The 57,204-nt window shown below is 68.9% G+C and carries 47 protein-coding genes and 10 pseudogenes (2 of these 57 only partly in view); 28 read left to right on the top strand and 29 right to left on the bottom strand.

The features are described 5' to 3' along the window. From OG395_RS07010 to OG395_RS06990, 5 genes are all read right to left on the bottom strand, one after another. Positions 1-696: the start of a molybdopterin cofactor-binding domain-containing protein gene (locus OG395_RS07010; RefSeq protein ID WP_327242109.1), read on the bottom strand. It extends 2,670 nt beyond the left edge of the window; only the first 696 of its 3,366 coding nucleotides appear in the window; its start codon is at positions 694-696; its stop codon lies beyond the left edge, outside the window. A gap of 140 nt (positions 697-836) precedes the next feature. Further along, complete coding sequence (locus OG395_RS07005) at positions 837-1,883, bottom strand: fumarylacetoacetate hydrolase family protein (RefSeq protein WP_327242108.1); 1,047 nt, start codon at positions 1,881-1,883, stop codon at positions 837-839. 225 nt (positions 1,884-2,108) lie between these two features. After that, complete coding sequence (locus OG395_RS07000) at positions 2,109-3,452, bottom strand: MFS transporter (protein WP_327242107.1); 1,344 nt, start codon at positions 3,450-3,452, stop codon at positions 2,109-2,111. A gap of 15 nt (positions 3,453-3,467) precedes the next feature. Continuing rightward, entirely contained in the window at positions 3,468-4,931 is a 1,464-nt protein-coding gene (locus OG395_RS06995; RefSeq protein WP_327242106.1) for an amidase, read from the bottom strand. Positions 4,932-5,015: 84 nt separating this feature from the next. Then, positions 5,016-6,158: a ring-opening amidohydrolase gene (locus OG395_RS06990; protein ID WP_327242105.1), complete on the bottom strand. Its 1,143-nt coding sequence runs from the start codon at positions 6,156-6,158 to the stop codon at positions 5,016-5,018. Between the two features lie 627 nt (positions 6,159-6,785). On the opposite strand from OG395_RS06990, the gene OG395_RS06985 reads away from it, so the two are divergent. Further along, positions 6,786-8,012, top strand: a complete 1,227-nt coding sequence (locus OG395_RS06985) for a CaiB/BaiF CoA transferase family protein (RefSeq protein ID WP_327242104.1) — start codon at positions 6,786-6,788, stop codon at positions 8,010-8,012. Next, entirely contained in the window at positions 8,009-8,755 is a 747-nt protein-coding gene (locus tag OG395_RS06980; RefSeq protein ID WP_327242103.1) for an enoyl-CoA hydratase/isomerase family protein, read from the top strand. Before OG395_RS06985 ends, OG395_RS06980 begins: the two co-directional genes overlap by 4 nt. Before the next feature lie 319 nt (positions 8,756-9,074). On the opposite strand, the gene OG395_RS06975 is transcribed toward OG395_RS06980, so the two are convergent. From OG395_RS06975 to tnpA, 3 genes are all read right to left on the bottom strand, one after another. Then, positions 9,075-9,731 (bottom strand): hypothetical protein, encoded by a 657-nt coding sequence (locus tag OG395_RS06975; RefSeq protein WP_327242102.1) that lies wholly within the window; start codon positions 9,729-9,731, stop codon positions 9,075-9,077. Then, entirely contained in the window at positions 9,728-9,958 is a 231-nt protein-coding gene (locus OG395_RS06970) for a hypothetical protein (RefSeq protein ID WP_327242101.1), read from the bottom strand. The genes OG395_RS06975 and OG395_RS06970 overlap by 4 nt, the downstream gene beginning before the upstream one ends. A 114-nt stretch (positions 9,959-10,072) precedes the next feature. Further along, positions 10,073-10,501: an IS200/IS605 family transposase gene (gene tnpA, locus OG395_RS06965; protein ID WP_327242100.1), complete on the bottom strand. Its 429-nt coding sequence runs from the start codon at positions 10,499-10,501 to the stop codon at positions 10,073-10,075. 49 nt (positions 10,502-10,550) lie between these two features. On the opposite strand from tnpA, the gene OG395_RS06960 reads away from it, so the two are divergent. The 4 genes and pseudogenes from OG395_RS06960 to OG395_RS06945 all read left to right on the top strand — a co-directional run bounded on the left by OG395_RS06960 (position 10,551) and on the right by OG395_RS06945 (position 14,949). Then, positions 10,551-11,750 (top strand): RNA-guided endonuclease InsQ/TnpB family protein, encoded by a 1,200-nt coding sequence (locus tag OG395_RS06960; RefSeq protein WP_327242099.1) that lies wholly within the window; start codon positions 10,551-10,553, stop codon positions 11,748-11,750. A gap of 710 nt (positions 11,751-12,460) precedes the next feature. Beyond that, positions 12,461-13,092, top strand: a pseudogene (locus tag OG395_RS06955) (reverse transcriptase domain-containing protein); the annotation flags it as partial. 33 nt (positions 13,093-13,125) lie between these two features. Next, on the top strand, positions 13,126-13,605 hold the full coding sequence (locus OG395_RS06950; protein ID WP_442818740.1) for a group II intron maturase-specific domain-containing protein: 480 nt from the start codon (positions 13,126-13,128) through the stop codon (positions 13,603-13,605). Between the two features lie 138 nt (positions 13,606-13,743). After that, positions 13,744-14,949: an ISAs1 family transposase gene (locus OG395_RS06945; protein WP_442818522.1), complete on the top strand. Its 1,206-nt coding sequence runs from the start codon at positions 13,744-13,746 to the stop codon at positions 14,947-14,949. Between the two features lie 164 nt (positions 14,950-15,113). Here OG395_RS06945 and OG395_RS06940 read toward each other — a convergent pair whose 3' ends face one another. Next, a complete protein-coding gene (locus OG395_RS06940; protein ID WP_327242095.1) occupies positions 15,114-15,896 on the bottom strand; it encodes a hypothetical protein in 783 nt (260 codons plus the stop codon). A 603-nt stretch (positions 15,897-16,499) separates the two neighbouring features. Further along, on the bottom strand, positions 16,500-17,306 hold the full coding sequence (locus OG395_RS06935) for an IclR family transcriptional regulator (protein WP_327242094.1): 807 nt from the start codon (positions 17,304-17,306) through the stop codon (positions 16,500-16,502). A gap of 233 nt (positions 17,307-17,539) precedes the next feature. Between OG395_RS06935 and OG395_RS06930 the strand changes: the two genes are divergently transcribed. From OG395_RS06930 to OG395_RS06880, 11 genes are all read left to right on the top strand, one after another. After that, a complete protein-coding gene (locus OG395_RS06930) occupies positions 17,540-18,793 on the top strand; it encodes an NADH-ubiquinone oxidoreductase-F iron-sulfur binding region domain-containing protein (protein ID WP_327242093.1) in 1,254 nt (417 codons plus the stop codon). 17 nt (positions 18,794-18,810) lie between these two features. Continuing rightward, positions 18,811-18,984, top strand: coding sequence for a ferredoxin (locus OG395_RS06925; protein WP_327242092.1), 174 nt, complete (start codon positions 18,811-18,813; stop codon positions 18,982-18,984). 70 nt (positions 18,985-19,054) lie between these two features. Next, the gene (locus tag OG395_RS06920) at positions 19,055-20,077 is read left to right on the top strand and encodes a dihydrodipicolinate synthase family protein (RefSeq protein WP_327242091.1); all 1,023 of its coding nucleotides are present in this window, start codon (positions 19,055-19,057) and stop codon (positions 20,075-20,077) included. Next, complete coding sequence (locus OG395_RS06915) at positions 20,074-21,066, top strand: hypothetical protein (protein WP_327242090.1); 993 nt, start codon at positions 20,074-20,076, stop codon at positions 21,064-21,066. Before OG395_RS06920 ends, OG395_RS06915 begins: the two co-directional genes overlap by 4 nt. Continuing rightward, positions 21,066-22,538, top strand: coding sequence for an NAD-dependent succinate-semialdehyde dehydrogenase (locus OG395_RS06910; RefSeq protein ID WP_327242089.1), 1,473 nt, complete (start codon positions 21,066-21,068; stop codon positions 22,536-22,538). The genes OG395_RS06915 and OG395_RS06910 overlap by 1 nt, the downstream gene beginning before the upstream one ends. Positions 22,539-22,548: 10 nt before the next feature. Beyond that, positions 22,549-23,466: a VOC family protein gene (locus OG395_RS06905; protein ID WP_327242088.1), complete on the top strand. Its 918-nt coding sequence runs from the start codon at positions 22,549-22,551 to the stop codon at positions 23,464-23,466. A 39-nt stretch (positions 23,467-23,505) separates the two neighbouring features. After that, positions 23,506-24,291, top strand: coding sequence for an SDR family oxidoreductase (locus OG395_RS06900; protein WP_327242087.1), 786 nt, complete (start codon positions 23,506-23,508; stop codon positions 24,289-24,291). Positions 24,292-24,335: 44 nt separating this feature from the next. Beyond that, positions 24,336-25,619: an aromatic ring-hydroxylating oxygenase subunit alpha gene (locus OG395_RS06895; protein ID WP_327242086.1), complete on the top strand. Its 1,284-nt coding sequence runs from the start codon at positions 24,336-24,338 to the stop codon at positions 25,617-25,619. After that, complete coding sequence (locus OG395_RS06890) at positions 25,616-26,155, top strand: aromatic-ring-hydroxylating dioxygenase subunit beta (protein WP_327242085.1); 540 nt, start codon at positions 25,616-25,618, stop codon at positions 26,153-26,155. The genes OG395_RS06895 and OG395_RS06890 overlap by 4 nt, the downstream gene beginning before the upstream one ends. After that, positions 26,155-26,394 (top strand): hypothetical protein, encoded by a 240-nt coding sequence (locus OG395_RS06885; protein ID WP_327242084.1) that lies wholly within the window; start codon positions 26,155-26,157, stop codon positions 26,392-26,394. Before OG395_RS06890 ends, OG395_RS06885 begins: the two co-directional genes overlap by 1 nt. Positions 26,395-26,666: 272 nt before the next feature. Then, positions 26,667-27,935, top strand: a complete 1,269-nt coding sequence (locus OG395_RS06880) for an IS256 family transposase (protein WP_327249263.1) — start codon at positions 26,667-26,669, stop codon at positions 27,933-27,935. A gap of 413 nt (positions 27,936-28,348) precedes the next feature. Here OG395_RS06880 and OG395_RS06875 read toward each other — a convergent pair. After that, positions 28,349-29,108 (bottom strand): annotated as a pseudogene (locus tag OG395_RS06875) (IS6 family transposase). A 73-nt stretch (positions 29,109-29,181) separates the two neighbouring features. Between OG395_RS06875 and OG395_RS06870 the strand changes: the two are divergent. After that, positions 29,182-29,568 carry an Imm32 family immunity protein gene (locus OG395_RS06870; protein ID WP_327242083.1) on the top strand — a complete coding sequence of 129 codons (387 nt, stop codon included), beginning with the start codon at positions 29,182-29,184 and terminating at the stop codon, positions 29,566-29,568. A 24-nt stretch (positions 29,569-29,592) separates the two neighbouring features. Here OG395_RS06870 and OG395_RS06865 read toward each other — a convergent pair. After that, positions 29,593-29,721 (bottom strand): annotated as a pseudogene (locus tag OG395_RS06865) (IS982 family transposase); the annotation flags it as partial. 46 nt (positions 29,722-29,767) lie between these two features. Then, a complete protein-coding gene (locus tag OG395_RS06860) occupies positions 29,768-30,202 on the bottom strand; it encodes a hypothetical protein (RefSeq protein WP_327242082.1) in 435 nt (144 codons plus the stop codon). A 615-nt stretch (positions 30,203-30,817) separates the two neighbouring features. Between OG395_RS06860 and OG395_RS06855 the strand changes: the two are divergent. The 4 genes and pseudogenes from OG395_RS06855 to OG395_RS06840 all read left to right on the top strand — a co-directional run. Then, positions 30,818-31,048 (top strand): annotated as a pseudogene (locus OG395_RS06855) (IS6 family transposase); the annotation flags it as partial. 226 nt (positions 31,049-31,274) lie between these two features. Continuing rightward, a complete protein-coding gene (locus OG395_RS06850) occupies positions 31,275-32,471 on the top strand; it encodes an IS110 family transposase (RefSeq protein ID WP_327242081.1) in 1,197 nt (398 codons plus the stop codon). 16 nt (positions 32,472-32,487) lie between these two features. Next, positions 32,488-32,703: pseudogene (locus OG395_RS58135) on the top strand (DDE-type integrase/transposase/recombinase); the annotation flags it as partial. A gap of 439 nt (positions 32,704-33,142) precedes the next feature. Beyond that, entirely contained in the window at positions 33,143-33,604 is a 462-nt protein-coding gene (locus OG395_RS06840) for a GNAT family N-acetyltransferase (protein ID WP_327242080.1), read from the top strand. A gap of 19 nt (positions 33,605-33,623) precedes the next feature. Here the strand turns inward: OG395_RS06840 and OG395_RS06835 are convergent. Then, a pseudogene (locus OG395_RS06835) lies at positions 33,624-33,770 on the bottom strand (IS630 family transposase); the annotation flags it as partial. Between the two features lie 292 nt (positions 33,771-34,062). Beyond that, positions 34,063-35,742, bottom strand: a complete 1,680-nt coding sequence (locus OG395_RS06830) for a carboxylesterase/lipase family protein (protein ID WP_327242079.1) — start codon at positions 35,740-35,742, stop codon at positions 34,063-34,065. A 209-nt stretch (positions 35,743-35,951) separates the two neighbouring features. Here OG395_RS06830 and OG395_RS06825 point away from each other — a divergent pair, with 209 nt between their 5' ends. After that, complete coding sequence (locus tag OG395_RS06825; RefSeq protein ID WP_442818521.1) at positions 35,952-36,917, top strand: helix-turn-helix domain-containing protein; 966 nt, start codon at positions 35,952-35,954, stop codon at positions 36,915-36,917. Between the two features lie 83 nt (positions 36,918-37,000). On the opposite strand, the gene OG395_RS06820 is transcribed toward OG395_RS06825, so the two are convergent. The 4 genes and pseudogenes from OG395_RS06820 to OG395_RS06805 form a co-directional block, all read right to left on the bottom strand. Beyond that, a complete protein-coding gene (locus OG395_RS06820) occupies positions 37,001-38,086 on the bottom strand; it encodes an integrase core domain-containing protein (protein WP_327242077.1) in 1,086 nt (361 codons plus the stop codon). 227 nt (positions 38,087-38,313) lie between these two features. Then, positions 38,314-38,661, bottom strand: a pseudogene (locus tag OG395_RS06815) (transposase); the annotation flags it as partial. 122 nt (positions 38,662-38,783) lie between these two features. Next, complete coding sequence (locus OG395_RS06810) at positions 38,784-39,674, bottom strand: NAD(P)H-binding protein (protein ID WP_327242076.1); 891 nt, start codon at positions 39,672-39,674, stop codon at positions 38,784-38,786. A gap of 156 nt (positions 39,675-39,830) precedes the next feature. Further along, positions 39,831-40,124: a muconolactone Delta-isomerase family protein gene (locus OG395_RS06805; RefSeq protein ID WP_327242075.1), complete on the bottom strand. Its 294-nt coding sequence runs from the start codon at positions 40,122-40,124 to the stop codon at positions 39,831-39,833. A gap of 275 nt (positions 40,125-40,399) precedes the next feature. Here OG395_RS06805 and OG395_RS06800 point away from each other — a divergent pair. After that, a pseudogene (locus tag OG395_RS06800) lies at positions 40,400-40,585 on the top strand (IS982 family transposase); the annotation flags it as partial. 149 nt (positions 40,586-40,734) lie between these two features. Here OG395_RS06800 and OG395_RS06795 read toward each other — a convergent pair. The 6 genes and pseudogenes from OG395_RS06795 to OG395_RS06770 all read right to left on the bottom strand — a co-directional run. Further along, positions 40,735-42,132, bottom strand: a complete 1,398-nt coding sequence (locus OG395_RS06795; RefSeq protein WP_327242073.1) for an IS1380 family transposase — start codon at positions 42,130-42,132, stop codon at positions 40,735-40,737. A 286-nt stretch (positions 42,133-42,418) separates the two neighbouring features. Further along, positions 42,419-43,285 (bottom strand): ABC transporter substrate-binding protein, encoded by an 867-nt coding sequence (locus OG395_RS06790; protein ID WP_327242072.1) that lies wholly within the window; start codon positions 43,283-43,285, stop codon positions 42,419-42,421. Continuing rightward, on the bottom strand, positions 43,218-44,273 hold the full coding sequence (locus OG395_RS06785) for an NDMA-dependent alcohol dehydrogenase (RefSeq protein WP_327242071.1): 1,056 nt from the start codon (positions 44,271-44,273) through the stop codon (positions 43,218-43,220). The genes OG395_RS06790 and OG395_RS06785 overlap by 68 nt, the downstream gene beginning before the upstream one ends. Positions 44,274-44,288: 15 nt before the next feature. Then, the gene (locus tag OG395_RS06780) at positions 44,289-45,785 is read right to left on the bottom strand and encodes an aldehyde dehydrogenase family protein (RefSeq protein ID WP_327242070.1); all 1,497 of its coding nucleotides are present in this window, start codon (positions 45,783-45,785) and stop codon (positions 44,289-44,291) included. Between the two features lie 73 nt (positions 45,786-45,858). Continuing rightward, positions 45,859-47,640, bottom strand: coding sequence for a sigma-54-dependent Fis family transcriptional regulator (locus tag OG395_RS06775; protein ID WP_327242069.1), 1,782 nt, complete (start codon positions 47,638-47,640; stop codon positions 45,859-45,861). Positions 47,641-47,777: 137 nt separating this feature from the next. Beyond that, positions 47,778-47,858 (bottom strand): annotated as a pseudogene (locus tag OG395_RS06770) (hypothetical protein); the annotation flags it as partial. A 67-nt stretch (positions 47,859-47,925) separates the two neighbouring features. Between OG395_RS06770 and OG395_RS06765 the strand changes: the two are divergent. After that, positions 47,926-48,653, top strand: a pseudogene (locus OG395_RS06765) (chitinase); the annotation flags it as partial. A gap of 420 nt (positions 48,654-49,073) precedes the next feature. Beyond that, complete coding sequence (locus OG395_RS06760; RefSeq protein WP_327242068.1) at positions 49,074-50,309, top strand: tetratricopeptide repeat protein; 1,236 nt, start codon at positions 49,074-49,076, stop codon at positions 50,307-50,309. Positions 50,310-50,452: 143 nt separating this feature from the next. Here OG395_RS06760 and OG395_RS06755 read toward each other — a convergent pair whose 3' ends face one another. Next, positions 50,453-51,913, bottom strand: coding sequence for an MFS transporter (locus OG395_RS06755; RefSeq protein ID WP_327242067.1), 1,461 nt, complete (start codon positions 51,911-51,913; stop codon positions 50,453-50,455). Here OG395_RS06755 and OG395_RS06750 point away from each other — a divergent pair. Beyond that, a complete protein-coding gene (locus tag OG395_RS06750) occupies positions 51,831-52,595 on the top strand; it encodes a zinc ribbon domain-containing protein (RefSeq protein ID WP_327242066.1) in 765 nt (254 codons plus the stop codon). The two genes, OG395_RS06755 and OG395_RS06750, sit on opposite strands and share 83 nt — an antisense overlap. Positions 52,596-52,671: 76 nt before the next feature. After that, the gene (locus tag OG395_RS06745; RefSeq protein ID WP_327242065.1) at positions 52,672-55,176 is read left to right on the top strand and encodes an ATP-binding SpoIIE family protein phosphatase; all 2,505 of its coding nucleotides are present in this window, start codon (positions 52,672-52,674) and stop codon (positions 55,174-55,176) included. Positions 55,177-55,360: 184 nt separating this feature from the next. Here the strand turns inward: OG395_RS06745 and OG395_RS06740 are convergent, their stop codons facing one another. The 3 genes in view from OG395_RS06740 to OG395_RS06730 are tightly spaced (at most 26 nt apart) and all read right to left on the bottom strand, a layout consistent with a single transcriptional unit that may run on beyond the window. Beyond that, positions 55,361-56,158: an ABC transporter ATP-binding protein gene (locus OG395_RS06740; protein ID WP_327242064.1), complete on the bottom strand. Its 798-nt coding sequence runs from the start codon at positions 56,156-56,158 to the stop codon at positions 55,361-55,363. Beyond that, positions 56,155-56,574 (bottom strand): cobalamin B12-binding domain-containing protein, encoded by a 420-nt coding sequence (locus tag OG395_RS06735; RefSeq protein ID WP_327242063.1) that lies wholly within the window; start codon positions 56,572-56,574, stop codon positions 56,155-56,157. The genes OG395_RS06740 and OG395_RS06735 overlap by 4 nt, the downstream gene beginning before the upstream one ends. Before the next feature lie 26 nt (positions 56,575-56,600). Then, on the bottom strand, positions 56,601-57,204 hold the final stretch of the coding sequence (locus OG395_RS06730) for an acyl-CoA mutase large subunit family protein (protein ID WP_327242062.1). It continues 986 nt past the right edge of the window; the window shows 604 of its 1,590 coding nt (coding positions 987-1,590); its start codon lies off the right edge, out of view; its stop codon occupies positions 56,601-56,603.

The raw sequence follows: 57,204 nt of genomic DNA, 5'->3' as shown, positions 1-57,204 counted from the left end.
GTGCATCCGGACCTGGTCAGGGTTCAGTGCGAAGAGCTGGGCCAGGTCCCGGCGCAGCGCCCGTGGATTCTGCGAGGGTGCCCAGACATGCAGGATGTCCTCGTGCGCGGACCAGCGCGCCATGACCGTGTGGGGCTCCATCGTCGCGTGGGCCTGACGGCTCGACAGGTAGCGGGCGGTGACGCTGTGCGCGGTCGCTCGTTCGGCCTCCTCCCGAGAGCCGAACTGCTGATGGACCCGCTTGGCGATGTTGTCCGGGCTTCCCTCGTGGATCGCGGCAGCGCCCGGCCGCAGCGCCTTGGCCACGGTGTCCAGGACAGGAAGCCGCCGGTAGCGCACCGTGATCGCGGCGAGTGCCCGGTCGGCCGCCTCGGGGCTCTCCGCGGCCACCACTGCGACGGGCTCGCCGACATGGCGGACCACACCGCGGGCGAGCGGAAGCCGGTCGGAGTCGACGGCCCGGTAGTCGATGTACCGGCGGGCCGGAAGGTCGGCCGCCGTGAGCACCGCGCGCACGCCGGGGATCGCTTTGGCCTTGCGCGTGTCGATGCCGAGGATCCGGGCGTGCGGGTACGGGCTGCGCAGCACCGCGGCGACGAGCTCCCCGGGCAGGTCGATGTCGGCGGTGTACCGGGCGGTGCCGCTGGTGATCGCCACCCAGTCGACCGGTTTGTGCTGCTCACCGATGGAAGCCAATGCGGGCTCCTAGGTTTCGAACTGTGGACTGGTCGGGTTGCCGAGGGCCGGCGCGGCACGGGGGCGGGGATGCGGGGAGGTGCTCGGCCCACGTGCCGCGCCGGGCGCGACTCACGGGTGTGCCGGAGCTGCGCCGCCGGTCAGCGGACCGGGTTGGTGAGGGTGCCCAGGCCTTCGATGTCGGTGACCAGGGTGTCGCCCGCCTTGAGGAAGCGGCCTCCGCCGGCGTACATGTGGGGGAACAGGTTGGGCAGCTCGCCGGGCTTGAGGTCGAGGCCCTGGGCCATCCCGACGCCGGCGGGGGTGCCGGTGGCGATCACGTCGCCAGGCTCCAGGCGGGTGACCTCCGAGGCGTAGGACACCAACTGCTGCACGGTCCAGATCATGTGCTTGGTGGAGGAGTCCTGCTGGACCTCTCCGTTGACCACCGACCGGATCCGCAGGTCCGAGACGTCCGGCAGGAACTCCTGCGGCACGATCCACGGCCCCATCGGGGCGAAGGTGTCGTTGCACTTGTTGGCGTACCAGTCCCACGGGAACGGACCGGTCTCGCGGATCATGTTGTCCCGGCCGGAGATGTCTTGGTAGATCGTGTAGCCGGCGATGTAGTCGTTCGCCTCCTGCGGCGATACGTCCTCCGCTGTGCGGCCGATGACCACCGCGAGCTCGGCCTCCCAGTCCACGTACTGGGCGACGTCCCAGTTGCGCTTCTTCGGCAGCCGGATGGCCTCCCCGTCGCCGATGATGCAGTTGTTCGGCGTCTTGGGGAAGATGTAGGGCACATCCGTCTCCGGTGAGATCTCGACGGTGCCCATCTCCTTGATGTGGTCGTAGTAGTTGGCGCCGGCGTTCAGGATCTTCCCGGGGTTCGCCAGCGGCGCGGCGAACCGTACGTCCTGCACCCGGTGGACGAACCCGCACTCACCCGGCGCGGGCAGCTCGCCCCCGGCGGCCCGGCGGGCTACCTCCTCCAGGCGCTCGGTGAAGTAGTCCCAGTTCGTCAACACGGCCAGCATGTCCAGCCGGGTCGGCCACTCGACGAACTGCCCCTGGCGCTGCTCGCGGTGCAGGTGGGTGAAGCAGCGCTCCACATCGACGATGGTGGTCGGGCTCTCGCCGAGTCCGAGACCGACAGACTCGAAGCCGCCGTAGCGGTAGGTGCACAGACGGTAGGCGTGGCTCGCCATGCCTCAATCTCCTTCACTGTGGTCCCGTCTCCGGTCGGGGACGGGAAGGGTTTCTATCCAGGGCCTTGAACTGGCCGTGTGCTGTCGGCCGAGAGATCAGCACGGGTGCGTGCTCGCCTGGCCCGGGGGCTGGGCTCCGGGCCATTCCCACGCCTCCGGAGGGCCGGTGGCATCACGTTGCCGGGCTCCAGGTGGGTGGTCTCCGAGGCGCAGGACTCGGCATGCTCACGTTGCCTCGACCGCGCGTTCGCTTCGGTCGGAGCCGTCGGCCGTGCCCCGGCGGCCGGGGACCGTCTCGGGCAGGCCGGCGATCGCAAGGACGCTGATGACTGCGGTCACGGCGAGGTAGAACGCGACCGGCCAGACCGACCGCCCGCCGGCCGCGTACAGAGCTGTCGCCAGGAAGGGAGCGAGTCCTCCGCCGAGAACGTGTCCGGTCTGGACGCCGAGCGACACACCGCTGAATCGGACCCGCGGCTCGTACAGTTCGCTGAAGTGGGCAGCCATCGGCCCGTAAATGGGTGCCTGCGAATTGTTGGCCAGGATGAGCGCAAGCAGCACGACCGCATGGTTTTTGGTATCCAGCATCGGGAAGAACGCGAAGGCGAAGAAGACCAGGAAGAGGGCTCCACCGAGCATGACGGGCTTCCGGCCGACCCGGTCGGACAGTGCAGCGAAGAACGGCACGGTCACCAGGTTGAAGGCCAGAGCGATCATGGTGAAGTTCAAGAAGGTCGTTCGCGAAAAGCCGAGATTCTCCGTGCCGTAGGACAGTACGAACGTGAAGGCGACGTACACCATGGTGGAGAAGGCGATGACCGACCCCACCGAACGGAGCAGGACGCCGGGGTGTGTGCGGATGACTTCGAGAGCGGGCATGCGTGCGACCTGACCGCCGGACTTCATTCCGGTGAACTCCCGGGTCTCGGTCAAGCCGAGCCGCACGTAGAGACCCACCGCAAGGAGGGCGGCGCTGGCCAGGAAGGGCAGACGCCATCCCCAGGACGCGAACGCCTCCTCATCGAGCCTGCCCACCAGCGTGAAGGCCGCGATCCCCAGCATCGGTCCGACCGACGTGCCGAGAATCGTCCAGCTGCCGTAGAGTCCGCGCTTGCCCGGCGGCGCGTGCTCGACGGCCGTCACCGTTCCGCCGCCCCACTCGCCGCCTGCGGAGAATCCCTGGACCAGTCGTGCGAGCACCAGGAGGACGGGCGCCCAGACGCCGATCGCTGCATGGTTGGGGAGGAGCCCTATACAGAACGTGGAGATCGCCATCGTCACCATGGTGACGACGAGCATGAACTTCCTGCCGAGACGGTCGCCGAAATGCCCTGCGATTGCGCCGCCGAGCGGTCGGGCGATGAATCCCACTCCAAAGGTGGCGAATGCGAGCAGCGTACTGACCACGGGGTCGCCCGCAGGAAAGAACTGCGTGCCGAACACCATGCTGCTGGCGATCGCGTAGATCAGGAAATCGTAGTACTCGATCGCCGTGCCGACGCCGGTGGCGAATGCAATACGGGCGTGACTGGGCCGGTGCGGTAGCGCGCCGGTTTCGGCGGATGCCATGGTTGCTCCTTCTTCCTACGGCAGTTGCGGCTGTACCTTCCCGGGCCACCGGGTCACCTGGTCGTAGGCGTGGCCCAGGCGCAGTACGTCGAGGTCTGCGTGGCTGCGTCCGATGACCTGTACGCCCATCGGCAGTCCGCGCTCGTCGAAGCCGACCGGGAGGCTGAGCACGGGGAGGCCGGTCAGGGACCAGGGGGCGACGGTCTCCATCCAGCGGTGGTAGGTGTCCATCGGTCGGCCGTTGATCTCGCGGGGCCAAGGCACACTCGCGTCGAAGGGGAAGACCTGGGCCGACGGGGCGAGGATGAAGTCGTACCGCCGCAGCAACTCCTGCACCGAGGCGTACCACTGGAGCCGCATCTCCTCGGCGCGGTAGACGTCGTGCGCGCTCAGCCGCAGGCCTTGCTCGATCTCCCAGACGGCCTCGGGTTTGAGCTGTGCACGGGAAGCCGAATCGGCGTACAGGGGGTGCAGCGCGCCGGCGGTGAGCCAGTGCCTCCACAGCAGGAACGTCTCCCATACCTGGGCGAGAGGCATCGCAGGCAGTGCTTGCTCGACCGTGCAGCCGATCTGTTCGAAGGCGCCGAACGAGCTGCGGCACAGGTCCAGCAGGCCGGGTTCGGTGGCGAGGTGGCCGTCGAAGTCGCCGACCCAGGCGATGCGGGTGCCCCGGTGGTCGTGATCCAGTGCCTCGGCGAACATCGCCGGATCCTGCTCGATCGCCAGGGGCGCGCCGTCGTCGGGCCCGGCCATGACCGACAGGAGCATGGCGGCGTCGGCAACGGAACGGGCCATCGGGCCGACGACCGCCGGGGTGGCGATGAAACCGCCTTCGGGAACCCTCCCGTAGGAGGGACGGAAGCCGATGACGTTGTTGAAGGCGGCCGGGTTGCGCAGCGAACCCATGAAATCGGTGCCGTCGGCGACGGGAAGCATCCGCAGGGCCAGCGCCGCTGCTGCGCCGCCGCTGCTGCCGCCGGCGCACCGGGTGGGATCGTACGGGTTGCGGGTGGTCCCGAACACCGGGTTGTAGGTCTGCGAACCGAGACCGAACTCCGGGGTGTTGGTTTTGCCGATGATGATCGCCCCGCTGTCGCGGATCCGCTGCACGTGCAGTGCGTCGGTGGTGGGGATGGTGTCCTGCAGCAGGGGCGAGCCCTTGGTGGTCGCCAGCCCCGCCGCATCGCAGAGGTCCTTCACCGCGTGCGGGAACCCGTGCATCGGGCCCAGGTACTTCCCCCGCCGCAGCAGCCCGTCGCGCTCCTCGGCCTCGGCGAGCAACTCGTCCCCGTCGCGGAGGGCGATGATCGCGTTCACGTGCGGGTTCAGCCGGTCGATGCGGGCCAGGAACTCCTGCATCACCTCGCGGCAGGAGACCACGCCGTGTTTGATGGCGTCCGACAGTGCCAGGGCGTCCAGCGCGGTGAGGTCGTCGGGTGCCGACAGGGGCGCTGCCGTGCCGGTGGTCCTCGCGGTCATGAGGCCTCTTCGTCTTGGTCGTCCAGTAGGGGTTGCGCGGGCTGCCTCGCGTCGTGTGCCTGCGTGAGGCCGCACATGCGAGGGTCAGTGGCCGGTCCAGCGGTACCCGGTTGCCGGGTCGGGTCCGAGGTCGACGATCGCGGCCACCGGGCCGCCACCGGCGGGCCCCTGGTGCACGGCGGACACCGAGACGAAGATGGCGGGGTCGCCGGTCACGGCCGCGGCGACGCCGCCGACGCAGGACTTGATCTGCCGGTGCCAGTGGACGTCGGAATCGTCGAGCATGGCGTTGCGCCGTCCGCGCACGATTCCTCCCTGGGAGGCCTCGCACTTGAGGAACACGTTGACCAGCCTGCCGTGCAGGTCGCTGTGGCGCGGGCGCTCCGGCAGCTTCAGGCCGGCATTCTCGATCGCTCCCCAGATGCCGCCCTGGTCCAGTGCGTCCCGCATGACCGCGTGCCCGATCCGGTACCGGCCGCCCACGCCTCGGACGTTGCCGACCACCACGATCTGCGCCCGGTCGAGTTCCACCCCCGAGGAGCAGGAGGCGACCGAGGAGTACAGGTCGCGGTTGTGCATCACGTCCGCGTCCCAGGGCATGGCGATCTCGCCGAGCGCCACGGCGACCCCGAGACCGGTGGTGGCGTTGGACAGGTCCATGGACTCGTGGGTCTGCTCGGTCCACACCTGCTGACCACGCGCCGTGGCCTCCCTGATGGTGTGCACGGTGAGCAGCGGGGTCTTGGTCTGCACGTAGTGCACGTCGGCCGGATCGGTGATGCCCGCGGCGGCCATCGCCGCGCGGACGCCTGCCGCCACCTTCTCGATCATTGCGCACCTGCCGATCTCCTCGGGCAGGATCGGCTCGCTCATGGCGAATCCGACTGTGAGCCTGGGCTCGTCGGTCTGCTCGGCCTGCTCCCGCGGCAGGGTGGCGAAGACGGTCGCGTGCGGACTGATCACGCCGTCGGTGCCGCCGGACCACACGATCGGGACCAGCTTCACCTCCTCCACGCTGCGGGTTCCCTTGTGCACCAGGAGCTCCCGGAAGGCCCGGTCGGCGATGATCCGGGTGTAGTCGTTGACTCCGCCGTTGCCTTCGGTCTTGCCGATGACGGCGATGACCCGGTCGGCTTCGAGCACCCCGGTGTCGATGAGCTCGGCGAGCCCGGAGGTGTCGCTGACGCTGTGGATGGGGACCTTGCGGACTTCGATGGGTTCGGGCACGTGCCTCTTCTCCCTCTCCTGGTTCCGATGGTCGGCTGCCGTGTGCGGCGGCGGGACGGTCTGGTGGTGCGTCGGTGACGGCTCGTCGGTGCGCCCTGGAGCGGTGCGCGGGGATCCGTGCGGATCGGCGGACGGCTGTGGCCGTGCGTGGCTGGGAAGGTCGGGTCGTCCGGGGCGCGGAGGCGCTGACGACACGGCAGATGTTCACCGGTTCACGTTTGTTCGGAGTACCGGCGAGTCGTCAGCTGGAGGGACCGTTCGGGTCGACTCCAGATGCCAGGAACACTAAGCCTTATCCCGCTGTGGCGGAAGATTCTGTTCAGAAATCCCTCTATGGGGAAACTATGCGGCATCAGTTCAGGGCTGGCGCACTGCGGCTTGTACCAGTTGGTGCAGGTGCCGGCAGGGCGGCGGGCATGGCGGGTCCAGCCGTAGCTCCCTTGACATGCGGCGTAGGACACACGCAGCATTCCTACGCGGCTCGGTGCCCCCAGTGGCTGATCCAGCCTGCTTCGCGGCCATGCATCACCGCCGCCTTCCGTCTTCTCCCACCCGGCCGGACTCCGGCGTGTGGCATCGGTTCCCACCGAACGGGTCAGCCGCCCATCCCTGTTGATCGGAGAAGAGATGTCTCCTGCCCTTGGCAGTTCGCCATGGCTCCAACACGACGGTGCACTCGCGGGACTTCGCGTCCTCGACCTGTCCCGCATCCTGTCCGGCCCGTTCGCCACTATGATCCTGGCCGATCTGGGCGCGGACGTGATCAAGGTGGAGAACGCCGCCGGCGGCGACGACACCCGCTCCTGGGGACCGCCGTTCCAAGGCGAGGACGCCGCGTACTTCCACAGCGTCAACCGAAACAAGCGCGGCATCGCTGTGGACCTCAAGGATCCGCGCTGCCGGGACTTGGTCGCACGGCTGGCCACCGAGGCCGACGTGGTGGTGGAGAACTTCCGCCCCGGCACCGCCGCGCGACTGGGCCTGGGGTACGAGCAGGTGCGTACCGCCAATCCCGGCGTCGTGTACGTCTCGATCTCCGGCTACGGACAGACCGGCCCGATGGCGCAGGAGCCGGGGTACGACGCGATCGCCCAGGCGGTGTCGGGGGTGATGAGCGTGACCGGAGAGGCGGACGGCGCCCCGGTGCGCTTCGGCGTGTCCGGCGCGGACCTGGCCGCGGGCATGTGGGCCTGCATCGGGCTGCTGGCGGCGCTGCGGGCCAGGGAGCGCAGCGGCGAGGGCCAGTGGGTGGACATCTCCCTGTTGGACGGTCAGATCTCATGGCTGACCTATGTCGCCGCGGGTTGTTTCGCCTCGGGCGAAGTGCCGCGCCGTTATGGCTCCGCGCATCCGACCATCGTTCCCTACCAGGCGTTCCCCACCGGGGACGGCCATCTGATGGTGGCGGCAGGCAACGACGAGCTGTGGCGGCGGTTCGCCCGCACCGTCGGGCTCGACGCGATCGCCGAGGACCCACGGTTCGCCACCAACCCGGACCGGGTGCGCAACCGCACGCAGCTGATCCCGCTCATCGAGGCGGTGCTGAGCCACCGTCCGGCACAGGAGTGGAGCAAGCTGCTGGCCGAGGCCGGCGTGCCGGTCGGACCGATCAATACCGTCGACCAGGCACTGGCGCATCCTCAGGTCCGTGCTCGCAGCATGATTGCCGAGGTCCGGCATCCCCGCGCGGGCACGATTCGCATGGTCGCCTCACCGTTGAAGCTCTCGTCTACCGCCCCTGCCGTCCGCACCGCCCCGCCCCGGCACGGCCAGCACACCGGCGAGGTCCTCACCGCGCTCGGCGTCGATGCGGACACCCTGGCCGGGCTGCGCGCCGACGGAGCGGTGCGATGAGCCGCCGGACCGCGTGCGATCCGCCGGTGCGCGTCCGCACCCAGGCCGGCGTCGCCGAGATCACGATTGGTACCGGGCAGCGCCGCAATGCTCTGCGGTCCGCGCACTGGCGCCTGCTGGCCGAGCAGATGGACGCGGTGTCTCACCTTTCGGCCCTTCGCGCGGTGCTGGTCCGCGGTGCCGGAGACACGTTCTGCTCGGGTTCGGACGTCACCGAGTGGATCGGCGCCGAGCCCGACACGGTCGAGGACTCCTTCCACTGGATGGAGCAGGCGTTCCGCGCCGTCGAGCGCTGCCCGATCCCCGTGGTCGCGCAGATCCAAGGCACCGCGGCGGGCGCCGGATGCCAGCTGGCGCTCGCCTGCGACCTGCGGGTGATGGCGGACTCCGCACGCATCGGCATGCCTATTGCCCGGCTGGGCATCCTCCCGAGCCCGGCCTTCGCTGCCCGACTGGTGCAGCTCGCCGGGCCCGCACTGGCCCGCCAGCTCCTCTACACCGGTCAGCTGCTGACCGCCGACGAAGCGGTCACCGCCGGCCTTGCGAACCTGTGCGCGCCCGACGCCGACCTGAACGACGACGTCGAAGCGCTGCTGTCGGACATCGCCTCCCAGCCGCCCACAGCGCTGCGCGCCGCCAAGCGCGCGGTCGCCGAGGCCGCTGGCGAACCGCCCGGGCAGCACCTCGGCCCTGCGGTGTCCTACGCCGACCTCCAACGCGGTATCGCCCGGTTCTTCGGCTGACCTCCGCATACCTGGGAGCCCCGATCGCAGGCCGGATCGGTGGACGGAACCCCATGGAACGCACCGCCCGGCCGTGCCCGCCTTCTGCAGCAGCACCGGCTCCGCGGCCGACCACGCCTCCTGCGGAGCCGGTGCGCACAGCGGCCACGGCCAGGCCGGGCACCAGCGAGCCGCGTCGGAACCGGCCGACAACTCACCCACCGGACCGCGCCACCGGCGACCACGCACAGGAGCCCCGTCCGATCGGCCGGCGCGGAGCCATCCGACGACTGCCGCGGCCCCCTGCGCCCAGGCACAGGGGGCCGCGGCAGTCACGCCGTCAGGGTGCCGCGCTCCGGGTCGGCTTGGCCTGGCGGTCGGCACACGGGAGACAGCAGGCCTTCCTGCCGTCTTCGACGAAGTCCATCTCGACGGCCACGTAGGAGCGGTGGCACGAGTCGCACCGCACCCGCGCCGCCCAGACATCGTCGACCTCGTCGCGGAGGTCCGGGACCCCGGCCTCCTTCCGGGCCCACGGAAGCAGCGTGAACACCAGCGCGTAGGAGACCATGCTGGTGGCCAGTGTCAGGAGCGGTGCGAGAGGCGACAGGACCGGGAACACCTCCGGTTCGGCGACCAGCACGATCCCCACCGTGGCCGAGAGCAGCCAGGCGCCGAGCCCTGGAGTGAGCGCCCCGACCCGGGTTGCCCGGAACTCAGGCCCGGCCTTGCGGTCGGCCCGGCTGAGCGTGAAGTGCGTGATCACGACTCCCACCCAGCCGACCAGGAAGACCCCTTGGAAGAGGAGCGCTCGCTGGAGGTAGCTGAAGACGTCGGTCAGCATGAGGAGGTAGACGCCGGCCGCGACGACGCCGACCCAGGCCACGCGGGGGAGCCTGACCGCGAAGGCGCCGGAGAAGAACCGGCGCCAGTTGCTGGAAGCTAGGTAGTAGTTCGTCGTGTTGATTCTCGTCTGCGTCGCGACCAGAAGGATCACGCCGAACCCTCCCAGAGTTCCCAGGAGGGCCTGCACCACTCCCGTCTCTGCGGCCGCCTGGCCCGGGAGCAGGTGTGCACCAGGAAGATTCCCGCGCTTCCGTTCAGCAGGAAGAGCCATGTGTAGAACACCCAGCCGAACGTCACGTTCTGGTGGAACTTCAGGTCCTTGGCTCGGCCCAGCGTCGCGAAGTCGACCGTGACCGGCATGAGCAGCCACACCCCCATCCCTCTTCTTCGGAGGGAATCCCCGCCTTCAGGCGGGGAGGGAATCCGATCCTGAACCCTGCGGCGCGGAGCGCCGCGGTTTCGCTCAGGAGTGCCTCGCCTGCGGAGCCGTGCTCAGTCGGGCCGCTTCTGGTTCTTGATGTAGTCCTTGACCACGTGGAGGGGTGCGCCGGCGCATGACCCCGCGAAGTAGGAGCCGGACCAGAAGCGGCCGTGCATGATGGTCTGGTTGACGTGGCCGGTGAACTCCTGTCTCAGCCGGCGCGAGGACACGCCCTTCAAACTGTTGACCAAGTTCGACAGGGCGACCTTCGGCGGGTAATGCACGAGCAGGTGCACGTGGGCTTCTTCGCCGTTGAACTCGATCAGGTCTGCCTCGAAGTCCTCGCAGACTTTTCGCATGATCTCTTCGCAGCGTGTCAGTATCTCGTCGTTGAAGACGGTCCGCCGGTATCTGGTGACGAACACCAAATGCGCGTGGAGGTGGTGGACGACGTGACGGCCGCGCCGTACATCGGGGTTTGGTTCCCAACGTGGTGACATGAACCAATGCTACGGTTAAGGTCGATTCGAGCCGGAGGGGGTGGGCTGAATGATCCGTGCGTACAAGTTCCTCCTGCGACCCACCGCCCGGCAGGAACAAGCGCTCGGTGAGATGCTGCGCGATCACTGCTCGCTCTACAACGGCGCGTTGCAAGAGCGCCGCGACGCCTACCGGCACGCCTCGAAGACGACGGTCCGATACGGGCAGCAGTCCGCGCAGCTCAAGGAGATCCGGGCATGCGACCCGGAACGTCAGGGCCGCTGGTCGTTCTCCTCGCAGCAGGCCACCCTGCGGCGTCTGGACAAGGCGTTCGCGGCGTTCTTCCGCCGTGTCAAGGCCAAAGACAAGCCCGGATACCCGCGCTTTCGTGGACTTGGCCGGTTCGACACGGTGGAGTTCCCCAGGGACGGAGACGGCTGCCGCTGGGATGCCACCGCGCACGACCCGGTCACGCGGGTGCGCCTGCAAGGTGTCGGGCACGTCAAGGTGCACCAGCACCGGCCCGTGGTCGGCCATATCAAGACCGTCTCGGTCAAGCGTGAGGGCAAGCGCTGGTATGTGATCCTGACCGCCGAGCGGCCCCAGCCCGAGCCGCTGCCCGCGACCGGCAGCGTGGTCGGCATCGACCTGGGCATTGCCAACTTCCTCGCCGGCTCGAACGGCGAGTTCGTGCCCAACCCGCGTCACGGGCGAAAGGCCGCAGCGAAGCTCGAAGCAGCTCAGCAGGCACTGAGCAGGTGCAAGCGCGGAAGCAAGCGCCGCCGCAAGACCGTGGAGAAGGTCGCTACCCTGCACCGCAAGGTGCGCCGCCAACGGCTCGACCACGCCCACAAGACCGCCCTCGGCCTCGTACGCGAACACGACCTCATCGCGCACGAAGACCTCAAGATCCGCAACATGAGCAAGGCCCCCGAACCGAAGCCCGACCCCGACAAGCCGGGCAGCTTCCTGCCCAACGGGGCCGCGGCCAAGGCCGGGCTGAACCGCTCGATATCGGATGCCGGATGGGGGGTGTTCCTCGCGATCCTGAATGCCAAGGCTGAGAGTGCCGGGCGGGAAGTGATCGCCGTGGACCCCCGCAACACCTCCCGGCGATGCCCCGAATGCGGGCATACCACCAAGGAGAACCGGCCCACACAGGAGAAGTTCTACTGCGTCGCCTGTGGCCACAGCGCGCACGCGGACACCGTCGGTGCTCTCAACGTTCTACGGGCCGGGCTGGTCCGTCGCGAAGCCCAACCGGCATAGCGAGAAGCCACCCCGTTCACGGGGTGGAGGAGTCAGTACGCCCGACATGGGCAGCAGCTAAAGGGTGAAAGTCCCGATGAGAAGAGGTGAGACTAACTCGCTAGCCGAACGGCAAGGGCGTCATCGCGAGGTGGGGTCCGAAGGAAGCCGGAGGCAAAACCGGGTACCGATGTACAAGAACCGCATTTGAGGCTAGGCGTCTTGGGCAAGGTGGCTGACTGCATCGAAGCCCGTTCTCACCAAGAAAGACGCAGAGTATATGCGGCGGCGATCCGGGGAAAGTTGCTGTTCTTATTCGGGGAGGTCTGCCCGGGTGTCACCTGTAACGGTGTGTCGGCCGCGATTGTGACGACCGATGCCAGCAATGGCACTGGTTTGCCGGACAGAAGTCAGCAGAGGTCATAGTACCGAGACGGGAAGGCAGTAGGCCGACAAGGACTCGGGAAGGGCCGAACGTTTAGCGGATTGGAAGAAGGGTGTCTGCTCGCGCAGGTCACGATGACCGCCGTAAATCTGCCCCGGCAGACCCTGGGGTGACGGGGTCGGTGCATACGACCGCCCAGCCCAAGGGGCGCAGTGACCAGCCGGCGCTACACGCGGACAACAATCACCGCGAGGTCTCCCTCTGGGAGACGGTGTTCTCGAAGGAGAACCTTCTCGCGGCGCTCAGGCGCGTCGAAGCAAACCGGGGTGCCCCCGGCGTTGATGGGATGACGACGGATGAACTCCGGCCATGGATCGCCCAGAACTGGCCCAAGGTATGGGCTGAGCTCGATGCGGGGACATATAAGCCCGCTCCTGTCCGTCGGGTGACCATCCCTAAGCCGAATGGTGGGGAGCGGATGCTAGGTGTCCCACGGGTGCTGGATCGCTTGATCCAGCAGGCAATTGCGCAGGCCCTCGTGCCCGTCTTCGATCCCCACTTCTCTGGGGCGTCGTTCGGGTTCCGACCAGGGCGTTCGGCCCACCAAGCCGTAAGGGTTGGTCGCCGGGCCGTCCAGGACAGAAACCGTTGGGCCGTGGACCTGGACCTCGACAAGTTCTTCGACCGAATGAATCACGATGCGCTTATGGCGCGGGTGGCTCGCCGGGTGAGGGACAGAAAGGTCCTGAAGTTGATTCGGCGGTACCTGGAAGCCGGGATTATGAGCGACGGCGTGATGGTGAGGAACGAGGAAGGGACCCCGCAGGGTTCCCTTTGTCCCCGTTGCTGTCGAACATCATGCTGGACGACCTTGACCGCGAACTCTTCAAACGCGGACACCGGTTCGTGAGGTACGCGGACGATGTGATGATTTTCGTCCGGTCCGAGCGAGCGGCGCAGCGGACCCTCGCCTCGGTCACGGCCTTCATTGAGAAGACCTTGAAACTGAGGGTGAATCGTGAGAAGTCGAAGGCGTGCCCCATCTGGTGGACGTCACTCCTGGGATTCGGGTACTACCTCGCCAAAGGGCAGGTGAAGATCCGGGTGGACCGGAAGGCCGTGAGACGGCTAAAGTCCACCGTTCGGCGAGTCACCTCCCGGACGTGGGGCGTATCGATGGCCCACAGGATGGACAAACTCAACCGTTTCTCGGTCGGCTGGGTGGCCTACTTCAGTCTCTCCGACAGCCTTCGGGTTTTCGAGGAGATTGATCACTGGACCCGCCGCAGGCTACGGCAGGCCCAGTGGGTGCAGTGGAAGACCAGTCAGCGCAAGAACTCCATGCTCCAGAAGCTCGGTTACGAATTTGGAGACCAGGAGCAAGGCGTTGCAGTGCAACGCAAGCGATACTGGCGGGCCTCCCACCTGAAACCACTGGAAATCGCTATGAATAAAGCCTATTGGGATGCGCAGGGCAGGGGCATTGCGTGATTGGGATTGGTCCGGTTCGCCGGTCTCGTGAGTGACGTGGCGTCATGTCCGTTGTGGGGCAAGGGGCCCGGGAGAGCAGAGCAGGCACGGTGCTGGTGATCATGTGGTTGTCGAGACCCATGAGAACCGAGCGAGACCGTGCCTGCCCGAACATCATCGCCCATCCCTTCCGCACTGGAGCAACTGGGCTCCCCGACTGATCCCCTCACCTCAAGCGATGTCGCTGACCTGCGGCGATTCCTGATCCTGGTTACCGATCCCCGCGATGCGCGAGGACTGCGATATCCGGCCCTCGCGTTGCTGTGCGCAGCCGTCTCGGCGGTGCTGACCGGCGCTCGCTCGCTCATCGCGATCAGCGAGTGGATCACGGATGCCCCGCAACATGTGCTGGGCGTCCTCGGCTTCGCTGCCGATCCACTTACCGGTCTGCGGCCGGTGCCGCACGCCGCAACCGTGCGCCGCCTGCTGCAGCGTGTGGACGGTGACGCGCTGGACGCGGCGATCAGCGCGTATCTGCAGGCCAGAACGCCGCCCCCGGTCGAGCCGGAGGCGGAGAAACGGCCGGTGCGACGGGTGATCGCGGTCGACGGCAAGGTGGTCCGCGGATCGCGAACCGCAACGGCCGCGGCGATCCAGCTGCTGGCGGCGATGGACCACCACGGCGTGGTCCTGGCCCAGCGGCAGGTCGCTTCCAAGAGCAACGAGATCCCCTCCTTCGCGCCGTTGCTGGACGGTCTCGAGCTGGAGAACACGGTGGTGACCGCCGACGCCCTGCACACCCAGCACGACCACGGGGCCTATCTGACCAGTCGCGGCGCGCACTACGTGGCCGTCGTGAAGAAGAACCATCCGGGCCTGTACGCCCAGGTCAGGAAGCTGCCCTGGCGGGACATCCCGCTCGGGCACCGCGCTCGCGACCACGCCCACCACCGCGACGAGATCCGCCGGCTCAAGGTCGCCGCGTTCAGCCACCTCGACTACCCCGGCGCCCGCCAGGCGATCCAAGTCGTACGGTGGCGACGCGACTTGAGCACCAGGAAGCTGACCATCGAGCGCGTCTACCTGATCACCAGCCTGAGCGTCTTCGACGCCACCTGCACCGAGCTCGCCACCTGGATCAGAGGCCACTGGGGTATCGAGAACCTCCTGCACCACGTGCGGGACCGCACGTTCCGCGAGGACGACTCCAAGGTCCGCACCGGCACCCTGCCCCGCGCCATGGCCTCCCTGCGCAACCTCGCCATCAGCGTCTTCCGCCAGGACGGCCAGACCAACATCGCCGCCGCCCTCCGCCACACCGGCCGCGACTACCACCGGCCCCTACGAGCCCTCGGTCTCACGTGACGAACCCAGACAGATCTCGATCATGCAATGACCCTGGCAGGGCTACAAGTCGTTCAAGGGCTCGTGGTCCCGCCTGAAGCTCGCCTGAGATCAGCTGGACGAACCGCCGGATGCGGGCCCGCATGTCCGGTGGTGTGGGGGGCGGGCCGGGCAAACCGGCCCGCCTACCCGATCGTAGAGGCAGAAGACCTCCAGCCATCCCGGGATGGCGCGGGGGCGTCGGGGTTCAGGCCCGGAAAGCTCAGCCATTCCGCGCCGGAGCGGTTGCGGACGGCCGCGACGACGTCCGCGGCGGCGATCCCGAGGACGTAGAAGGGCAGCAGGACCGCGTTCACCTTCGCCAGCCAGGTCTGCACACTGCCCAGCGTCAGCGGCAGGATCGCGGCGATGACGATCAGGTACCACCACCTGATGTCCCGCACCCCGAAGTAGCTCTTGAAGGCCACTGCGAGGACGCTGCTCTCGAAGACAGCGAAGTACGTCGTCCCCGTGGCGATGAGCAGCGGTGTGAGCCAGGCGCCGCGGGTGCCGAACATGCGCCGGGACAGCAGGAAACTGCCGAGCCCGAATCTTGTTCCGTACCCGGCCATGAGGACGTTGATGCCCGAGTACACGACGACCGACAAGAGGATCCCGATGACCGCCTCGGTGGTGCCGACCAGGGCGGCCGCCAATGCCCCGTAGAACACCCAGTTCAGCGCGCTCAGCAACGACCACGCGGCCATGGTCAGCTTTCCTCTCGGGACCCGGGCGCTCGGAGGGACGACATGGGTCGCGTAATCCTCACTGAGCTGCTCCTGCGTCACGCGCGGGTCGTCGGTGTACGTGATCTTCAACGCGCTCCGCCCGGCGTTGTCGGCACCGGCGGGCTGAGCGACCGCGGTGTGCGGCGGGGCGGGATCCGGTTCGATGTGGGCAGAGGAGTTCCACGGTCGAAACAACTTCATGACGGACCTCGGATCCTGACGGGGAATCGGACTCAGGCACGGAATGGGAGAGCACTTCCCATGGCGCCGCGCTGCGGAGCGGCGGTCACTGCGCGGGGAACGGGAGCCGTACGCCGGACCCCGGGCGGCTCTCCTGCATGTGGGGCGGGCAGCCGCGCAGGCTCCGCCCGGGTGCGACCAGGTGGTTCCCTACCGGTGCGCGGGACCTTCGCCGGTCGAACGGTCACTGTGCGGGATCGGGAGGGGCTGGTCACCCGGCGCCGGAAGGCGTGTGGCACCACGTGTGAGGCACCTGTCCGCCGACTTCTCGTCAGCGCTATTGAACGGCGGAGGTCGGCAGCCGGCGGGACCGCTGTGGCCCACCTTGGGTGCGCCACAACACTAGGGGACTTCGCTGCGCCGAAGGGAGGTCATCGCACAGAGATCCCACTGTGCGGAAAGACCGGGCCGGCTGCGGGCCGACTTCCCGGGGCGCGGCGCGCCGGCTCATGACTCGTGCGGCAACGGCAGCTGGACTCGATGGTCCCTGGTCACCCTGCTCGCTCGGCGCCGTCCGGCTGCCACCGTCTTCCTCATGCGCCGCGGTCCGCCGGGGGAGGGGGATCAAATGCCCCGGTGGTCCTCACTCACCCCCTGAACTGCGAAGAAATCCGCGGTGATCGCGCTGCTGGCTCGGCGCAGCTGCGGAACGATGGTCCGCACCCGGGCCGCAGGGAGCCGTGTTGCCGGGGACGCGACCGACAGCGCCGCCATCGGACGCTGCCTGGTGTCCATGATGGCGACCGCGACCGCGTGCACGCCCTCCTCCCCTTCCTCGATGTTGGTCGCGTAGCCGCGGTTGCGTACGGCTTCGAGTTCCCGCTGGAAGGTCTCGGGGTCCACGATGGTGCGCGCGGTGAGGTCGGGCAGGCCTTCCCGGAAGCGGGCGCGTACCTCGGCGGGGTCCAGTACGGACAGCAGGAGTTTGCCCGCGGCCGAGGCATTCGCCGGAGTGCGCTGACCGGCGATTTGCTTTATGTGCAGGGTGTGGCTGGTCTCCGCGATGGCATCGAGGCAGAGCACTTCGGCCCCCAGAAGGATCTGCAGGTTCACCGTCTCGTTCAGTTCGCGGCAGAGCGCCTGGAGATGGTGGTGCGCGGCGTGTTCCAGCGTGTGCTGGGTGGCGAAGTGCCGGGCGATCCGGAGCGTCTCCGGACCCACCGTGTAGCGCCGGGAACCGTTCGCCTGCTGCAGGAAGCCTTCGTCCCGCAAAGCGCTGAGCAGTCGGTGAGCGGTTGACAGGGCGATGCCGAGGAAGTCGGCGGCATCCACCACGCGGATGGAGGGGTGTTCGGTGAGCAGTGACAGGAGCCGCAGCGCATTGGTCACGGAGCCGAGGCTGCTGCCCCCTGCGGGCAAGTCTTTTCTCATAGAGGAATGTTAGAGCAATTTCTTCCCTCATTCCGGGAGTTTCTCTTAACCTCAACCACCTGATCCGGCAGCCCGTCCGGACGATCCCGCTGACAGGAGGACCCGTGGGCGAAGGAGCGACAGGTGGCCGGGGACCACGGGACCACGGTGGCGCCGCAGCACTGGTGGCGTACGGCATCGCCGGGGTGCGGGCGGATCGTCACCGCGCCGACCCCCGGCGGACTGTGACTCGCATGCTGCGCTGGCCCGGGCTCGCAGACAGCGGTGTGCTCGCGCCGCGCAACCGCCGCGCCGACCCGGCAATTCCCCGGCTCGGGGCCGAGGAGTTGATCTCACTGTGCGAGCGCATGGACCTGCGTGGGCGGGGCGGATCGGGTTTTCCACTCGCCCGGAAGCTGCACGCCGTCCGGGAGGCCGCACGCCTCTGCGACCGGGCACCCCACGTCGTTGCCAACGGCGAGGAGGGCGAACCGGCCAGCGTGAAGGATCGCGTCCTGTTGTCCCTGTGCCCCGACCTGGTCCTGGACGGGGCCGGAGTGGTCGGCCGTGCGCTGGCCGCCGAGCGGGTCCACCTCTACATCAGTGACCCTCACTGCAGGCGGATCGTCGCGGAGCGGGTCGAGCTGCGGGGCGAGTCGCCGACCATGGAGGTCTTCCCCGCACCGGCCGGCTATGTCTGCGGGGAGGAGACTGCGGTGGTGCGGGCACTGTCCGGTGGGCCGGCCAAACCCACCGCCAAACCCCCGCGCCCGTTCGAGCACGGCGTCCGGGGTCATCCCACGCTGGTGTCCAACGTGGAGACCCTCGCGCACCTCGCGGACGCGGTGCGCCGAGAGGCGGCGGCGCCGCCGTGGTCCGGCCCCGAGCCCGGATCGACGGTCCTGCTCACGGTCGTCACCGACCGCGGCGAGCGGACCCTGGTCGAAGCCCCTGCCGGCGTCGACCTGCGCTCGGTCCTCCAACGGCTCGCCCTGTGGCCCGCTGCTGGGCGGCCGCAGGTGATCCTCGGCGGATTCTTCGGCGGGTTCGCCACGCCCGACTGCTTCACGACGCCGTTGAGCCATCAGGCCCTGCGGGCGGTCGGTTCATCCCTGGGATGCGGCATCGTCATGGTGCTCACTGACACCTGCCCGGTAACCGCTGTCGCCGAGATCCTGCACTACCTGGACCGGGAGAATGCCCACCAGTGCGGCCCGTGCTTCAGGGGCATCGCAGCCATGCTCGGCGGGGTCGAGGCGCTGGCCTCCGGGTCGGCCACCGCGCAGGCGGTGGAGCAGTTGCGCTCGTGGAGCGCCTCGCTGCGCGGGCGAGGGGCCTGCGGGACCCTCGACGCGGCCGCAGGGCTGCTGGCCGGCCTGCTCGCCGAGCACCGCGTACTAGTTGCCGCCCATCTGGACTCGGCCTGCGGACGGTGCGCGACCGCCCCGGACCGTCCCCCGGCCACACGCTGGGCGGCCAGTTGGCCGATCGAGCTGAAGGAGTACTGATGAAGGTCCGTGTTGACATGAGCAGATGTCAGGCCTACGGCACCTGTGCTGACGAGGCGCCGGCCGTGTTCACCCTCGACGAGTGGGGCTATGCGCAGGCAGGGGACGGCGAGGTGCCCTCGGAGCAGGAAGCGGCTGTGCGGCGTGCCGCTGCGGCCTGCCCCGCGCGCGCGATCGCCCTCCAGGAGTAGGCCGCGAGCCGGACAGCGCCGGCCTCCCGCTGACGAAGAGACCTTGCGACGGAGGAGAGAACACAACGTCATGGCCAAGTTCGAAGCCGGCAGCGCCCGCTCCTGGGCGATGGAGAGACTCCGGGGCGTCAGCGGCTGCGTCATGCCCTCGTTCACCCCGGACCAGACAGCCCTGAACGAGGAGGCGATCCGACACGACATCCGACGCGAACGCGAGCTGGGTTTCACCGGCTTCCTGATCGTCGGCGAATGCGGCACCACGGCTAAGGAGTTCGAGCGTTTCGTCGAGATCGCCGTGGACGAGGCCGGGGACGACATGGTGACCATCGTGCAAGCCGCGGCGGGCACCCTCGCGCAGAACGTGGCACTGACCGCGATGGCCGCCGGCAAGGGCGTGGACCTGGTCATGCCCTCCTACCCGATCGGCTTCTACCCTCAAGACCCCGCCGAGATTGTGGAGTACACCCGCGCGGTTGCCCAGGCGAGCGGCATGGGCGTGATCGTCTTCGCGATGAACCTGTGGAACTTCACCCGGCTCCACCCCAGCGGTTTCGCACCCGCGTGGCTGGAGGAGATCGTCGACACGATTCCCAACGTGGTGGCCATCAAGAACGAGATCGGCGACCCCGGCGTCGCTGGCCTGGCCGAGGTCTTCCGGCGCTTCAGCGACCGGGTGCTGGTGTCCGACCCGCTGGAGATGAACGCCCCGGCCTGGGCGAGCACCTTCGGCATGCCGTGGATGGGAACGTCCAACTACGAGTACTTCGGCGACGTCGTGCCCCGCATCCACGCGCTGGCGCAGGACAAGGGCAGGGCGGACGAGGCCATGGCACTGTACTGGTCGGTGCACCCGGCACGCGCCGCATCCAGCGGCCTGATGAAGGAGTCCAACGCCGGTACCTCCTTCGTGCACCGGCTGCTGTGGAAGTACCAGGGCTGGCTGCAGGGATTCAACGGCGGCCCCGTGCGCAGCCCCCACAGCCGGCTGCACGACCGGCAGATACAGCACCTGCGCTCCGCCGCGCTCGCCTCGGGCATGGACGTCACCGACGACCCCGACGCCCTCTTCTTCACCGGGCGGGTGGCGACATGACCCTCGGACCCGCCGACCCGCACCCCCTGCACGTCGACTCCGCAGCCATCGCGGAGCACATCACCTGGGACATCGCGCGCACCGCCGCGCGGGAGGCAGCCCTGGCCCGTGCGAGGGGGCAAGCCACCACCCGGCGGCTCACCCTGCCCTACGCAGGCGGCTGGATGCGCCTGATGGCAGCGGAGGTCTCCGCCCTGGGGATCTTCGGCTACAAGGAGTTCCACCTCGCCGCGGACAACTCGGTCCGGTACTGCGTGCACGTCTTCGACTCCGCGAGCGGTCGCCCCCTGGGCATGGTCGACGCAGCCCGGGTCACCACCCTGCGCACGGCGGCGACCGCCGCTGTCGCGGTCGGCCATCTCATGGACACCAGCACACCGACCAGGCTCGCCGTCGTCGGGTCCGGCGCCGAAGCCCTGGCCGGCGTGGAGGCCCTGCACGGGGTGCTCACACTCGACGACGTCCGGGTCACCAGCAGGAGGGAGGCCAACCGGACCGCGTTCGTCCGCCAGGTCGCGCAGCGCACCGGGCTCACCGCGACCGGGCACGCCGCGCCGGCCGCGGCACTCGAGGGCGCCGACCTCCTCTATGCGGCAACCAATTCCGGCGGCCGGGTGGTGCTGCGCGGCGCGGACGTCACGAACATCCCAGTGATCGCCTCGATCGGCTCGACGCTGCCCGGCCAGCGAGAGCTCGGTGGCGAGATCCTCGCCGGCGCAGCCCGCGTCCTGGTGGACACCCCCGATGCCCTCCACGAGTCCGGGGACGCCCTGGAAGCCCGCGACTCGGGCCTGGCCCCCGAGCGGGTCGAGCTGCTCGGCACGGCCCTGCAACAGGAACGAGGAGAGGTCGAAGCGATGACCGTGTATAAGTCGATCGGATCCCCAGAGCAGGACCTCGTGCTCGCCGCGGCAATCCTGGACGCCGCAGCCACCTGCGGTTTCGGCCGCCGGATCGCCCCGCTGTCCGCACCGAAGGTGAACCTGTGATGCCCACGCGGACCGCAGGAGCCAAGCGGCTGGGCGCTGCCCTGGTGCCCGTCGACGCCTATGTCGACGGCACCTGGGTGCGCGGCCAGGACGGCCTGCGCGAGGTGGTGAACCCGGCCGACGGCAGCGTGCTCGCCGAGGTGTCGCTCTCGAGCATCGAACAGTGCCTGGCCGCGGTCGCCGCCGCGTCCCGGGCACAGGAGGCCTGGGCCGCGACCTCGCCACGGCAGCGGGCGCAGATCCTGCTGCGCGCCTTCGAACTGATGACCCGTGACGAGGCGGAACTCGCCAGGATCATCACGTTGGAGAACGGCAAGGTGACCGGTGACGCGCGCGCGGAGGTCGCGTACGCGGCCGAGTTCTTCCGCTGGTTCGCCGAGGAATCCGTCCGAGTACCGGGCGACCTGCGCCGCTCCCCAGCCGGACACAACTGGATCATGGTGTCGCACGAGCCGGTCGGAGTGGCCCTGCTCGTCACACCCTGGAACTTCCCGGCCGCGATGGCCACCCGCAAGATCGCCCCGGCCCTCGCGGCAGGCTGCAGCGTCGTGCTCAAGCCCGCGATCCAGACACCGCTGGCCGCGCTGTTCATCGCCAGGCTGCTGGAAGAGGCGGGCGTACCGGCCGGTGTCGTCAACGTGGTACTGCCCGACCCACCGGGACCGGCGGTGAACGCCATGCTTGCCGACACCCAGGTGCGGGCCCTGTCGTTCACCGGCTCCACCCAGGTCGGCCAGGTACTGCTGCGTCAATCGGCAGGCAACATCGCCAAGAACTCGATGGAACTCGGCGGGAACGCCCCGTTCATCGTGCTCGACGACGCCGACCTGGACGACGCGGTCGAAGGATTCCTGCTGGCCAAGCTGCGCAACGGCGGCGCCGCATGCACCGCGGCCAACCGGATCTTCGTGCAGCGCCCGATCCACGAGGAGTTCCTGGCACGGATCACCCAGCGCATGGCGGGCCTCAGGATGGGCCCCGGCATCGACCCGGTCAGTGAGATCGGCGCCATGGTCTCGCAGACGGAACGAGACCGGGTCGCGACACTGGTCCGCCGCGCGGTGCGCGACGGTGCCCGGCTTGTGCTCGGAGGCTCCGTACCCGAACGCAGCGGCTTCTTCTTCCCGCCCACCGTCCTGGACGACGTCTCGCCCACCAGCGAGATCATGCAGACCGAGATCTTCGGCCCGGTGGCCCCGATCGCAGCCTTCGACCAGGCGGACGAGGCGATCGCCTGGGCGAACGCCACCGACGCCGGACTCGTGTCCTATGTGTACACCCGGGACCTGGAGCGCGGCCTGTCGGTCAGCAGGCGGCTGGCCTGCGGCATGGTCGGGCTCAACCGCGGCCTGGTCTCCGATCCCGCCGCACCGTTCGGCGGGAGCAAGCACAGCGGCCTGGGACGCGAGGGCTCCCACGACGGAATGCTCGAGTTCATGGAGACCAAGTACGTCGCCACCCCCTACGTCTGAGGAGACACCCATGGCGATCACCCACGTCCGCAGTGTCGGACTCGGCGTACCGGACCTGGCCCGAGCCCGGGAGTTCTACGCCTCCTGCTGGGCACTGGAGGAGGTCGAGCAGGACACCGACCGGCTCTACCTGGGCGCAGGCTGCCCCGACAGTCACGTGCTACGACTGCGCCAAGCCGACGCTCCGCAGGTCGACGTGGTGAGCCTGGCCGTGGCAACCCCGGCCCAGGCGGACACCTACGCCGAACGCGTCGCCGCCCACCCCCAGTCGAAGCTGATCTCCGAGCCCGGAGTGCGCCAGGATCTGGGCGGCGGCTACGGCTTCCAGTTCTTCGACTGCGACGGACGCGTCGTCGAGATCGCCGCACAGGTCGCTCTGCGTCCCTTCCGCGAAGTGGCGGCCGGCGAACGGCGCCCGCGCGGGATCAGCCACGTCGTGTTCAACACCCAGGACCTGACCCGGACCCATCTGTTCTACGAGCAGGCGCTGGGATTCAAGGTGTCTGACTGGGTCGAGGACTTCTTCTGCTTCATGCGCGCCGGCCGCACGCACCACCTGCTCGCGTTCGCCAAGTCCGCCCGCACCTCGCTCAACCACATCTCGTTCGAGGTACGCGGTCTGGACGAGTTCATGCGGGCGACCGGGTCGATGATGCGTCTGGGGCACGCACCGCTGTGGGGCCCCGGGCGGCACGGCGCGGGAGACAACACGTTCTCCTACTTCCAGGACCCGGGCACCGGCTTCGTCATGGAGTACACCACCGCCCTGCAGACGATCGACGACGAGCACGGCTGGGTTCCCAAGGTCTACACGACCAGTCCCGAGGACACCGACCAGTGGGGAACGTCCAATCCCTTCGACGAAGTGATCCTCGGCGAGATGCACCGGCCCACCGACCCGGGCCTGTGGACCGCCTGCCCGGTCTAGGACACGCGAGGACAGCGCAAGAGAGGCGGTGCACGGCTCATGGGTTCCACGGCACACAACCGCGGAGTACTGGTGACGGGGGGATGCTCGGGGATCGGCCGCGCGGTGGTGGAGGCCCACTGCGCCGCCGGGGACCAGGTGGTGGTGCTCGACCGGGAGCCACCCACGAGGGCACTGCCGCCCGGCGCGGATCTCGTCCTGGGCGACGTCACCTCTGCCGAGGACAACGCCGCTGCCGTGTGTGCCCTGCTCACCACCGCGGGCCGCATCGACCACTTCGTCGGCAACGCCGGCATCCACGACGGCGGCTTCGCCGTCGCCGACACCACACCCCAGGATCTGGGGCGCATCATGCGGCGGGTGCTCGACGTCGACGTCGTGGGCTACGCGCTCGGCGCACGGGCCTGCCTGGACCAGCTGGTGGAGACCAGAGGCTGCATGACCTTCACCCTTTCCGACGCCTCCTTCATGGTCGCCGGCAACGGCGCCGGACTCGCCTACTCCACGGCCAAGCACGCGGCACTCGGGCTGGTCCGGCACCTCGCCGCCGAGTTGGCCCCGCGGGTGCGGGTCAACGCGATCGCCCCCGGCGGTGTCCTCACCGCACTGCGGGCCGGCGCGGCCGACGGCAGCGAACAGGCGCTGTTCACCGACCCCGACGCACTCCTGACCGCGGTGCGGGACCTCAACCCGCTGCGCATCGTGCTGTCCGCCGAGCAGCTCGCCCCGCTGTACCTGTTCCTCGCCTCGCCCGAGGCCGCCGGGATGACCGGCGAAGTCCTGCGCCCCGACGGCGGACTCTCCCTGCGCGCAGGCACCCGATGACCCCCCTTCCCCCGCACCGCACGCCAGCAGCGAGGAGACACCGGATGGCAACCATCGACGGCCCCACCCAGATCCCGCGCACGTACTACCGCGACGGGCACGTGCTCGAAGAGGAGCTGCACCGCGTCTTCGGGGCAAACTGGATCTTCGTCGGCCACGAGTCCGAGGTGCCGGCGCCCGGCGACTACGTGACCCGGCGCCTCGGCGGTGACCCGGTGATCCTCTCCCGTACCCAGGACAACGGGGTCCAGGTGATGCTGAACTCCTGCACCCATCGAGGCACCCAGGTGTGCAAGGCCTCCTACGGCAACACCACGACCTTCCGCTGCGGCTACCACGGCTGGGTCTTCGGCAACGACGGCGCGCTCAAAGGCGTCCCGGGGCGCCGCGCCCTGTACGGCCCCGACTTCGACCTGTCCAGACGTGGACTGCGCCGCGCGCGCGTCCAGACGCTGCACGGCTTCGTCTTCGCGACCTGGCGCCACGACGGGCCCACACTGCAGGAATACCTCGGCGACTTCCGGTGGTACCTCGACGCGCTGTTCGACTTCTTCCCCGGCGGGATGGAAGTGCACGCAGGCATGCACCGCGTGGATGTCCGCGGGAACTGGAAGATCCACGCAGAGAACTTCTCGGGCGACGGGTACCACCTGCGGGTCGCGCACCGCACCATGTTCGAACTCGGCGTGATGGGCGCGCAGGCCGGCGCCGTCGAAGGGTTCGCGGTCAACGAGCCGCACGGACATGCGCTGCGCAGCCAGTATCTGATCGACCCGCAGGTCCCGGATACCGTCTTCGGCTACGAGGAGGACCTGCTCGGCCCGGCACTGAAGCAGGCCGACCCGCAGCACCGCAGATTCCGTGAGCGCGCCTCGGTCATCCATGGCCTGGTGTTCCCCAACCTGCTGTTCATCACCACGGCGCCGGTGTCCTACGGTGAGGACGCCCAGGGACAGACCGCATTCACCCAGATCCGGGCGCTCACACCGATCGACCAGCACACGCACGAGGTCGCGTACTGGAACCTCGTCCCCCGCCACGCCTCGGACGACTGGAAGACACGCTCGTACCTGTTCGCGACCAGGCAGCATGGCGCCTCCTCCTTCTTCGAGGCCGACGACCTGGAGAACTTCCGCCGGATCGACGCGGCACTCGGTACGGTCGCCGGGGCACAGGCGCCCTACACCTACGAACTCGGCGTCGGGGTGAGCACGCAGTACACACCGCCCTGGCAGGGCCCGGGCCGGATCGTGCCCCAGGACTTCACCGAATCGAACCAGCGGAACTTCGTGAGCCGGTACCTGGACCTGATGGAGGGCACCCGATGAGCAGCACTGCGGCCGAACGGCACCCAGGCATCGAACAGAACCGGCGGATCGAGCAGTTCCTCATCGAGGAGGCAGCCCACCTCGACGCCGGCCGCTACGACGACTGGCTGACCCTGCTGGACGAGGACTTCCTCTACCGGGTTCCCGTGCCGCTGTCCCGGGAGGATCCCGCACTGGGCCGATACGACGAGACACTGGAGTTCGCCAACGAGTCCAAGAGCTTTCTGGCCATGCGGTTCGGTCGCGTCGCCTCGGACCACGCCTGGGCCGAACGCCCCACCGCCTCCATCCGCCACTTCGTGACGAACTTCCGCATCCAGGCCGCCGAGCCGACCCCTGGATCGGACAACCCGAGGTGGACGGTGCACACGAACGTCCTCGTCGTCCGCGCACGGCTCCCCGAGCCCCCGGTGCTGGCCTCGGCGGAGCGACGGGACGTCATCGAGCTGATCCAGGGGTCGCTGCGGCTGGTCCGCAGGGACGTCTTCCTTGACGCCGAGGTGCCCACCGACGGCCAGCTCGCAGTGATCTTCTGATGGCCAGCACACCAGAGGCCGCACGGGGCCGCATCCACGTCCGCAACGAGTTCGCCGCGGTAGACCTGCAGGTCATCCCCTACGGTCGAGGATCGCGGCTGCACATCGACGCAGGACGCACCCAGACCACCGGCGCCATCGACGCGACCGTGCTCGAGGCGCTCACGCTCCTCACGGAGAGCGAACTGATGCAGATCGTCGCCACAGCCACTGACCCCGGACGCCCGGAGATTCGTTGAACAGGGCAGTGCGCTTCCTGTAGAGCGTCCGCGATCCCCTCCCGCAGCCCATGGCCTGCCCGAAGTCCCCCGAAGCCGACCGGGACCATGAGGGCAGCGGCCCGGATGCACATCCGGGCCTCTGCGCCGCGGGGGAGTGTCATGAATCAGGTGTGGGCCCTCCACGAAGGAGTCACCTGATGAGTACGAGTGCTGGTCACCTGATCGAGTCTGCTGGGGGCGTGTCGCTTGCCGAGGCTGGTGAGAGCGCCCAGGGTGCCGACGTGAAGTCGATGCCGGTATCCGTGAACGGTCTGTCCGCTGAGTTGCTGGAGGAGCTGGCCGCGCTCGCGGTGGAGCGGACCGCCGAGGGCGGGCTGCGGCTGATGGGCGAGGGCGGGATCCTGCCCGAGCTGGCCCAGCACCTGATGCAGGCCGCGCTGGAGGCCGAGATGGACCAGCATCTGGCCGCCGAGGCCGGACAGGTCGGCGGGCGTGGGTCACGCTCGGGCGGCAACACCCGCAACGGCTACCGGGCGAAGAAGGTCATAACGGAAGTCGGCCCGGTCACCGTGCAAGTCCCCAGAGACCGGCTGGGCACCTTCAGCCCGAGGCTGCTGCCGAAGTACGCGCGGCGGACCGGCGCGCTGGACGAGATGGTCCTCTCGCTGACCGCGAAGGGCCTCACGTCTGGGGAGATCGTTGCGCATCTCGCCGAGGTGTACGGGATGACGACGACGAAGGAGACCGTCTCCACCATCACCGACAAGGCCCTGGAATCGATGGCGGAATGGCGCACGCGTCCCCTCGATCCGGTCTACCCGGTCGTCTTCATCGATGCCATCCACGTCAAGATCCGCGACGGGCACGTCGCCAACCGCCCGATCTACGTGGCCATCGCGGTCACCGCCGACGGCTACCGCGAGATCCTCGGATTGTGGGCCGGCGACGGCGGCGAGGGCTCCAAGTACTGGACCACCGTCCTGACCGAGATCAAGAACAGAGGCGTCCGCGACGTGCTGATGCTGGTCTGCGACGGCCTGTCCGCCCTGCCCGACGCGGTCAACACCGTCTGGCCGCAGACCGTGGTGCAGACCTGTGTGGTCCACCTCATCCGCAACAGTCTGCGCTATGCATCGCGCCGCGACTGGGCCGATGTCGCCCGCGACCTCAAGCCCATCTACACCGCCGTGAACGAGGACCAAGCCCGCACCCGGCTGGAGGAGTTCGCCGAGAAGTGGGCCAAGCGGTATCCCTCGATCTCCCAGTCGTGGGAGCGGGCCTGGAGCGAGTTCGTGCCCTTCCTCGGCCTCCCCGACGCGATCCGTCAGGTCGTCTACACCACGAACGCGATCGAGTCGTTGAACGCCCGCTACCGGCGCGCGGCCCAGGCCTGCGGACACTTCCCCAACGAGACCGCCGCCCTCAAGCGCCTCTACCTGGCCACCCTCGCCCTGGACCCCACCGGCCGCGGCCGCCAGCGCTGGAACAACCGCTGGAAGACCGCCCTGAACGAGTTCGACGTCCTCTTCGACGGCCGCCTTACCGCCACACGAGCGTAGGCCGATCAGTCCACCGAAGAACCTGTAGGCCAAACAGACGAACTACACCTGATTCCTGATAGACCCCGCCGCGGTCCGGGAGGGGAGTGTGTCCGTGTCGCGGGAGTTCGGGCCGCCAGGGCGGGGTCCGACCCCCACTGCGCCGGTCTCGCGGTTCATGGGGGCCGGAGCTTGGTGTGCGGGTGTGTGACTCTGGGCGCGCCGCGCGTGGTGGGGGAGCGGCGCACCGGCGACACGCGGTTCCCGGGTGGGGATGCCTGCGTGTTGGGGGCTGTTCAGTGTGTGATGACGGGCAGGCCCAGCAGGGGCGCCAGGAGGGCGGGGCATCTCCTGGGCGGGCGTTGTCACGTTGATGGCGCGGTGACCGGTCGATGGAACTTCGGGGCGTGCTGAGGTGTGGTTTCGGTGCCCGTTTAAGCCGCGGTAGTCAGGCCGATGTTCTCGGTGACGTGGTCCCAGAGGGTGAAGCGGATGGTCATTTCGAAGCGGTGTTCGGCGGCGGTGCGGAGATGTCGCCGGGTGCGGAAGTGGGGGTGAGATGCCGCTGAACGCGGACAGGAACCGCTGCGCTCCACCGACGGAGCGGAAGCCCTTCATCGCGCGTTCGCGTTGCCTCGTCGGCTGGTGGGAGTTCTCGGTCCGGTTGTTTAGTCCCTTGTGGGAGCGGTGCTCCACCGAGGGCATGATTTCGCGGTGGGCCGCGCCGTAGGAACGCAGCTTGTCGGTGACGATCACCCTCGGCACCGCCCGGGTCTTCTTCATCAGACGGCGGAAGAACCGCCTGGCCGCGGCCTTGTCGCGGCGGTTCTGGACGAGGATGTCGAGGACGTTGCCGTCCTGGTCGACGGCCCGCCACAGGCACTTCTGCACCCCGTTGATCTTGATGAAGACCTCGTCCAGATGCCACTTGTCGCCGGGCCGTGGCTGTCGGCGGCGCAGTCCGGCGGCGTAGGCCTGTCCGAACTTCAGACACCCCCGCCGCACCGTCTCGTAGGAGACGATGACGCCGCGCTGGAGCATCAGCTCTTCGACCTCGCGGTAGGACAGAGGGAAGCGGGCGTACCGCCACACGCAGTGCGAGATCACCTCGACCGGGTACCGGTGACCCCTGTACGACGGCAGCACAGACGACACCAGCGATCCCCTCCCCAGCGTGATCAACACGAAGATCATCCCACCCAGTCAGCCAACGTGACAGTGCCCTCCAACGGCATCATGGAGGTCCGACGCTGAAGGAGTGCCGCCCGTGCGACTGGTTTCCGATCCCGTGTTCGGCGAAGTGGATCTCACCGCTTCAGCGGAGGAACTGGCCGACTTGGCATACGCAGTGGCCGAGGGCGACGGGTTCATCGGCTCCACATCATCACTGGACGGAGACACCTTGGCAGGTATCGAAGCCAGGAAGGCTTCCGGCACCGGGGTTCGGATCGAACTCGACGCCTCGCGGCAGGTCCTGGTGATCAGTGGCGATCCCGGTGCCAGGGCGATCTTGGCAGACAACCTGAAGCCCATGGCTACCGCCGAGGGCGGCGGTCACCTCCACATCGACTACTTCCCCGAGCACCCCTACCTCGTTGAAGGGTCTGTGCCGATCGTGGTCAACAGCCCCCACGGAGGTATGCCGACCCGATGAGTGGCGGGACGGCCGCAGTCGCGATCAGTGGTCGTACGCGACGAGCGAGCGGGTGACCGGCGCGCCGACCTTGTTGTTGTGCCAGATCCCGGCCGCCATCGCCAGAACACGCTGGGCAACCCGGACGGCGACGCCCTCGCTGGCCCGGGAGCCGGCTGTCATCGCAAGTTCTGCGGCCGCGTTCATACGAACTGCCCGTTCAGGGGCGGGTGATCCGGCGCGCGCGGATGCTGGTGTGGAGAGCCCAGGCCGTCAGGAGTACACAGGCGACGACGGCCGCGATCCGTACGGCGGTCCAGGTGCCGGTGGCGACGGCTCCGTCGAGTTCGGGGTTCCCGGGCAGGCGCAGGTTCATATCGACGATCGCGATCAATGGAACCATCAGACGGAAAGCGAGTCCGCGCAGATGCGGCTGGCGCGCCAGGGTTCCGGCCCACCCCAGCAGCGGGCCGAAGATGCAGGCCGCCACCCACCACGCCATCGCGTTCCCGATGAAGCCGGCCCAGTCGATGGGCAACGACTCCATCTGCTGGTTCCCTGCCGCCATGTCGAAGACCCGGAACTCGCCCTGCCCCATCTTCACCAGGTAGTACGCAGCCACCGCCACCACCAGCGAGGCCGGTGCCAACCACACCGCCCGCTTCCATGACCGGCACACCAACCCGATCGCGAACGCGAAAGCCGCCCAGGACCACCCCGCGCTCGCCACCAAGTGCACAACATGCCCCGCCGCTCCGCCGACAGCCTCCCTCCCGCCATCCGACCTCTGCCGCGTCAACACCGGGCCCAAAGCCCCCAGAACAGCCCCCGCCACCAGAGCGACGGGAACCACCACACGCACACGTGCCCAAGTCATATCCATAGCCGAAGATCATCAGCCAGCCCGCCCCGGACCACCACCCTTTTCCAACCCCACATCTGCAGTCCTCGCCTTCACATCCACACGTAACCGCACATCCCCCGCTCGCGACAGCGAACAGAACCCCGCTCTCACACCCCACCACCGTGACAGCGGCCCACAGGCCAAGCCCCCTCTCGCCAGCACAACAGGCCAGAGCCCAGCTGACACTCCACCCCCGGCGTCACTGCTCCGGTCTGCGGGCGGGCACTGCGTGATGCCCGGGAGGCCCTGCTGGAGCAGCGTGCGACCTGGATGTCAGCCAGGTGAGAGAGTCGCCGCGGGCACTGTCACGTTGGCTGACTGGGTGGGATGATCTTCGTGTTGATCACGCTGGGGAGGGGATCGCTGGTGTCGTCTGTGCTGCCGTCGTACAGGGGTCACCGGTACCCGGTCGAGGTGATCTCGCACTGCGTGTGGCGGTACGCCCGCTTCCCTCTGTCCTACCGCGAGGTCGAAGAGCTGATGCTCCAGCGCGGCGTCATCGTCTCCTACGAGACGGTGCGGCGGGGGTGTCTGAAGTTCGGACAGGCCTACGCCGCCGGACTGCGCCGCCGACAGCCACGGCCCGGCGACAAGTGGCTCTACCTTCTTGAACGGGTTGATCCTCCCGTTCGTAGGGTGAGGACACCCAGGGGAGCTGGGTGTGGCTGACAAGTGGCTGCCGTTCGTGGCTTCAGGTGCTTGGCCGCCTGGCTCCCCACGACGACTCGGCCGCCGATTGGGAAGTGCGAACAAGTCGCTGTGTAGAGCAATGCCGGCGAGGTCGTCCGTGGTACGCAAGGCAAGTACGACCGAATGGAGCACGATGAGCCGGATATGGGCGGGGACCGACTGCGGCAAGACCCACCACCACTGCCTGGTCCTGGACAGCGAGGGCGACACGCTGCTGTCGCGTCGGGTGGCCAACGACGAGCCGGAACTGCTGAAGCTGATCGGTGACGTCCTGGACCTCGCCGACGGCGGCAAGACGACCTGGGCGCTGGACATGACCGGCGGCGAGCCCGGCCTGCTGATCGCCCTGCTGGTCAACCATGGCCAGGAGCTCGTCTACATCCCCGGTATCGCGGTCAACCGGGCCACCGACAGCTACCGAGGCCAGGGCAAGACGGACGCCCGTGACGCCCGCGTGATCGCCGACCAGGCACGGATGCGCCGCGACCTGCAGCCGATCCGCCCCAGCGACGAAGCCACACTCGAGCTGCGGCTGCTGACCGACCACCGCGTCGATCTGGTCGCCGACCGCACCCGCACCACCAACCGGCTGGGGGCCCTGCTGAACAGCATGTTCCCGGCCCTGGAACGGGCCCTCGACCTCGGTAACATCGGCCCGATGGTGCTGCTGACCGGTTACCAGACACCGGCAGCGATCCGCCGCGTGGGCAGCCGGCGGCTGACCGCTTGGCTGCGCAACCGCAAGGTCTGCAACGCTGCTTCCCTCGCCGAGAAGGTGGTTGAAGCCGCCGAGCGCCAGCACACCGCCGTCGTGGGTGAGAAGGCCATCGCGACGATGGTGCACACCCTCGCCAAGGAGGTGATGACCCTCAACGAGAAGATCACCGAGACCGACAAACTCATCGAGGGCCGGTTTCGCGAACACGAACTGGCCGACGTGATCCAGTCCATGCCCGGCATCGGCACGATCCTCGGTGCCGAGTTCCTCGTTGCCGTCGGCGGCAGCCTGGACGCCTTCCCCACGGCCGACCGGCTCGCGGCCTTCGCCGGAACGGCCCCCGCCCCACGCGACTCCGGCCAGGTCAGCGGTAACGACCACCGACCGACGAGATACCACCGTCGTCTGCAGCGCGTCTTCTACATCTCCGCGCTGGTCAGCGTCCAACGAGACCCCAACTCACGGAAGTTTTACGACCGCAAGCGCGCCGAGGGGAAACGCCACGTCCAGGCCGTCCTCGCGCTCGCACGCCGTCGCGTCAACGTCCTGTGGGCCCTGATTCGTGACCGACGGTGCTACCAGGTCACACCCCCAGTGACAGCGGCGGCTTGACATCAGCATTGGGAAGCATCTGGACGAGGTCTTCATCAAGATCAACGGGGTGCAGAAGTGCCTGTGGCGAGCCGTCGACCAGGACGGCAACATCCTCGTCCAGAACCGCCGCGACAAGGCCGCGGCCAGGCGGTTCTTCCGCCGTGAGGGCCTGCTTCGCAGTTGGCAGCAGGTGGGTGAGGAGCGTCGGGACATGATCATGTATTCGATGCTGGGGATTGATCTGTTCTGACTGGCCGCTGGCTGACTTCGGCGGCGTAGGTGGCACAGTCGCCCGCGGAGAGACGTTGCCAGGCGACGGCGACGTCGGTGTGGATGCCCAGGGTGCGGGCGAGGATCGCGGCGGGGATCTCGGTGGCGAGCTGGAAGAGCGCGGTGCTGCGGGCCTCATTGGGCCAGATGCCGAGCTGGTTCAGGCGCTGTGTCAGCTGTGTGGTGCTGATCGGCCGTCCGGGCTGGCCGCCGGCGAAGAGCCAGGGGGATGGGGCCAGGGCCCCGATGGTGGCGTGGCCCTTGCGGTTTGCAGCGACCGCGCGGGCTAGTGCTCTGACCGCATAGGTTCACCGGGATGTCTGGGCGGGTGACAACCGGCTGTGTCAGTGATCGTTTGATGGGCAGCGACCTCGAAATCCGGATGCGTCAGGATCACTCATCTGCGATAGTCGCGCCCTGTGAACAGTGCTGAGCTTGTATTTCGGCGTGCGGATGACTCTGATGCGGCCGACATAGCCGACGTGTGGTTGCGTTCCTTCACCGCTGCCCTGCCGAATGTGCGCCGCGCGCACGGCGACGACGAGGTACGGGACTGGTTTTCCTACGTGGTCGTGCCGCAGCAGGAGATCTGGGTAGCCATCGCCGAGGGCTCCGTAATCGGGCTCCTGGTACTCGATGACGAGGAACTCGAACAGTTCTACCTCGACCCGTCGTGGCGCGGCCGGGGTGTAGGCGACCGCTTCATGACCTTGGCCAAGCAGCAGCGGCCCGGCGGACTGGGACTGTGGACGTTCCAGGTCAACGGACCAGCCAGACGGTTCTACGAGCGGCACGGCTTTATTGCAGTTGAGCACACCGACGGACTGCGCAATGAGGAACGTGAGCCGGACGTCCGCTACACCTGGCAGCCTCACGAGTAGGACCCGCTGAGAGGACCGATCACGCGGCCGCCGGCAGGGGGCGTCCGCCCCAGCGGATGCCCTTCTCGCTGCGGATGCGGGCACGTTCACGCCTCTGGGCAGACAGAACGTCGGGGTGGCGGGTGTTGGTGTTGCGCCAGCGCAGATAGGCGTGCGGGGCCCTCGACGTGGTGGCGGTGCGGACACGGCCAGTGGGAAGACCTGCCCGCCGCGCTGGCCAACCCCAACGACGTCGACGCCTGGCACGCGCGCGACGGAGAGCGCCGACTGCGCCAGGAAGAACGGCGCCACAGGGAGCGTGAGGAAGCGCGTCAGACGGCTGCCTGGGGCCAGCAGGCGCCAGCACCGGCCTGTGCCGGGGACGAGCGCCTGGACCCGGTGCAGTCGGCCGGTCCGGTGGCTGACGAGACTGATCAGCTTCTGCGCCGGGGCCGTCCTGGTCCTGTACGCGCGGAGGGTCACTGCGGCAGGCGGTCCCAGAACGAGCAGTGGTGTGCGGAATACGCATCGACGGGGTGGATTCCGCCTGGTCCGGGAGCCAACGACTGCACCGACTGCGCGAGAGGTGACGAAGGGCGGAGGACAGGCCAGAGCGGGGCGTCGGGGGTGTTCGGGTTGCCGGTGTGCGCGAAGTTCGTCCAGTAGTCGACCATCCGGTCCGACAGGGCGCGCTGGGCTTCGGTCAGTGGTCGCTCGGTGGGGAAGGAGGAGAACAGGAACGGCATCTCGAAGCCGTGCGCCGCCCCGTAGGGGAAGCCCGGGTTCGCTGGCAGACCGGTGAGGACAGGAGCGTCCGGATCGCTGAACTCGTAGCCGTAGAGGGGGAGGCCGGGGGCATGAGCGGCGATAGCCCGGCCGGCTGCCAGTGTGGTGCACGTGAGGGATCGATCGGTCAGCACCGCGGCCCAGGCCAGTGCGGGCGTGGGGTGGTGTGCTGCCGGATACTGTGCCTCGACGGCTGGGGCTGCAAGCCCGAAGGCGTCCACCACACGGGCGCGATAGTCGTTTTCGGTGCGGATCGGGAACGCGGCGAGCGACAGGCCGACGAACATCCGCATCTCGTCGTGGTTGGTGCCCTGAATGATCGGCACGCGGTGGAAGCGTCCCGACGCCAACGCCTGGTCCGGCGCCACGGGCAGCAGCGTATTGCCGAAGGCGGGCCGGTTGAAGGACTGCATCAGCTGCGCGGTGGCGAGGCGATCCGTGCTCTGCCCGCGCAGGCACGCCAGCACCTCATCTCCACCGCCCGCTGTGCAGCCCAGTTGCCGGGCGGCTTCTGCACCGGCCGTTTGGACATCGCCCTGTGAGGCGAACGGCTCGTACGCCGGTATTCCGGGCCCGAGAGCGCCGCGTGGGAAGGACATGAGGCAGGAACCGCTCTGGAGCACGGCCCGCTGGAAGAGTCCGACGGCCGTCGGCGAGGTGAGGTGTGCACAGATGCTGAGGGCGCCTGCGGACTCACCGAACAGCGTGACACTGCCCGGATCACCGCCGAAGCGCTCCGCGTTCGCCCGCACCCAGCGCAGGGCGGCCTGCTGGTCCGCCAGGCCGAACGGTGGGGCGGAGCCCAACCCGGCGTGGCCGAAGTAACCGAAAATACCCAACCGGTAGTTGACCGTGACGACGACCGTGTCACCCCGGACCGCCAGTTGTTCGGTGCTGTAGTCACTGCCAGAACCGCCCAGGAACGCACCGCCGTGCATCCACACCAGCACGGGCCGCTTCTGCCCGGCAGGCTTTGGCGTCGGCATCGTGACATTGAGGTAGAGGCAGTCCTCCGACCCAAGGACCGCGCCCGCACCTGGTGTCGGCATCTGCACACAGCGTTGAGCCGCCGCCGTTGCATCCCGGACACCATGCCACGTGGCGGCGGGCACCGGTGCGCGCCAGCGCAGCGGTCCGGTCGGCGGCGCAGCATAGGGAACGCCGCCGAAGGTAGTGTACGAGCCGTTTGACACGCCGCGTATCAGGCCGTGGTCGGTCCGTACGACGGTACCGCTTTGTCTTGCGGAGTGCGGGGAACGGGGGTGTGCGCCGGTCGCCGGTACGGCGGTGGCTGCGAGTAGTGCCACCGCGCAGAGCAAGGGGAAGAGCACCGCACGGAGCCTGTCTCTTCGGCATGGACGCGGTGCTGTCATGGTCGGGGACATACGTACCCACCGTTCTTGGTCGGACGGGATCGGACGAGGCCGGTCAGGCCGGTACTAAGCCCGAGCGGTGGGGAACGGTACGGACTGACGCGGTCAGTGCTCAGTACGCTAGGACCTCCCGCGCGCTGGAGGTTCAAGAGCCTGTGACGCAAGACACGTGGAGCATCGGTGAACTCGCTGCCGGAACGGGGGTCTCGGTGAAGACCCTCCGCTACTACTCCGACAGCGGTCTGCTGCCTGTGGCTGGCCGTAGCGCCGGTGGTCATCGACGCTACGGTCCTGAGGCGTGGGAGCGGATCCGTCTCATCAGGCGTTTACGGGCGCTGGACACTCCGATCGCGACCATCACGCAGGTGGTCACCGGTGAGTGCTCCTTCGGCGAACTGGTGGCAACCGAGCTCGAAGTGGTGCAGGAACGACTAACCGAACTGCGGTGGCGCCAGGCCACACTCCAGTCTCTGGACGACTGCCCGAGCGAGGACCGGCTCCGACGTCTGGAGATCCTCTCTCGCGTGCAGCGGCTCCCGCAGGCGCATCGCACTCTCACCGATCACTGGTATCGCGAGCTGTCCGCGGCCATGCCCAAGCGCCGGCTCGACATCATGATCGCCATGCTGTCACCCGACCCGCCGCAGGACCCCGATCCCGCTACGGTACTGGCCTACGCCGAGCTTCATCTGCTCGTCTCCACACCCAGTTTCACCCGCTGGACCCAGGACCACGACGAAGAGATGAGGGACGCCCCGGCCTTCTACGGGGAGATCGACGATGCTGCCGTTCTGACGGCCGCCGCTTTGGCCCAGGGTCTGCCGCCCAGCGCCGGGGATGCGGTGAACGCTTTCGTATCCGCCCACGCACGAGCCCGGCGGGAGTTGGACACCCCCGCCTTCCGCGAATACCTGCATGGGCTGGTGTCGAGGTCATCCGGCTTCGACCCCCGCCTGGAACGCTATTGGGCCCTGGTCGGCACCGTCACCGGCGGGCGCGTGCTGAATATGACGGTGGCTCATAGATGGCTTACCGACGGACTGTCGATCTCGATAGCCGACAGTGCACCTTCGACTTCGAGGGGCCCGACCTCTAAGAAAGCTGCGACCAGGCACGGAAGCTGGGGTGCCGGTAAGGACCCTGTCAGTGCGCCACGAGGCGCTGGTGCGCCGTGAGGCGCGGTGAATCGAAGGAGGTGCAAGACCTGTCCCGCTCGAAAATACGATTCGGCGCTGTGAGCTGCGGTGGTGTCGTTTGGTCAGGCGGCGCGGTGATACTGGTTGATCAATCCTTTGAGGATGGGTTGTCGCCGGATCCGGTGGGCCTGGAGGTCGGTGATGGCGGCCGGGTTGGACGGTTGGTCGCTGTCCGGGGGTAGCTGCTGGCGGGATTGGTGGGGACGGTGTCCGTTGTAGTGCTGGATGTACTCGGTCAGCGCTTTCACCGTGTGGGTCTCGTTGTAGATGAGCATGCGGTCGAGGAGCTCGCGGCGGAGGGTGCCCACGACTCGCTCGCAGATCGCGTTCGCTTTGGGTGCCCGTGGTGGGCTGAGCAGAATCTCCACGCCGTCGGCCTCGAGGACGGCGTCGAAGGCACGGGTGTACTTGCTGTCCCGGTCCCGGAGGAGGAATCGCAGCGAGTCGATGCGGCGGTCCGGGATCACGGCGGGGTTCCTGGCCTGCTGGGCGGTCCATTGCGCGGTGGGATGGGCGGTGACGCCGGCGAGGTGGAGGCGCCGGGTGCCGTGCTCGATGACGACCAGGGCGTAGAGGCGCTTGAGTGACACGGTGTCGAGGTGGAGGAAGCCGGCGGCGATGATGCCGTGGGCCTGGTCGGTGAGGAACTGGCGCCAGGTCGGCCCGGAGCGCTGCGGGGCGGGGTCGATGCCGGCGGCATGCAGGATCTCCCGGACTGTGGACGGGGCGATCGCGTAGCCCAGGCGGGCGAGTTCGCCCTGAATCCGGCGGTGGCCCCAGGTGCGGTTCTCGCGGGCCAGGCGCAGAATGAGTTGCTTGACGGCGGGCTCGGTGGAGGGTCGGCCGGGGCGGCGGCGTTGGGTGAACGCCCACTTGCGGGCGAGGAGTTGACGGTGCCAGGCCAGCAGTGTGGTGGGGGTGACCGCGAAGACCTGGCGCCAACGTTCGCGCGGGATCAGCCGGGAGAATGCGGCGAGCCAGATCCGGTCGGCGGGCTCGTAGCAGACCCGGGCGATCTGCCGGCGCAGCACCGCGTTCTCATGCCGGAGCGCGAGAACTTCCGCATCCTTGGCCATACGGCTGCGCAGTACGGCAGCGGGCACGGTGATCAGATTCCGGACGAGCGTGGCGACGACCGACAGCGACATCCGCAGATCGTCGCAGGCCAGTCGAGGCCTTGTCGCCAGGATCAGCAAACGTGCAGGCCACAGCCGCTAAATCGTATTTCCGAGCGGGACAGGTGCGCTTCATGGCGGCCGTCACCTCGCCCCGGCTGTCGCGGCGGGCTGGGAGGAGCGGCGTTCCAGTTCGCCGTACCAGGCGGTGAGGGCCTGGCCGAGGGGACCGTCAATCCGGTCAGCCGCCCGCCACGCCAGCGGACTGCCGCCAGAGCCTTGTCTCCCGCCGTGGCGAGGGTGTCTATGAGACGGGAGACGGTCGGATCGGATGCCACCGGCCCGAACACGCCCGGTTCGGCCCGCACAATTCCCACGTCAGCAAGGCAGTCTCCGCCGAGTGCGACCGCGAGTGCCACATCCAGCAGGACTTTACCCGGATCGTGCACCGCACGGGGCTTGCGCCACGGCGACAGCGCCGCCGATATCGCCTGGTCCAGCCCGGTCTTGCGGACCGTGTCGACCAGCAGCACGGCTCCCGCCTGCGAGACCACGGCCCCGCCGGCCTCGACGCGGACACGCGGGTAGGACCCGATACGCTTCTTCACCTGGGAAGTGCCTCCGATGGCGGCGGGAACAAAGACCTCAGCAATCCTCATTCTCACTGGTCAGAGGCACCTTCTGCTTTCTTGATCAGTGGCCGGACAGCCCGCTTCGTCAAAGCGCGAGATTAGCGGGTACCGCGCGCTGTCTTCGGCGCGGGCCACCAGGCTGCGTCCGAGATCGGGGTCGCCGGTGAGCCGGTGAGCCGGGGGACGACGTCGGTGACCAGGGAAATCTCGCCCCTCTCGATCGCCTGGTACCACGAGATCCAGGTCTCGATCTGTTCCCCGCTCATGCCCAGTCGCCATCGCCGTGTGAAGGCGTCCTCAAGGGTCTCGGGTTCGAAACGGTAGGGCCGGCCGGTGGCTGCGGCGATCCTGGTGACCGCATCGTCGAGGGTCAGGGCCTCGGGCCCGGTGATCTCAAGGGTCGCGCCGTCGTGCTCGGATCGGGGACCCTCGTCGAGGGCGACGGCTGTGATCACGTCGGCGATGTCCTCGTGGGTGACGAACGCGGCCCGGCCGGTGCTCGCGGGGCCGCTCACGACGAACTCCTCATTGGCGAGGGCGGCCGGCGTCGAGGTGTAGAAGCCCGCCCGGAGCACTGTGTGGCGGATCCCGGCCCCTGCCAGGAACTGTTCGGTCAGCCACTGGTCGCGGGCGTTGGTGTAGGTGGCGGCGGGCGCTGCGCCGACGAGGGACACGTACAGGACCCGGTTCACGCCGACCGCGATCGCGGCTTCGACCGCGGTGGCGTGTTCCTCCAGCCGGCGCCCCGTGCGGTGTCCGGAGACCAGGATGAGGGTCGACGCGCCCTCGAGCGCCTTGCGCATGGCGGAGGCATCGGCGTAGGCGGCCGGGCCTCGTCGCTGGGCGCCTGGCAGTTCGGGCATGCGGTCGGGGCTGCGTCCGACGAGGAGTTGGGGGACGCCATGGCCGGCGAGTCGGGCCGCGATCCGGCTGCCCAGCGCCCCGGTCACCCCGGTGACTGCCACCGTGGCATGGTTCTTCTCAGACATGGGTTTCCCTCCGTCCGGGGCCGCTGTCGATCGCGGAACCCCTGTCTCCGATTCGGTAAGCGAACGGTCTCAACCTCAAGGCATGGACTCCCGCTTCAGTGCGGTGGCCCTGATCGGCACAGCGAGTGGTGGCCGTGAGGTGCCACACCGGAAGACTCATCCGGTCAGGTCCGGATCGTCGGGGTGCGGCTGCAGGGCGGTGATCACCGCCGTCGCCCAAGGCCACAGGGGCAGGCTTCCGAGGACCTTCTCACGCAACTCCGCCTCGTCGTCGGCGCGCCACACGCCGATGACACGGTCCTCCCCGACCGGGCTCCACAGCCGGAACAAGTGACCTTCGGCGGCGAGCTCCTTGGCTCGCACAGCTTCGGCGGCGCGGCGCCGGTCGACTTCTGCTTGGTCGGTCCCTTCGGGCACACGGGCGGTCAGCTCGACCAGGAACTCTTTCATGGTCTCTTCCTCTCTTGCTTTCTTCGGGCTTCTTTCTTCGGGGGACGCAGGGCGTCGCGACTGTCTGTGAGGGGTCCTGAGGGGGCCGGAAGAGTCGGTTCTGCCCGCACGCAAACACGCCGCTCTGTGGAGTGCGCCAGCCGCCTGGAGGTCTACGACTGCATCTTCGACCGGTTGGGTGGCGATCGGGTCGCGGCGACCGGTATGCCGGAGACCTGCCGTCCCTGGTATGCGTCCCGGCCGGAATGCCCATCCTGTGGGTCCCGGCCGATCCGGAGCTCATCGCGTCGGTCAACGACACTGCGAAAGTGCCCCTCGACCTGCAAAACCACGGAGCACGCGCCATCCAGGGTGCCGTCGTAGGTGTGGCCCAGCGTGTCGGGGCACTTGCCGCCGCGGTGTGGTGCATCTTCCAGACCGGCCAGGTGGTCAGCCGCTCACTGACTACCTTCGACGACTAAGCCTGAATCCACCGGCTTGGATTGAAAAGGATCTTCTAACGGTTTTCTGAGCTGGTGCTCGGTTTGGGGCAGGTGGTATCTGCTGGTCTGCCCAGCTTTTCCACGGGTTCGGTTCCGGTCGGGCCTTGAGGGCGGGGTGGACAGGGGTGTCAGATCAGTCCCGGTGGGCCGTGCGTGATGGCGAACATATGCGTCCAGGCTTGCTGCCAGGGCCAGTTGTGGGGCAGGTGCAGGGTGATGCGCCGTGCTGAGCGGGCGATCCGGGCCGGGACGTGGACCAGGTGGGCCCGGAGCGTGGCGGTGGTCGCCTTCGCGTGGAAGGCCGAGGTGTGTGCTCCGACGGCCCGCAGCAGGTTGTAAGCCATCGCCCACAAGATGAGCCAGGCCGAGTTGGCGTGGAAGTGCCCGGAGGGCAGGTGGGCCAGAGCTCCGGCTTTGCTGTCCGCGATGACCTGTTCCACCACCGCGTGGTGGCGGTGTTCTCGTTCGGCCTGGAGTGTCCCGGCGGGGTTGTCGGTGAAGAAGGGGTGGTAGCGCCAGACGGGAAACAGCTCGCCCTGTTCTCCCACGACGGTGGGTTTGGCCAGGTCACGGACCCGGCGCACGATCAGCCGGGCCGTGACGCGCTCACTCTTGTTGCGGCTGGCGAACGCGGTGTATGCGGGTATCTCGGCGACCTCGGCGTCCGAGATGAGATCACCGGTGTCTGGATTTTCCACCGCGTTCGGGTAACTGATCTTCTGCCATGCCTGGTTGGGGATGCTGAGGACGGCCCGTTTGATGGACGGGTTCATGCCGGTGGTGATGGAGAAGCGGGCTCCGGCCCGGCGGCAGGCTGCGATCACACCGGCGTTGTAGAACTGTGAGTCCGCCCGCAGGATCCGCATGCCGGTGCAGCCCGCCTCGGCGGCGGTGGCCAGGGCCTCGCTCACGAATTTCGGGGCGCCTCGGGAGTCTGCTGCCTTGCCGCGTCGCATCCGGACCGCGGCGATCACCGGCCGGGAGTGCGGGGTGCAGATCGTGGCGAGCAACGGGTGCAGAGTGCGGATGCCCTTGAACCGGCCGTACTCCGCGCCCTGCTTGGCCCGCCCGTAAACCCGTTTATGAGTGGAGTCGACGTCGATGAACGCCATCACACCGGCGCCCGGCAGCAGCGGCGTGTGTGCGGCCAGCGCGCCGAGGAACCTGCGGTGCACGGCGTGGAGCTGGAGAGCATGACCGTGGGTGAACGCGCGCAGGAACGTGCCCAGCGTGGACGGGGCCCGGATACCGTCGAACACGGCCGGCATCGCACCGTGCCGCAGCAGGCGAAGGTCGTCGATGCTGTCCGCGCCCGCGGCCATACCGCCCACGATGCTGGTGACCTTGGCGTCCGCCGCCGCACCCGCGCCGTTGCCCGCCCCGGGCAGCTTCACCTTCTCGGCCACCAGGCGCGAAAGACCGCACCGCTCGGCCAGCCGCATCACCGGGACCAGCCCCGCATACGCGATCAGATTCCGGTCATCGAACGCAGCGGAGACCGCCGCCGGGGTGTGAGAAACTTTCATCTACGAGGTGCCTTGCTGATAGCGCGTGATGGTGGTGTGGTAACTCCCATCTTCGCAGGTCAGCAGGCACCTCTCTTCATTTCTCTATCCACAGGACCCGGGACAGCCGGTGGATTCAGGCTAAGAGCCTGTCGGGTGACCTTCGATCGGATAGCGGACGCGGTCTGGTGCGTGCGATTCCAAGGCGACGGGATGTCCTCGTAGCGGAGCTACTAGGATATTTCGGCAACGCGGGAAGCGTGCGTGCCAGGGCGTGGCCGCCCGATCAGAGGTCACCCGACAGGCTCTAAACGGTGCGGTAGAACTCGGCTGCGGTGAAGGTGGCGGGGACGCCGAGTTCGGCGGCGACCGTGGTGATCGCGGTGTCGGCGGCGGCGAGGTCGGTTTGGCCGTCGGTGGTGAAATACGGTGCGATGAACTTCTCGTAGTGCGCTCGGACTTCGTCCGCGGTGTGTCGGCCGAGGAAGGTCTGCAGGTGCCGCACCGTGGTGTCGGGGTCGTTGTGGATCACCTGCAGGGCGCGCCGGTGGGCTCGTACGACCGCCTGGACCGCGGGGTCCTCCGGGTCGGTGTAGGTGGGGTCGACAGCCACGCCTACGGTGGGAATCTGGAAGTGGTCGCCGACGAAGGCCAGCAACTGCCAGCCGTGCTCGGCGGCGATCGCCTCCGGTGCCATGGTGTCGCCGACCACGGCGGCGTCGATACTCCCGTTGTGCAGCCGGCGCAGGTCCATGCTGTAGTCGCCGGGCCAGCGGACGATGCTCTGCACGTCGCGGTCCGGGTCGAGACCGGCCTGTCGCAGAATGATCCGGGTGAAGACCCCGGGGCCGGTGCGAGGAGGGGTTACCGCCAGCCGTTGGCCGGCCAGGTCGGCCAGGGAGGTGAGGCCGGAGCGGGCGAGGAACCAGAACAGCGGGCGGGCGGTGTTGACATTGAGCGCGACCCAGGGGATGCCATCGTTCAGCCGGGACAGCAGTGTCCGGCCGAGTCCGATGACTGCGCCGCGGCGCAGCCGCTCCGCGTCCCAGGTGCAGCCGTCTCGCAGTGCGACGTGGACGCCCTCGTCGGCGTAGAAGTCCTGCTGGTCAGCGATGTAGGTGACCAGTTCCTCGTGCGGGCCCCGCCCGACGTAGGCGAGATCGATCATGTGCATGAACGTCTTCCTTTGGGGTGACGATGTGCCGAATGCGGTCCGGCCGTCGGCCGGACCGGGACGCTATGGTCTTCTCCCAGAGGGTGAGGACCGCACCGGATACGTGCACCGTCAGCTTGGCCGGGTCGGCGAGACCGGTGACCACGACGGTGCCGCCCTTGCCGACGACGTCGAAGGCGGCGGAGACGACCTCCTCGGTCACCGTTCCCACCAGGATCAGGGCCTGGTCGGCGCCCTGGCCGAGTGTCAGGTCCGTGACGAGCCGCTGGGCTTCCTCGGCGGTGGTCACCGCATGGGTGGCGCCCATCTTGATCGCGGTGTCCCGCTTGAGGGCGATCGGGTCGACGGCCACGACGTTCTTGGCGCCCGCGACGACCGAGGCCTGCACGGTGTTGATGCCGAGTCCACCGACCCCGTAGATCACCACGGTGTCGCCGGGGCGGACCCCGCCAGCGTTGGTCGCCGTGCCCCAGCCCGTGGGCACGCCGCAGCCGACGAGCACCGCCGTCTCCAGCGGCAGCTCCGGGTCGACCTTGACCACCGAGTGCTCGGAGATCGCGCCGTACTGGGAGAACGAGCCCAGCATGCACATGGCTCCGTAGTCGGTGCCGTCCTTGTGGAGGCGGAAGGTGCCATCGGGCATGCTCCCCTCCAGGATCGTGGCACCCATGTCGCACAGGTTCTGGCGGCCGGTGGAGCAGTAGCGGCAGTGGCCGCAGTTGGGAATGAAGCTGCAGACCACGTGGTCGCCCGGCTTGACCTTGGTGACGCCGGGGCCAACCTTCTCGATGATTCCGGCGCCCTCGTGGCCGCCGACGATGGGGAAGCGAGGAGGTAGATCGCCGTCGCTCAGGTGCAGGTCGGAGTGGCACAGCCCGGCGGCGACGAAGCGGATGAGCACCTCGCCGGTGGTGGGATCGTCCAGGTCGAGCTCGACGATCTCGAAGGGCTTGCCGATCTCGGTGAGTACTGCGGCTCGGGTCTTCATGACGACATTTCCTCCCTACAGCTGGATGTTGACGGCCTTCGTCTGCGTGTACTGCTCAAGGGCGGCCTCGCCCAGCTCGCGGCCCCAGCCGGACTGCTTGTAGCCGCCGAAGGGGAGGGCGGTGTCGAAGGCGTTGTAGCAGTTCACCCAGACCGTGCCGGCCTTGAGCCGACTTGCGACGAGGTGGGCCTTGGAGACGTCCTTCGTCCACACGCCGGCGGCCAGGCCGAAGGGGGAGTCGTTGGCCTCGGGGATCGCGCCGCTCGCGGCGCTGAAGGGGGCGGCGACCACGACCGGGCCGAAGATCTCCTCGCGGACCACGCTCATCTCGGGCCGTACGTCGACGAGGACGGTCGGCTCGACGTAGTACCCCTGGTCGCCGACCTGGTTGCCGCCGGTGAGGGCGCGGGCGCCGTCGGCGAGACCCTGGCGGATGTAGCCGGTGACCCGGTCGAGCTGCTCCTGGGAGACCAGCGGGCCGAGCTGGGTGGCCGGGTCGAGGCCCGGACCGATCTTCACCTGGGCCGCGAAGTCGGCCATCCCCCGTGTGAACTCGGCGAAGATGGAGTCCTCGACGTACAGGCGGGTGCCGGCCACGCAGCACTGGCCGTGGTTGAACAGCCAGGCGTTGGCGGTGCCGGGGATGGCGAGTTCCAGGTCGGCGTCGGCGTAGACGATCTGCGGACTCTTGCCGCCCAGTTCGAGCGAGACCTTCTTCAGGTTGCCCTTCGCCGCGTCCACGATCTTCTTGCCGACCTCGGTGGACCCGGTGAACGCCACCTTGTCCACCCCGTCGTGGGCGGCGATGGCCGCACCCGCGTCCCCGTAGCCGGTCACGATGTTGACCACGCCGGGCGGCAGGATCTCGCTGATGACCTCGCCGAGCAGCAGAGCCGTGAGCGGGGTCTGCTCGGCCGGCTTCAGCACGACCGTGTTGCCGGCCGCGAGAGCCGCCGGGATCTTGAACGCGGCCATGAGCAGCGGGAAGTTCCACGGGATGATCTGCCCGCAGACGCCCACCGGCTCGCGCAGCGTGTACGCGTGGAACTGGCCGCCCGGGACCCAGGGAACCGACACCGGGACCGTACGGCCCTCGATCTTCGTAGCCCAGCCAGCGTAGTAGTGGAACAGGTCGGCGGCCCAGACCACGTCCACGCCCTGGGCGACGGCCACCGACTTGCCGTTGTCCAGCGCCTCCAGCTGTCCGAACTCCGCGGCGCGCTCGAGCAGGGCGTCACCGATGCGCCAGATCATCCGCTGCCGCTCCGAGGGGGTCATCCGCGGCCAGGGGCCTTCCTCGAAGGCCTTGCGGGCGGCGGCCACCGCCCGGTCGACGTCTGCCGCGCCGCCCTTGGCGACCTCGGTGATCCGGCTGCCCGTCGCCGGGTCGTACGTCGTGAACGTCTCGCCGCTGAGCGCGGGCACCCGTTCGCCGCCGATGAGCAGCTTCCGCTCGGTCGAGACGAAGTCCCGCACGGGCTTCGACAGCAGGGTTTGGGAAAGGTCGGTCACACCAGCCTCCAGAAGGGAAGAGGGGCTCCGTGCGATCGGTGTCACACGGGCGTGACAGGGAATATCCTCCCGTTCACCTGCTGGTAACTGTCGCAATCTGAGACACCGCCGTGGGCGCCGGTGCCTGTGTCCGTGCGGGTGCCCCGGCCGTCGCGTTGCCGTCGATGCCCAGGGCCCGCATCCGCCGGTACAACGTGGCCCGACTCATCCCGAGCCTGCGCGCGGTGTGCACCTTGTTGTCCGCGCAGTCGCGGAGTGCGGCGACGATCGTCTCGTACTCGGCACGCTCCAGCATGCTCAGCCGCCGCACCCGCGGTGCGGCCCGCAGCGCCGGCGGCAAGTCCCGCGGAGTGATGTCACCGGCCGAGCGGTGGTCGAGCACGTGCAGCAGTACCTCCCGCAGCTCGTGCAGGTTGCCCGGCCACGGGTGCGCTGCCAGGGCCTCCAGTGCTCCCGGCGTGAACCGCAACCGGGCGTCGGGACGCAGTTGGCCGACCAATTCCGGTATAAGGGAGGGGAGTTCATCGCGCCGGGCGCGCAGTGGTGGCAGCTCGATCCTGGTCAGGCAGCGGGCGGCCAGCGCGGCGTGCTCGGAGGGCAGCCGGGGGACGGGGGCGCTGGTGAGGACGGTCCACGGGCCTTCGTGGACGGGCCCGTCACCACCGGCCGGTCGCTGCAGCAGCCGGGCCGCCTGGGTGACGAGTTCGGGGGGCAGCAGCTGGACGTCCTCGATGAGGACGACGTCCGCGCCGTCGTAGTCGGCGAGGCGGACGGCCAGGTCAGGGGTCCCGGTGCGAATCAGCTCCACGGCGTCCAGCCGGCGGACGACATGGCCCTCCGTGAGCGCGGCGGCGGTGCTCGTCCTGCCGCTGCCGGGCTCTCCGCTGATCAGTACGGGCCTGCGGGCCGCCCGGTATCGCTCGAAGTTCCTCGCCTCTCCCGCCGCGGCCGCAGCCCTCCCGTTTCGGCCGCGCGGCACCGCGGTCCGGTGCTCCGCCGGGTCGTGGATCTCGACGAGGACGCCTCCGGTCCCGGGGACGGGCCGGAAGTCGGCGACGACCGTGCGCCCGGAGGAGAGCTCCAGCTCACGGCGGGCGGGCCGCCCACGTGAGGGCAGCTCGCCAGCGATGCCCCGCAGGACCGCGTGGTCGGATGGACTCAGCAACTCCATGGCCGAGGTGCTGGCCATGACGACGCCCTCGTTCAGGGCGGCCACCGTCCGTCGGCCGCCGATTGATGCGTTCTGGTAGGCGCTGAGGAGACGCTGCTCGGCTTCCCGGGCTCCGTGCAGCAGTCGCTGTTCGATCTCGCGTGCGGCCCGGGTGAGGAAGGGGGCGAGCAAGGGGTTGGAGAGCTCGGCCGGACAGCTGATGTCCAGGACGCCCTCCAGGCGACCGGTCATCCGGCTGATCAGCGGATGCCCGTAGCAGGAGAAGGTCTTCAGGGACTCGATGTAGTGCTCCTCGCCCAGCACGGTCACCCCGCGGCGCAGCTCGAACACGGTGGAGATCGAGTTGGTTCCCGTGGTCTCCTCCAGGAACTGGCTCCCGACGACCACCCCAGCCCGGTCGAAGGCGGACTCCAGAAAGGTCTCGCCGAATCGGCGTGCCACGATCCGTGCCCGGCAGTCGGCGAGCAGGACGCCGAACCCGGTTCCGTCCAGCTCCTGGGCGACCTGGTCCAGTACTGGGGCGGCGGCGATCAGCAGCCGTCCTCGCCGGTCGAAGTCGTCGCGTGGTGTCAGGTCGAGGGAGGCGTCCGGGCGCAGTCCGCTGAGCAGGGACCGTCGCCAGGACTGCGAGATCTCCGGCCGCAGCCGCGATTCCGTGATGAATGAGTCGTCCGGTACTCGCATGTTTTCCTCCGATCGCGGCCTTGCGGGCTCACAGATACAGAAGGCGGCGGGCCCCCACCACCCCCAGAAGGAGAGGTGGAGGCCCACACGCGGTCATGCCGTCACCAGGGCGTCACCCCCCCATGTGACAGGGCGGATCAGCACGCGCCGTCGTCGCGCCACACCGCCCAGGAGCTGGGGTCGTTCGGCACGGCGCCCGTCGAGTAGTAGGTCGCGGTGTACTTGTGGCCCGCGTACGAGACGACGTCACCAGGGGCGTAGGACGTGGCCGAGCTTCAGGCGGCCGGGCAGGTCGAGCCGCCGAGCGCGACCTCGGTGATGAGCGCGACGGGGATCAAGACCTTCACCATGGCCTTCATCCTCTCCTCCGGCGGCTGCAACCCGGCCTGGGACGGCCAACGCCCGCTCACCGGCGGCACCGACCAGAGCACGATCAACGCGATCCGCAACGCGGGCGGTGACATCGTCCTGTCCATCGGCGGCTGGTCGGGCAACAAGCTCGGACCGAACTGCGCCACCGCGGCCGATCTTGCCGGCGCGTACCAGAAGGTCATCGACGCGTACGGGCTGAAGTCCATCGACGTCGACATCGAGAACACCGACGAGTTCGAGAACGCGGCCGTGCAGGACAAGATCCTCACCGCTCTCAAGACCGTCAAGGCCAACAACCCCGGCCTGAAGACGATCCTGACCTTCGGCACCTCGACCACCGGCCCGACCTACTGGGGCAACCGCCTCATCGAGCAGTCGAAGGCGCTGAACGCGGACATCGACGTGTTCACCATCATGCCCTTGACTTCGGTGGCGGCGCCGACATGTACGGCAACACCGTCAACGCCGCCAACGGCCTGAAGAGCAAGCTGAAGTCGACCTTCGGCCGGGACGACGCCACCGCGTACGCCCATGTCGGAATCTCGGGCATGAACGGTCTCTCCGACCAGCAGGAGACGACCTCACCGTCGACCTGGACCCAGATCCGTGACTGGGCGAACACGAACCACATTGCCGGTCTGGAGCGCCGTACCGCCCTGTACCGCACCGTGACCGCCGGCCGGCGGCTGCTCCTGCTGCTCGACGCCGCCCGCCGGGCGGCGCAGGTACGACCGCTGCTGCCGGCCTCCGGGGACTGCCTGGTCCTGGTGACCAGCCGGTCCCGGCTGACCGACCTGTCCACCAGGACCGTGCTGAGTCTGAGACCCCTGGACCGCCAAGAGGCGCGTGGGCTGCTGCGCCAGGCGGTCGGAGCGGTCCCGCGTCGACGGCGAGCCCGCGAGCGTGGAGGACGTCCTCCAGGTGTGCTCCGGACATCCGCTGGCCCTGCGCGTGGTCGCGGCCAGAGTCGCCGGACGGCCGCCCGGAGTCTTCAGGGCGATGGCCCGCCGACTCCGCGACGAAGAGCGCCGACTGCGTGAACTTGCCGCGGGGATCTCGTGGTGGCGAGCAGTCTCCGGGTCAGCTACGACGGCCTTCCGGACGCCGAAGCCAAGTTCGCCTTCCGGCTGTTGAGCCTCCTCGCCGTGCCGGACCTCGGAGTGTCCGACGCGGCCTCGGCCCTCGGCGTGACCGATCACTGCGCCGAAGGGCTTCTTGAGGCTCTGACGGACGCCCATCTCCTGGAGGTCTTCCTGCCGGACATCGGGGTCGGCGACCAGCGGCCGTCCATCCGCGTCGAGCACGACCGCTACCGGTTCCACGACCTGCTCAGGGTCTTCGGCCGAGGCCTCAGCGGCGGTCTGGGCCGGGACACCACCCTGAACGTGATGCTGGGCAGACTCACTCGCAGCCACCTGGCCGCCGTCCACGCCGCGGACCTGCTGCTCCGCCCCGGCCACAGCGCCGGAAGGGACTATCGAGGCGCCGAAACCCCTTACGCGGAGCATCACTTCGCCACCGCGGAAGAGGCTCTCGCCTGGCTGGAGGAGGCGCGCGGCACCATTCTGGGGGCGGCGCTGCAAGCCGCCGTCACCGGCGCGATCCCACCCGTCGTCCTCGCTGAACTCACCACCCGACTGCGGGGGTTCCTCCAGCGCTGTGGTCACTGGCGGGACTTGGAGAACCTGGCGCGGGAGACCGTACGGCTCGCGCGCGCCGAACCCGAACCCGACCCGCTCGCGGAGGCGACCGGCCGGCTGGAACTCGGTACTCTGGCCGCCGCCCGCCACTGCCTCGATGAAGCCAGACGCGAGCTCCGTACCTCCACCGATCTGTTCACAGCCGCAGGCGACACCCGGGGCGAGGCCCGGGTCCTGAACAACCTCGGTCTGGTCCACCTGGAGCGCGACGAGTACGCCGAGGCCACCGTCTGCCTCGAACGGGCCCTGGCGATCCACCGCACCGCGCACCAGGTCGCCGACGCCGCCATCGCCGTGGACAACCTGGCCCTGCTCCACCTCCGCCAAGGGGCCCTGGACCGTGCCGAGCAGGCATGCGCGGACGGGCTCGCCCTCCACGACGACAGCGGGACACCGGAATCGGCCGCGGCAACGCTCAACATCCTCGGCCTGATCCGCTGCGGCCAGGGCCGCCATGCCGAGGCCGTGGACTGCCAGCACCGAAGCCGCGCCCTGGCCCGCGCCAGGGCAACGTCTACCGGGAGGTGTACGCGCTCCTCGGCGCCGCCACGCCCACCGCGCCTTGGGGCGGTGCCGGGATGCCATCGAGTGCGGTGAACAGGCCCTGCACCTTCGTCTGCGACTCGCCGATCCGCACGGTGTCGTGATCGCCTTCACGGAACTGGCGACCACCCTGGACGCCGCGGGCCACCCGGACCGCGCCGAGGCCTGCCGTACAGAGGCGCGGGCCGCGCTCGACGTCACGGCGGGGTGAGAAGACCGTCCGAGGGGGCACACGACGAGCGGCCTCCGTCGGACGACGGAGGCCGCTCGGTGCCGAAGCGGGACGTCAGCTCGCGGTCAGCGACACCTCGTCGTGGGCGTCGGGCGCGTCGGCCGTGGCCGCCGGCTCCGTCTTCGCCCCCTGCCGGTACGTTTCGCTGAGAACGAGCACGCACACGCAGGAGACTGCCGCCGCGACGGCCAGGAAGCCGGCCACCGGAACGAACGAGTCGTACTTCGCGTACAGCCAGGTCGCGACGATCGGCGTGAACGCGCCGCCCAGCATCACGCCGAGCTGGTAGCCGAGCGAGGCACCCGAGTAGCGCACCCGCGCGGTGAACAGCTCGGAGAAGAAGGCCGCCTGCGGGCCGTACATGCAAGGCGAAGAGCAGCTGCCCGACGACCAGGGCCAGGGTGACCAGCGGCCAGCGCTCGGTGTTCATCAGGACGAACGCGGGGTACGCCCACAGACCCATGCCGAGCGCGCCCGTCAGGTACACCTTGCGCCGGCCGATCCGGTCGGAGAGGGCACCGAAAGCCATCAGCGCGGGTATCTGGAGCGCGGCGCCGACGAGGACGGCGTTGAGCAGGGTGCTCTTCGGTATGCCGAGGACCATGGTGCCGTACGCCAGCATGTACGTGACAAAGAGGTAGAAGCCCGCGCCGACGATGACGACCGCGCCGGCGGCGAGCAGCACGTTCCGGGGGTGCTTGCGCAGCACCTCGACGACCGGAGAACGGGAAGTGCCGGACGCCTCGCGCTCCTCCTTGGCCTGGCGGCTGTCCTCCGTCTCCTCCAGCTTGAACTGGGCGAAGATCGCCACGACGATCAGAGCGATGCTGCACAGGAACGGCACCCGCCAGCCCCATACCGCGAACTGCTTCTCGTCGAGCGCGGACGTGGTGAGCAGGAAGACCAGGCTGGAGAGCATCAGGCCGGCCGGCACGCCCAGCTGGGCGAAGCTCCCGTACAGGCCCCGCCGCCCCTGCGGGGCGTTCTCGGTGGCGATCAGCACCGCCCCACCCCATTGGCCGCCGACGGCGATGCCCTGGAGCAGGCGCAGCACGACGAGCAGCAGCGGCGCGGCGACGCCGATGGTGTCGTACGTCGGCAGCAGCCCGATCAGTGCCGTCGAGCCGCCCATCAGGAACAGCGCGGTCACCAGCGCGGGCTTGCGCCCCACGCGGTCACCGAAATGCCCGAAGACAATTCCGCCGAGCGGACGCGCGACAAAACCGATGGCGAACGTCAAGAAAGCGAGCAGGGTGCCGACCAGTGGATCGGACACCGGGAAGAACAATGTGTTGAAGACCAGGGCGGCGGCCGTGCCGTAGCTGAAGAAGTCGAACCACTCGATGGCCGATCCGGCACTGCTCACCATGATGATTCTGGGGAGCGAAGCGGATTTCCCGGCGGTGCGGGCAGGGGGCTGGGACATGTGCGACTCCGGAATGCGGGAAGCGACGTTATCGTCGCTCCTCTCGGCGGGGGTGACACGAAGATGGAGTGTCGTGGGCCACAGCACCACCCCCACTTGGAGAGGGGGGGAATGTTTCCGAATTGCACAGACCCTCTCCAGCTGGGGGAACTCCGCTCTTTCTCCATGGCACCGAGTGCCATATGTTGCTCTCCTCTTTTGCGTCCGCATTCGGCGGATTTCGAGAATCCGAAGGGAGTGCAGCGTGTTTTACGCGCGAGTAGCCGGCACAGAACAGGTGTCACGGCCCGAACGGTCCGCAAAGGGCGGGGTCGACGAAGTGGAACTTCTTTTCCAGCGTTGTGCCTGGTGCCGCACGATGACCGTCCGGCGGCTCCTCTGCCCGGCCTGTTGGTCCACCGACCTGGTGGCGGAGCGCAGTGAGGGCGTGGGCGTCGTGGTGCCCCGCCGGTACGGCCCCACGGCGCCGGAAGCAGTGTGGCCCGTGCGGATGCTGGAAGGGTTCGTCGTGCGCTGCGTGGTCGACGGCCCGCCGCACGCCGTGCGCCCCGGCATCCGGGTCAGGCTCGCCAGGGCGGCCGCCACGATCACGGCCCCTGATGGCCGGATCGTTCGACGCGAACCCGTGGTCCGGCTCTGCGACGAGGTCTCCCTGGACGGCTGGACCCGCGGCGCGGGTTGAGCCGCCGCCCAGGCGGGTCCACTCTGGATGCAGGGACCGGGGGCTGGTCGCACGGTGCGGGACGGCAGGGTTCGGCATGGCGCAGACAGACAGCGCGGGCGGCACGGCGGAACCGGACGGCCGCTCGGGCGGGACAGGCGGGACCGGCGGTGTGTGGTCCCCGGCCGTGGTGTGCGTGGACGCACAAGGGCGAGTGACCTCCTGGGCACGTGGCGCCGAGCTCCTCCTCGGCCACCGCTCGGACCAGATCGTCGGGCGCCCCGGCTCCGAGCTCTTCGACGGACCCGTGCCGGACTCGCTGAGTCGGGCTCTCGCCGAAGGCCGCGAATGGAGCAGCCGCGCGGCCCTGCGGCACCGCGACGGCCGGAGCGTGGATGCGGACGTGCACGCCGCACCCATGCACGGCACAGCAGACGATACGACGTGGGTGCTCCTGATCGGCGAGGCCGGCGTGGAGCGACAGTTCCCCGGACGGGGAGAGACGGACGGCGGTGAGGCGACGGCGCTCATAGGCTGGGCGCTGGATCAACTGCCCTTGGCCCTGGGTGTGTTCGATCAGAACAACCACATGGTGGGAGCCAACGACGAGGCGTACCGGGCCATGGCCGTCACCGCGGAGGGCGCCCTCGGCCGCCGGCTCGGTGAAGTCGGCTCCGCCCCGCCCTACCGCCGCCTGGAACAACTGTCGGACCAGGTGCTGCGTACCGGGGAAGCGCTGCGGGTACGGATCTCCGGCAGCGCCCCCGAGGTCGGCCGCAGCCGCGTCTACTCCAACTTCGTCTACCCGCTGAGAGACGGCGACGGCCGGGTACGCGGCACGTCCATCGCCGTCCTCGACATCACCGACCAGGATCTGGCCCGGCGCAGGCTCTCCCTCATGAGCGCGGCAGGGGAGGGCGTGGGTACCACCCTGGACGTCATTCGGACCGCCCAGGAACTGGCCGACGTGGCCACCGAGCGGTTCGCCGACTACGTGGGCGTCGACCTGCTCGACTCCGTGCTCCGCGGCCTCTCTCCGGAACCGGTGGGCAGCCGGGCCGCCTCGACCTACCACCGGATCGCCCAGCAGTCCGTCCTGGAGGGCTTCCCGGAATCGGCGATACGCACCGGGCAGCCGGACTTCATCGCACCGGACTCGCCGATGGAACTGGCCCTCCGTACAGGTCGCGCCCTGCGGCACCGCATCACGGACCCGGACATGGAGCGGTGGCTGGCCCGGGAACCGGCCCGCGCCGAGCGGGCCCGGACGTACGGGATCCACTCGTACCTCGTCGCACCGCTGCTCGCCCGGGGCACCACCCTGGGCCTGGTGATCTTCCTGCGGCACCGGACCCCCGAGCCCTTCGACGTGGAGGACCTGCACCTGGCCGGCGAACTGGCCGCCCGGGCCGCCCTGGCCATCGACAACGCACGCCAGTACACGCTGCAACGCAATACCGCTCTGACCCTCCAGCACAGCCTGCTGCCCCGGCACACGCCCCGGCAGGGGGCCGTGGACGTCGCCTTCCGCTACCTGCCGGGTAGCGCCGACGGCGGGGTGAGCGGCGACTGGTACGACGTGATCCCGCTGCCCGGCGCCCGGGTGGCCCTGGTCGTGGGCGAGGTCGTCGGCCACGGAGTACACGCCTCCGCCACCATGGGGCGGCTGCGCACCGCGGTCCGCACCCTCGCCGACCTGGACCTCCCGCCCGACGAACTGCTCACGCGCCTGGACGATCTCGTCGTACGGGGCGACCAGGCACCGGCCGGAGTGCCCGGACAAGAGCGGGGAATGCCCGGACAGGAGCCGACCGACAGGCCCGAGGGCGGCGAGGTGGGCGCCACCTGCCTCTACGCCGTCTACGATCCGATCTCCCGCACGTGCGCGATGGCCCGCGCCGGTCACCTCGGCCCCGCCGTCCTGCGACCCGACGGCTCCCTGGACTTCCCCGAACTGCCCGTCGGCCCGCCCCTGGGCCAGGGCGACCTGCCGTTCGAGTCGACAGAACTGGACCTGCCGGAGGGCAGCGTCCTCGCGCTGTACACCAAAGGCCTCGTCCAAGGAGCGGACCTGGACGTCGGTCTCGTGCCGCTGCGCCGCGCCCTTGCCGAACCGGCGGAGTCGCTGGAGGAGATCTGCGACGCCGTCCTGGACGCCTCCTTCGCAGGCCCGCCGTCGGACGACATCGCCCTGCTCGTCGCGCGCACCCGCACGCTCGACGACTCCCAGGTCGCCGCCTGGGACATCGACTCCGACCCGGTCGAGGTCGCGCGGGCCCGCAAACTGACCACCGGACAACTCGGCCTCTGGGGTCTGGAGGAGACCGCCTTCGTCACCGAACTCATGGTCAGCGAACTGGTCACCAACGCCATCCGCTACGGCCGCCCACCCATCAGCCTGCGCCTGATCCGCGACAGCGGCCTGGTCTGCGAGGTCTCCGACGCGAGCAGCACCGCTCCGCACATGCGCCGGGCCCGCACGTATGACGAGGGAGGCCGAGGACTGCTGCTCGTCGCCCAGCTCAGCGAACGCTGGGGAACCCGCCACACGGCGAACGGCAAGACTATCTGGGCGGAACAGCGACTGCCCGCCGATCTGTGAACAGACGGGCGGGCAGGCGGTCGCGGGCCGGTCGAAGCCGTGCCCCGGCCCTACGGGGGGACGGAAACGGATCGCGAGGAGGCGGGCGATACCGTTCCGGGCCGAGGCACGGCGGTCTGGAGGTCACGGCACCGGCCCAAGCCGGGTCACGTGACGGGGAACGCGGACCACGGAGCGTGCGGCATCACCGGCCCGAGGCCGCCGATCGGGCGGCCCAGCGGCCACCGCGCCGCTCGACCTCGACGGGCCGGCCGAAGCAGGCCGTGAGGAGTGTGCCGGTCAGCACGTCGTCGACCGTCCCATGGGCCTGCACCCGGCCCTCGCGCAGCAGCAGCGCATGGCCCGTGCTGCCGGGCAGCTCCTCCAGGTAGTGGGTGACCGTGACGGTCGCCAGCTCCGGCCGCCCCCACGCCAGGCCCCGCATCGCGTCGATCACGTCCTCCCGCGACGGAAGGTCGAGCGCGTTGTACGGCTCGTCGAGCAGGAGCAGCTCCGGGTCGCACATCAGGGCCCGCGCGATCAGGATCCGGGCGCGCTGGCCGCCGGAGCACACGCCGTACGGGCGGTCGGCGAGCTCCTTGCAGTTCAGTTCGGCCAGCAGCTCATGGGCCCGGTCGCGCGTGGCCGGATCGTACTCCCGCCACAGCGGCTGCACGGTTCCGGTCGCCCCGGTCAGGACGACGGTGTGCGCGGTCGCGTGGTGCGGCACCTCCTGCATCGGTGAGACGAAGCCGATACGGGAGCGCAGCGCGCGCAGGTCCACGCGGCCGACCCGGTGGCCGAGCACCTCCACCGTGCCGCTCGTGGGGTGCGCCTGCGCGCCGATCAGCCGCAGCAGGGTCGTCTTGCCCGCACCGTTCGGCCCGAGCAGCGCCCAGTGCTCACCGGCCCGGACCCGCCAGTCGACACGGTCCAGGACGACCTGACCGGTCGGGTGGCGCAGCACGCTCACGCCGGCCAGCTCGGCCACGGCGCGGGTCATGCGGGCACCACCCCGGCCCCGACGTGCGCCCTGACCCAGTCCACGACGTCATGCGTGGGCGTCCCGGGGGTGAAGACGCGGGCGACGCCCATGCGCTCCAGCGGACCGATGTCCGCCTCGGGGATGATGCCCCCACCGAAAACCGTGATGTCGGCCGCGTCCCGCTGCTTCAGCAACTTGACGACCTTGGCGAAGAGGGTGAGATGGGCGCCGGACAGGACGGACAGGCCGATCCCGGCGGCATCCTCCTGGATCGCGGCCTCCACGATCTGCTCGGGCGACTGGTGGAGGCCCGTGTAGATCACCTCGACGCCCGCGTCCCGCAGCGCGCGGGCGATCACCTTGGCTCCGCGGTCGTGTCCGTCGAGGCCGGGCTTGGCCACAAGGACCCTGAGAGGAAGGGGAGTTGTCGTCATATGCGTCACCTGTTCTGGCATCTCGGTCAGAAGGTCGCGATGGGGACGTAGGTGCCCCAGACCTCGCGGAGTGCGTTGCAGACCTCGCCGACGGTCGCCCGGGCCCTGAGCGCGTCCTTCATCGGGTATAGGACGTTGTCCGTGCCCTTGGCCGCCTTCTTCAGCTCGGCGAGGGCCGCGTTGACGGCCGCCTGGTCGCGTTCGGCGCGGAGCTTGGCGAGGCGTTCGGCCTGCTGGGCCTCGATCGCTGGGTCGACGCGCAGCGGCTCGTAAGGCTCCTCGACGTCGATGGTGTAGCGGTTGACGCCGACGACGACGCGCTCGCCGCTGTCGGTCTCCTGCGCAATCCGGTACGCCGAGCGCTCGATCTCGTTCTTCTGGAAACCGCGCTCGATCGCGTTGACCGCGCCGCCCATGTCCTCGACCTTGGCCATCAGCTCAAGCGCCGCGGCCTCCACGTCGTCCGTCATCTTCTCGACGACGTACGAACCCGCGAACGGGTCGACCGTTGCCGTCACGTCCGTCTCGTAGGCCAGGACCTGCTGCGTGCGCAGCGCCAGACGCGCCGACTTGTCCGTCGGGAGGGCGATGGCCTCGTCGAAGGAGTTGGTGTGCAGCGACTGCGTGCCG

Origin of the sequence: Streptomyces sp. NBC_01320 (assembly GCF_035974375.1) — a bacterium.
Lineage (GTDB): Bacteria > Actinomycetota > Actinomycetes > Streptomycetales > Streptomycetaceae > Streptomyces > Streptomyces yanii.
The sequence above is the reverse complement of the archived record's forward strand: the minus strand, read 5'-3'. Positions and strand labels throughout refer to the sequence as shown.

Coding starts and splice junctions, on each gene's coding strand:
- OG395_RS06900 (WP_327242087.1), top strand. CDS start 23,506: ATGGGTTCCACGGCACACAACCGCGGAGTACTGGTGACGGGGGGATGC.
- OG395_RS06915 (WP_327242090.1), top strand. CDS start 20,074: ATGACCCTCGGACCCGCCGACCCGCACCCCCTGCACGTCGACTCCGCA.
- OG395_RS06750 (WP_327242066.1), top strand. CDS start 51,831: ATGGCCGATCCGGCACTGCTCACCATGATGATTCTGGGGAGCGAAGCG.
- OG395_RS06820 (WP_327242077.1), bottom strand. CDS start 38,086: ATGTCGCTGTCGGTCGTCGCCACGCTCGTCCGGAATCTGATCACCGTG.
- OG395_RS06970 (WP_327242101.1), bottom strand. CDS start 9,958: ATGGGGGTGTGGCTGCTCATGCCGGTCACGGTCGACTTCGCGACGCTG.
- OG395_RS06935 (WP_327242094.1), bottom strand. CDS start 17,306: ATGAGAAAAGACTTGCCCGCAGGGGGCAGCAGCCTCGGCTCCGTGACC.
- tnpA (WP_327242100.1), bottom strand. CDS start 10,501: ATGTCACCACGTTGGGAACCAAACCCCGATGTACGGCGCGGCCGTCAC.
- OG395_RS06850 (WP_327242081.1), top strand. CDS start 31,275: ATGAGCCGGATATGGGCGGGGACCGACTGCGGCAAGACCCACCACCAC.
- OG395_RS06745 (WP_327242065.1), top strand. CDS start 52,672: ATGGCGCAGACAGACAGCGCGGGCGGCACGGCGGAACCGGACGGCCGC.
- OG395_RS06830 (WP_327242079.1), bottom strand. CDS start 35,742: ATGACAGCACCGCGTCCATGCCGAAGAGACAGGCTCCGTGCGGTGCTC.
- OG395_RS06910 (WP_327242089.1), top strand. CDS start 21,066: ATGCCCACGCGGACCGCAGGAGCCAAGCGGCTGGGCGCTGCCCTGGTG.
- OG395_RS06895 (WP_327242086.1), top strand. CDS start 24,336: ATGGCAACCATCGACGGCCCCACCCAGATCCCGCGCACGTACTACCGC.
- OG395_RS06930 (WP_327242093.1), top strand. CDS start 17,540: ATGCTGCGCTGGCCCGGGCTCGCAGACAGCGGTGTGCTCGCGCCGCGC.
- OG395_RS06735 (WP_327242063.1), bottom strand. CDS start 56,574: ATGACGACAACTCCCCTTCCTCTCAGGGTCCTTGTGGCCAAGCCCGGC.
- OG395_RS07000 (WP_327242107.1), bottom strand. CDS start 3,452: ATGGCATCCGCCGAAACCGGCGCGCTACCGCACCGGCCCAGTCACGCC.
- OG395_RS06755 (WP_327242067.1), bottom strand. CDS start 51,913: ATGTCCCAGCCCCCTGCCCGCACCGCCGGGAAATCCGCTTCGCTCCCC.
- OG395_RS06740 (WP_327242064.1), bottom strand. CDS start 56,158: ATGACCCGCGCCGTGGCCGAGCTGGCCGGCGTGAGCGTGCTGCGCCAC.
- OG395_RS06985 (WP_327242104.1), top strand. CDS start 6,786: ATGTCTCCTGCCCTTGGCAGTTCGCCATGGCTCCAACACGACGGTGCA.
- OG395_RS06905 (WP_327242088.1), top strand. CDS start 22,549: ATGGCGATCACCCACGTCCGCAGTGTCGGACTCGGCGTACCGGACCTG.
- OG395_RS06810 (WP_327242076.1), bottom strand. CDS start 39,674: ATGTCTGAGAAGAACCATGCCACGGTGGCAGTCACCGGGGTGACCGGG.
- OG395_RS06795 (WP_327242073.1), bottom strand. CDS start 42,132: ATGAAAGTTTCTCACACCCCGGCGGCGGTCTCCGCTGCGTTCGATGAC.
- OG395_RS06925 (WP_327242092.1), top strand. CDS start 18,811: ATGAGCAGATGTCAGGCCTACGGCACCTGTGCTGACGAGGCGCCGGCC.
- OG395_RS06790 (WP_327242072.1), bottom strand. CDS start 43,285: ATGCACATGATCGATCTCGCCTACGTCGGGCGGGGCCCGCACGAGGAA.
- OG395_RS06885 (WP_327242084.1), top strand. CDS start 26,155: ATGGCCAGCACACCAGAGGCCGCACGGGGCCGCATCCACGTCCGCAAC.
- OG395_RS06775 (WP_327242069.1), bottom strand. CDS start 47,640: ATGCGAGTACCGGACGACTCATTCATCACGGAATCGCGGCTGCGGCCG.
- OG395_RS06920 (WP_327242091.1), top strand. CDS start 19,055: ATGGCCAAGTTCGAAGCCGGCAGCGCCCGCTCCTGGGCGATGGAGAGA.
- OG395_RS06805 (WP_327242075.1), bottom strand. CDS start 40,124: ATGAAAGAGTTCCTGGTCGAGCTGACCGCCCGTGTGCCCGAAGGGACC.
- OG395_RS07005 (WP_327242108.1), bottom strand. CDS start 1,883: ATGGCGAGCCACGCCTACCGTCTGTGCACCTACCGCTACGGCGGCTTC.
- OG395_RS06995 (WP_327242106.1), bottom strand. CDS start 4,931: ATGACCGCGAGGACCACCGGCACGGCAGCGCCCCTGTCGGCACCCGAC.
- OG395_RS06890 (WP_327242085.1), top strand. CDS start 25,616: ATGAGCAGCACTGCGGCCGAACGGCACCCAGGCATCGAACAGAACCGG.
- OG395_RS06785 (WP_327242071.1), bottom strand. CDS start 44,273: ATGAAGACCCGAGCCGCAGTACTCACCGAGATCGGCAAGCCCTTCGAG.
- OG395_RS06980 (WP_327242103.1), top strand. CDS start 8,009: ATGAGCCGCCGGACCGCGTGCGATCCGCCGGTGCGCGTCCGCACCCAG.
- OG395_RS06960 (WP_327242099.1), top strand. CDS start 10,551: ATGATCCGTGCGTACAAGTTCCTCCTGCGACCCACCGCCCGGCAGGAA.
- OG395_RS06940 (WP_327242095.1), bottom strand. CDS start 15,896: ATGAAGTTGTTTCGACCGTGGAACTCCTCTGCCCACATCGAACCGGAT.
- OG395_RS06880 (WP_327249263.1), top strand. CDS start 26,667: ATGCCGGTATCCGTGAACGGTCTGTCCGCTGAGTTGCTGGAGGAGCTG.